The sequence below is a fragment of the Deltaproteobacteria bacterium genome (assembly GCA_021737785.1).
Classification (GTDB): Bacteria; Desulfobacterota; DSM-4660; order Desulfatiglandales; family Desulfatiglandaceae; genus AUK324.
In genome coordinates this window covers 1-57,345 of record JAIPDI010000031.1, presented here as the reverse complement: position 1 = coordinate 57,345, position 57,345 = coordinate 1, and the positions used below count along the sequence as shown (strand labels likewise).

General features: G+C 53.6%; 59 protein-coding genes (1 of these 59 only partly in view). 22 read left to right on the top strand and 37 right to left on the bottom strand.

What is annotated here, in order from left to right; translation table 11 throughout:
- The 17 genes from K9N21_15575 to K9N21_15495 all read left to right on the top strand — a co-directional run.
- Positions 1–505, top strand: the 3' portion of a protein-coding gene (locus tag K9N21_15575) for a hypothetical protein (GenBank protein MCF8145336.1). Its footprint begins 440 nt before the window's first position; 505 of the gene's 945 nt are visible here — the last part of the coding sequence; the start codon falls outside the window, past its left edge; its stop codon occupies positions 503–505.
- Positions 506–635: 130 nt separating this feature from the next.
- Positions 636–1,694 carry a hypothetical protein gene (locus K9N21_15570; protein ID MCF8145335.1) on the top strand — a complete coding sequence of 353 codons (1,059 nt, stop codon included), beginning with the start codon at positions 636–638 and terminating at the stop codon, positions 1,692–1,694.
- 623 nt (positions 1,695–2,317) lie between these two features.
- Complete coding sequence (locus K9N21_15565; protein ID MCF8145334.1) at positions 2,318–2,641, top strand: hypothetical protein; 324 nt, start codon at positions 2,318–2,320, stop codon at positions 2,639–2,641.
- A 55-nt stretch (positions 2,642–2,696) separates the two neighbouring features.
- Positions 2,697–3,974: a hypothetical protein gene (locus K9N21_15560; GenBank protein ID MCF8145333.1), complete on the top strand. Its 1,278-nt coding sequence runs from the start codon at positions 2,697–2,699 to the stop codon at positions 3,972–3,974.
- 258 nt (positions 3,975–4,232) lie between these two features.
- The gene (locus K9N21_15555; GenBank protein ID MCF8145332.1) at positions 4,233–4,535 is read left to right on the top strand and encodes a hypothetical protein; all 303 of its coding nucleotides are present in this window, start codon (positions 4,233–4,235) and stop codon (positions 4,533–4,535) included.
- A gap of 83 nt (positions 4,536–4,618) precedes the next feature.
- A complete protein-coding gene (locus K9N21_15550; protein MCF8145331.1) occupies positions 4,619–5,047 on the top strand; it encodes a hypothetical protein in 429 nt (142 codons plus the stop codon).
- A gap of 402 nt (positions 5,048–5,449) precedes the next feature.
- A complete protein-coding gene (locus K9N21_15545) occupies positions 5,450–6,073 on the top strand; it encodes a hydrolase (protein MCF8145330.1) in 624 nt (207 codons plus the stop codon).
- 266 nt (positions 6,074–6,339) lie between these two features.
- Positions 6,340–6,747, top strand: coding sequence for a nuclear transport factor 2 family protein (locus K9N21_15540; GenBank protein ID MCF8145329.1), 408 nt, complete (start codon positions 6,340–6,342; stop codon positions 6,745–6,747).
- A 194-nt stretch (positions 6,748–6,941) separates the two neighbouring features.
- Entirely contained in the window at positions 6,942–7,535 is a 594-nt protein-coding gene (locus K9N21_15535; protein MCF8145328.1) for a PAS domain-containing protein, read from the top strand.
- Positions 7,536–7,803: 268 nt separating this feature from the next.
- Positions 7,804–8,103: a putative addiction module antidote protein gene (locus K9N21_15530; GenBank protein MCF8145327.1), complete on the top strand. Its 300-nt coding sequence runs from the start codon at positions 7,804–7,806 to the stop codon at positions 8,101–8,103.
- 95 nt (positions 8,104–8,198) lie between these two features.
- Positions 8,199–9,494, top strand: a complete 1,296-nt coding sequence (locus tag K9N21_15525) for an ABC transporter substrate-binding protein (protein MCF8145326.1) — start codon at positions 8,199–8,201, stop codon at positions 9,492–9,494.
- Between the two features lie 159 nt (positions 9,495–9,653).
- A complete protein-coding gene (locus K9N21_15520; protein MCF8145325.1) occupies positions 9,654–10,436 on the top strand; it encodes a putative molybdenum carrier protein in 783 nt (260 codons plus the stop codon).
- Positions 10,437–10,705: 269 nt separating this feature from the next.
- Positions 10,706–11,668 (top strand): alpha/beta hydrolase, encoded by a 963-nt coding sequence (locus K9N21_15515; GenBank protein ID MCF8145324.1) that lies wholly within the window; start codon positions 10,706–10,708, stop codon positions 11,666–11,668.
- 217 nt (positions 11,669–11,885) lie between these two features.
- Positions 11,886–12,305 (top strand): hypothetical protein, encoded by a 420-nt coding sequence (locus K9N21_15510; protein ID MCF8145323.1) that lies wholly within the window; start codon positions 11,886–11,888, stop codon positions 12,303–12,305.
- A gap of 70 nt (positions 12,306–12,375) precedes the next feature.
- Positions 12,376–13,605 carry a mandelate racemase/muconate lactonizing enzyme family protein gene (locus tag K9N21_15505; GenBank protein MCF8145322.1) on the top strand — a complete coding sequence of 410 codons (1,230 nt, stop codon included), beginning with the start codon at positions 12,376–12,378 and terminating at the stop codon, positions 13,603–13,605.
- Positions 13,606–13,657: 52 nt separating this feature from the next.
- Positions 13,658–14,086, top strand: coding sequence for a hypothetical protein (locus K9N21_15500; protein MCF8145321.1), 429 nt, complete (start codon positions 13,658–13,660; stop codon positions 14,084–14,086).
- 122 nt (positions 14,087–14,208) lie between these two features.
- On the top strand, positions 14,209–15,954 hold the full coding sequence (locus tag K9N21_15495; protein ID MCF8145320.1) for a long-chain fatty acid--CoA ligase: 1,746 nt from the start codon (positions 14,209–14,211) through the stop codon (positions 15,952–15,954).
- A gap of 605 nt (positions 15,955–16,559) precedes the next feature.
- On the opposite strand, the gene K9N21_15490 is transcribed toward K9N21_15495, so the two are convergent.
- A complete protein-coding gene (locus tag K9N21_15490) occupies positions 16,560–17,132 on the bottom strand; it encodes a DUF4136 domain-containing protein (GenBank protein MCF8145319.1) in 573 nt (190 codons plus the stop codon).
- A gap of 271 nt (positions 17,133–17,403) precedes the next feature.
- On the opposite strand from K9N21_15490, the gene K9N21_15485 reads away from it, so the two are divergent.
- Complete coding sequence (locus tag K9N21_15485; GenBank protein ID MCF8145318.1) at positions 17,404–17,694, top strand: hypothetical protein; 291 nt, start codon at positions 17,404–17,406, stop codon at positions 17,692–17,694.
- A 169-nt stretch (positions 17,695–17,863) separates the two neighbouring features.
- Complete coding sequence (locus K9N21_15480; protein MCF8145317.1) at positions 17,864–18,133, top strand: hypothetical protein; 270 nt, start codon at positions 17,864–17,866, stop codon at positions 18,131–18,133.
- Positions 18,134–18,329: 196 nt separating this feature from the next.
- On the opposite strand, the gene K9N21_15475 is transcribed toward K9N21_15480, so the two are convergent.
- Positions 18,330–19,820: a S1 RNA-binding domain-containing protein gene (locus tag K9N21_15475; protein ID MCF8145316.1), complete on the bottom strand. Its 1,491-nt coding sequence runs from the start codon at positions 19,818–19,820 to the stop codon at positions 18,330–18,332.
- Between the two features lie 332 nt (positions 19,821–20,152).
- Between K9N21_15475 and K9N21_15470 the strand changes: the two genes are divergently transcribed.
- Entirely contained in the window at positions 20,153–21,574 is a 1,422-nt protein-coding gene (locus K9N21_15470) for a transferase (GenBank protein MCF8145315.1), read from the top strand.
- Between the two features lie 94 nt (positions 21,575–21,668).
- Here the strand turns inward: K9N21_15470 and K9N21_15465 are convergent, their stop codons facing one another.
- The 10 genes from K9N21_15465 to K9N21_15420 all read right to left on the bottom strand — a co-directional run bounded on the left by K9N21_15465 (position 21,669) and on the right by K9N21_15420 (position 30,809).
- On the bottom strand, positions 21,669–23,144 hold the full coding sequence (locus tag K9N21_15465) for an SLC13 family permease (protein ID MCF8145314.1): 1,476 nt from the start codon (positions 23,142–23,144) through the stop codon (positions 21,669–21,671).
- A gap of 139 nt (positions 23,145–23,283) precedes the next feature.
- Positions 23,284–23,838, bottom strand: a complete 555-nt coding sequence (locus tag K9N21_15460) for a CBS domain-containing protein (GenBank protein MCF8145313.1) — start codon at positions 23,836–23,838, stop codon at positions 23,284–23,286.
- 324 nt (positions 23,839–24,162) lie between these two features.
- Positions 24,163–24,597, bottom strand: coding sequence for a response regulator (locus K9N21_15455; GenBank protein ID MCF8145312.1), 435 nt, complete (start codon positions 24,595–24,597; stop codon positions 24,163–24,165).
- Positions 24,598–24,697: 100 nt separating this feature from the next.
- On the bottom strand, positions 24,698–25,108 hold the full coding sequence (locus K9N21_15450; GenBank protein ID MCF8145311.1) for a response regulator: 411 nt from the start codon (positions 25,106–25,108) through the stop codon (positions 24,698–24,700).
- A 40-nt stretch (positions 25,109–25,148) separates the two neighbouring features.
- Positions 25,149–25,691, bottom strand: coding sequence for a response regulator (locus K9N21_15445; protein ID MCF8145310.1), 543 nt, complete (start codon positions 25,689–25,691; stop codon positions 25,149–25,151).
- Between the two features lie 293 nt (positions 25,692–25,984).
- The gene (locus K9N21_15440; GenBank protein ID MCF8145309.1) at positions 25,985–26,635 is read right to left on the bottom strand and encodes a hypothetical protein; all 651 of its coding nucleotides are present in this window, start codon (positions 26,633–26,635) and stop codon (positions 25,985–25,987) included.
- A gap of 26 nt (positions 26,636–26,661) precedes the next feature.
- A complete protein-coding gene (locus K9N21_15435) occupies positions 26,662–27,036 on the bottom strand; it encodes a response regulator (protein ID MCF8145308.1) in 375 nt (124 codons plus the stop codon).
- Positions 27,037–27,038: 2 nt separating this feature from the next.
- Positions 27,039–28,751, bottom strand: coding sequence for a sensor histidine kinase (locus tag K9N21_15430; GenBank protein MCF8145307.1), 1,713 nt, complete (start codon positions 28,749–28,751; stop codon positions 27,039–27,041).
- Positions 28,748–29,104: a dinitrogenase iron-molybdenum cofactor biosynthesis protein gene (locus K9N21_15425; protein MCF8145306.1), complete on the bottom strand. Its 357-nt coding sequence runs from the start codon at positions 29,102–29,104 to the stop codon at positions 28,748–28,750. The genes K9N21_15430 and K9N21_15425 overlap by 4 nt, the downstream gene beginning before the upstream one ends.
- 253 nt (positions 29,105–29,357) lie before the next feature.
- The gene (locus tag K9N21_15420) at positions 29,358–30,809 is read right to left on the bottom strand and encodes a sigma 54-interacting transcriptional regulator (GenBank protein ID MCF8145305.1); all 1,452 of its coding nucleotides are present in this window, start codon (positions 30,807–30,809) and stop codon (positions 29,358–29,360) included.
- 747 nt (positions 30,810–31,556) lie between these two features.
- Between K9N21_15420 and K9N21_15415 the strand changes: the two genes are divergently transcribed.
- Both K9N21_15415 and K9N21_15410 read left to right on the top strand, forming a co-directional pair.
- Positions 31,557–32,804 (top strand): efflux RND transporter periplasmic adaptor subunit, encoded by a 1,248-nt coding sequence (locus K9N21_15415; GenBank protein ID MCF8145304.1) that lies wholly within the window; start codon positions 31,557–31,559, stop codon positions 32,802–32,804.
- Positions 32,801–35,920 carry an efflux RND transporter permease subunit gene (locus tag K9N21_15410; GenBank protein ID MCF8145303.1) on the top strand — a complete coding sequence of 1,040 codons (3,120 nt, stop codon included), beginning with the start codon at positions 32,801–32,803 and terminating at the stop codon, positions 35,918–35,920. The genes K9N21_15415 and K9N21_15410 overlap by 4 nt, the downstream gene beginning before the upstream one ends.
- Before the next feature lie 141 nt (positions 35,921–36,061).
- Here K9N21_15410 and K9N21_15405 read toward each other — a convergent pair whose 3' ends face one another.
- The 25 genes from K9N21_15405 to K9N21_15285 all read right to left on the bottom strand — a co-directional run bounded on the left by K9N21_15405 (position 36,062) and on the right by K9N21_15285 (position 57,091).
- On the bottom strand, positions 36,062–36,376 hold the full coding sequence (locus K9N21_15405; protein ID MCF8145302.1) for a BON domain-containing protein: 315 nt from the start codon (positions 36,374–36,376) through the stop codon (positions 36,062–36,064).
- A gap of 54 nt (positions 36,377–36,430) precedes the next feature.
- Entirely contained in the window at positions 36,431–36,580 is a 150-nt protein-coding gene (locus K9N21_15400; GenBank protein MCF8145301.1) for a lmo0937 family membrane protein, read from the bottom strand.
- A 91-nt stretch (positions 36,581–36,671) separates the two neighbouring features.
- On the bottom strand, positions 36,672–37,853 hold the full coding sequence (locus K9N21_15395; protein MCF8145300.1) for an OmpA family protein: 1,182 nt from the start codon (positions 37,851–37,853) through the stop codon (positions 36,672–36,674).
- A gap of 69 nt (positions 37,854–37,922) precedes the next feature.
- Positions 37,923–38,102 (bottom strand): CsbD family protein, encoded by a 180-nt coding sequence (locus tag K9N21_15390; protein ID MCF8145299.1) that lies wholly within the window; start codon positions 38,100–38,102, stop codon positions 37,923–37,925.
- Between the two features lie 85 nt (positions 38,103–38,187).
- On the bottom strand, positions 38,188–38,652 hold the full coding sequence (locus K9N21_15385; protein ID MCF8145298.1) for a hypothetical protein: 465 nt from the start codon (positions 38,650–38,652) through the stop codon (positions 38,188–38,190).
- A gap of 57 nt (positions 38,653–38,709) precedes the next feature.
- Entirely contained in the window at positions 38,710–38,967 is a 258-nt protein-coding gene (locus K9N21_15380; GenBank protein ID MCF8145297.1) for a LapA family protein, read from the bottom strand.
- Between the two features lie 129 nt (positions 38,968–39,096).
- On the bottom strand, positions 39,097–39,279 hold the full coding sequence (locus tag K9N21_15375; GenBank protein MCF8145296.1) for a hypothetical protein: 183 nt from the start codon (positions 39,277–39,279) through the stop codon (positions 39,097–39,099).
- Positions 39,280–39,388: 109 nt separating this feature from the next.
- Positions 39,389–39,703: an antibiotic biosynthesis monooxygenase gene (locus K9N21_15370; protein MCF8145295.1), complete on the bottom strand. Its 315-nt coding sequence runs from the start codon at positions 39,701–39,703 to the stop codon at positions 39,389–39,391.
- A gap of 475 nt (positions 39,704–40,178) precedes the next feature.
- Positions 40,179–40,484, bottom strand: a complete 306-nt coding sequence (locus K9N21_15365; GenBank protein ID MCF8145294.1) for an antibiotic biosynthesis monooxygenase — start codon at positions 40,482–40,484, stop codon at positions 40,179–40,181.
- 430 nt (positions 40,485–40,914) lie between these two features.
- Entirely contained in the window at positions 40,915–44,319 is a 3,405-nt protein-coding gene (locus K9N21_15360; GenBank protein ID MCF8145293.1) for a response regulator, read from the bottom strand.
- A 397-nt stretch (positions 44,320–44,716) separates the two neighbouring features.
- Positions 44,717–44,854 (bottom strand): DUF3096 domain-containing protein, encoded by a 138-nt coding sequence (locus K9N21_15355; protein MCF8145292.1) that lies wholly within the window; start codon positions 44,852–44,854, stop codon positions 44,717–44,719.
- A 229-nt stretch (positions 44,855–45,083) separates the two neighbouring features.
- Positions 45,084–45,509 (bottom strand): response regulator, encoded by a 426-nt coding sequence (locus K9N21_15350; GenBank protein ID MCF8145291.1) that lies wholly within the window; start codon positions 45,507–45,509, stop codon positions 45,084–45,086.
- A gap of 14 nt (positions 45,510–45,523) precedes the next feature.
- Positions 45,524–45,703 carry a CsbD family protein gene (locus K9N21_15345; protein MCF8145290.1) on the bottom strand — a complete coding sequence of 60 codons (180 nt, stop codon included), beginning with the start codon at positions 45,701–45,703 and terminating at the stop codon, positions 45,524–45,526.
- Positions 45,704–46,457: 754 nt separating this feature from the next.
- Positions 46,458–47,990 carry an NAD(P)/FAD-dependent oxidoreductase gene (locus tag K9N21_15340; GenBank protein MCF8145289.1) on the bottom strand — a complete coding sequence of 511 codons (1,533 nt, stop codon included), beginning with the start codon at positions 47,988–47,990 and terminating at the stop codon, positions 46,458–46,460.
- Positions 47,991–48,295: 305 nt separating this feature from the next.
- Positions 48,296–49,708 (bottom strand): sigma-54-dependent Fis family transcriptional regulator, encoded by a 1,413-nt coding sequence (locus tag K9N21_15335; GenBank protein ID MCF8145288.1) that lies wholly within the window; start codon positions 49,706–49,708, stop codon positions 48,296–48,298.
- 196 nt (positions 49,709–49,904) lie between these two features.
- The gene (locus K9N21_15330; protein ID MCF8145287.1) at positions 49,905–50,249 is read right to left on the bottom strand and encodes a circadian clock KaiB family protein; all 345 of its coding nucleotides are present in this window, start codon (positions 50,247–50,249) and stop codon (positions 49,905–49,907) included.
- A gap of 25 nt (positions 50,250–50,274) precedes the next feature.
- The gene (locus tag K9N21_15325) at positions 50,275–50,607 is read right to left on the bottom strand and encodes a circadian clock KaiB family protein (protein ID MCF8145286.1); all 333 of its coding nucleotides are present in this window, start codon (positions 50,605–50,607) and stop codon (positions 50,275–50,277) included.
- 1 nt (position 50,608) lies between these two features.
- Complete coding sequence (kaiC, locus tag K9N21_15320; protein ID MCF8145285.1) at positions 50,609–52,363, bottom strand: circadian clock protein KaiC; 1,755 nt, start codon at positions 52,361–52,363, stop codon at positions 50,609–50,611.
- 153 nt (positions 52,364–52,516) lie between these two features.
- Positions 52,517–53,068 (bottom strand): 2-oxoacid:acceptor oxidoreductase family protein, encoded by a 552-nt coding sequence (locus tag K9N21_15315; protein MCF8145284.1) that lies wholly within the window; start codon positions 53,066–53,068, stop codon positions 52,517–52,519.
- Positions 53,069–53,236: 168 nt separating this feature from the next.
- Positions 53,237–54,037, bottom strand: a complete 801-nt coding sequence (locus K9N21_15310) for a 2-oxoacid:ferredoxin oxidoreductase subunit beta (protein ID MCF8145283.1) — start codon at positions 54,035–54,037, stop codon at positions 53,237–53,239.
- A gap of 2 nt (positions 54,038–54,039) precedes the next feature.
- Positions 54,040–55,197, bottom strand: a complete 1,158-nt coding sequence (locus K9N21_15305) for a 2-oxoacid:acceptor oxidoreductase subunit alpha (protein ID MCF8145282.1) — start codon at positions 55,195–55,197, stop codon at positions 54,040–54,042.
- On the bottom strand, positions 55,194–55,391 hold the full coding sequence (locus tag K9N21_15300; protein MCF8145281.1) for a 4Fe-4S binding protein: 198 nt from the start codon (positions 55,389–55,391) through the stop codon (positions 55,194–55,196). Before K9N21_15300 ends, K9N21_15305 begins: the two co-directional genes overlap by 4 nt.
- A gap of 34 nt (positions 55,392–55,425) precedes the next feature.
- Positions 55,426–56,160: a 2-phosphosulfolactate phosphatase gene (locus K9N21_15295; protein MCF8145280.1), complete on the bottom strand. Its 735-nt coding sequence runs from the start codon at positions 56,158–56,160 to the stop codon at positions 55,426–55,428.
- The gene (locus K9N21_15290; GenBank protein ID MCF8145279.1) at positions 56,161–56,364 is read right to left on the bottom strand and encodes a hypothetical protein; all 204 of its coding nucleotides are present in this window, start codon (positions 56,362–56,364) and stop codon (positions 56,161–56,163) included. It lies immediately after the preceding gene.
- Positions 56,365–56,371: 7 nt separating this feature from the next.
- Positions 56,372–57,091, bottom strand: coding sequence for an SIMPL domain-containing protein (locus tag K9N21_15285; protein MCF8145278.1), 720 nt, complete (start codon positions 57,089–57,091; stop codon positions 56,372–56,374).
- Between the last annotated feature and the right edge of the window lie 254 nt (positions 57,092–57,345).

The following is a 57,345-nucleotide window of genomic DNA, read 5'->3' as shown; positions in this document are numbered from 1 at the left end:
TCACTGGATGACGGTTTTCGTTACCGATGAACTACTCAAAGCTGGTGTACCACAGAATTCCATTCTCTGGAACCTATCGGAGGGTGGAGAGGAAGTCGATATCCTGGTGGAATTCATGGGTGAACTGTGGATTCTTGAGCTGAAGGACCGCGAGTTTGGATCAGGAGATGCACACCCTCTTAACTACCGCCAAGTCCGCTATAAGGCAACAAGGGCCATCGTCGTCACGACCGACAAAGTCTCAAAAGATGCGAGACGCGTGTTTGAAGACTTGGCCAAAGAACGTTCGGGGCGATCCGAGGTTCCTGTCTATATAGAGGGCTTAGGAGGTATCCATGACGCACTTGCAGCTGAGGTCTCCAGAGCTTCGGTACGCTTCGCCTATCAAAAACTTGGAGTGCTGTCACTTCTCTCGGGTTACGATCTCCGACCGATCATTGCGGCGAAGTTTGGACAGCCTGCTCCGGGCGGGTCTGGACCAGAACAGGAGATGTTCTATTACTAGAAAAAGTAAGGGCATTCAGCGGAGCGCAAGAAGACCGCGCCCACTGATGCCGGGTTAGAATTCTTGTGGAAAATTTTATGTTGTGAGAGCTCTGAATAAGTGAAGATAAAGAGGGGGGCAAAAAATTCACATGAAACAGTGGATACTGAAAGATCTTTACTTGTATGATGAATTACAGACGTCTGTGAAACTCATAGAGCTTGGATTTGGTGAATTTCAAACTTTGAACTTTAGAAATGACTTCTACTATCTTCCGTTTCAACTCCTTTCAAGTGGATTTGAGCGATTGATGAAATGCCACATTTGTTTGGGTTACCATGAACAGCATAACACTTATCCTGATAGCAAATATCTCAAGGGTTGCGGGGGAAAAGGTGGACATGACCTCCTCGAACTAAGAAAGGCTATTATTTCTGCATATTTTTCAACACATAATATTCCTGTATTACAGGAAGACACTGGCTTTTTGAAAAATGACAAGGATCTGGATCAATTAATTTATTTGCTTTCAGAGTTTGGAAAGTATGCACGATATTATAATCTAGATATTGTCACATCAACTTCGCAACCAAGCATTAATGTAAAACAATTGTGGGAAGAGTATGAGAACAATCTTGTAATGTCTAATCCACAAATTATGCAAAAACTGGGCGCGCTGGGAGATTTAGAAGCCGGAGAGGAAGTGATAGATTATACAAAACGTCAAATCCTGATCAAACTTGAAAAATTTGCCAGGGCAATTTGCCGACAATTCACTATGGGTAGGTTGGGAAAAAAAGCGTTGCAATACTCCGGCGCATTACATTCATTTATTTTTATAAAAGACGATGAACTTGGTAATCGAAATTATAGAACAGGGACAACTCAATATCAAAAAAACGACCGAAACATACACACCCGAACACTTATTGACGAAATCCAACGGAAAACCAATAAACGTTATCGTCATACTGTTATTAAAAAAGAAGATTACGATGGAGACTGGCCGTTTTATAATGATCAGGTGACAATAGAATGTCGTGAAAAGTTCTGGTGTGTTGTTACGATTGATAACAAGGACTATGCATTGAATGGAAGCGCTCAAGGACGATATAAACTCGAAAGTGTTCACGATGCAGGAATGGCGATCTTGGGAAAATCTGTTGGGCCATTCATTCAGATGGCACTAAAATTAGGCGATGAACTGTAAATCGTAGGACAGGCAAAACAATGGCGTATTTTAATCGGGTAGCCGGGGGTTTTTCTCAGGCGGGTCCGCAAGGGGCGGTTCACAGAGATAATCCCGCAAAGCGGGTGTAATGAATTTTGTATCGGGCGATTCCATAAAGCTGGGGGACGTCCATAAGAAACTAAAATAAGTTGAAAGATATGCAATAAAGGGATCTACGCTTGAGTCATTCTACTTTGGTGTAAAGAATGATTATGTCCAGATTGCTGAGAATGGAATATTCGGATGCTTGGCATCATGTAATGGTGGCATAAATGGGACGCTGCTAAGTTCTTAAGTTTTGGATGGAAGCAGAAGGATCTGATGAGTGTTATGGGACCTGCGATTCTGATGTAAGAGGACGAGCGATCCGGTGGCATTCGATTTTTGTAACCTAAATGCCCGGTAAGCTTAGGACCTTTCTAAATTGAGAAAACCTACATCGCCATTCCTGACGAGATCCAAGAGGGTTTTTGCCGTGGGTAAGTCAGGACCTTACGGGCGGAGGGTTATCACGAAGTGCCGGGATTGGGAGGGAGTCAAGGCCCTAAGAGAAGGAAAGTTTATCAGAAGAACGATAAAGAATTCTGCCCGATGGGGATTTTGTGGGACAGGTGCTGTCCTCTGCCCAGGAGGAGATGGAGAAGCGTTATGCTCTCCTGTCCGCAGGCTTTAATCTGAAAGGGGTCGTCCCAAGGGTGTCGGCGGTACTGGGAGTGACTCCGAAGGAAGTATGGGCCAAGGGCAAGTGTCGGCGGATTATGGAGGCCCGGAGTCTGTTTTGCTACTGGGAGGTAAGGGAACTCGGAATGCCCATGTCTTCGCTTTCACGAAGACTGGGAATATCAACCCCATCGGTCAGCGATTCAGTCACCCGCGGCCAAAGAATTGCGGAGGCAAGGAACGACTGTTTCCGGCTCGAAACCTAAAAACCCAGCGTCCCCATTTACTCAATAATGCCAATATAAAGGAGGTTTGCCGAAAATGCCGAAAATCATTTCAATGTTAATTGTTTTAGTGATTATGAGTTCAGCAAACACTTCAGTATATGCAGCAGATCCATTACTTGACATAAAGGCAAATAGCTTAGATGAGCCTATTACGGTTGCGCATACCCAAAATATACAACTTTCGATTGAGCTAACACCTGGTTCTTTTTATGGTACAAATTCGGATTGGTGGATAGTAGGTAATACTCCGTTCGGATGGTATCACTTCAACGTTGGCACCTCATGGTCACCTGGATTGTCAGTAGCCTACCAAGGGCCTCTATTTGATCTTGCACCATATCAAGTTTTAAACAGTACTTTACCTGAAGGTACATATTACTTCTATTTCGGGGTGGATTCAGTAGTGAATGGTTCACCAGATATGGATAATATTTATTATGATACAGTGAGTGTGATTGTGTCTCAAGATTCCTATTCATTAGAAGAAGTTAATGTCAACGGAATCTTTGAGTACAGATTTAAGTATCAGGATCACCATTTCATGACGTTGGTTGATGATAATGGCACCCTGAATTTAAGACCGCATCCAGGTACGGACATAAATGGTTGGGGATCTTCCTGGTATTTGCAGCCATTTTTGCCAGGAGCAATGCTTAGCCACGCCAGCATAAACTCGGTCAATCATAGCAACACCGGAATTTCAGTTGATGCTTCTGGAGGAGTATCTTATGGGGTATCTTCAACTTATGGAACTTGGAGCGTTAGAATGGAGTTTAGCTATAACGAGGCAGAAAAGAGAATTTTGGGAGCAGGCGATTACACTATTAGCCTATTAGGAACTCTCAGTAGCACTACCGGTGATTTGAACCTTTTTAAGATAGCAAGCAATTACCTTGATAATGTACCATTGCTCTCAGGCGGGATAGGTGATACAGGCGACATGGACCGAGCGGATGTAATTGGCGATGGCTTTACTTTTACGTGGATTCCTCCTGATCAGCCATCTCACTTCCCAAGTGATATGTCGGATTTTTTATCAATAGATGTTATAGGAAACTACAACGAAGTCGATACCGCAGAACAAGGTTATGAACCTATTTTGGCAGCCTACAAGCCTAGCCTTAAGGTAGTTTTAACGTCCCAGAATCCAGGTTTGCATATGATCTTTGGAGGAGTTTACGATACGAGCAAAAGTGATTTATTTTATGAGGACAATGTAGGTATAACACCGCTCATAAAAAAGGAATCTACGGAAACAAATTATATGTTTGATATTGAATTTCTATCGGAAGCATTGCCTGGCGATAATTAGAAAAGGAGCCTACTGGGAAGCTGTCAATGATCGGTATTATGGAGCCACCCATGATCGGGGTTATGGCGCCACGAGAAAGTGGCAGAAAGCGGCAGGACTTTTGGGACAATGCATAAATAAGTAAATATTCTGTAAAACACATCGTTACTTATGTATCTTTGGACGTCCCACAGTTTTACGGGGGAAATCCGGGATGTCCTGCTTGAAGAGAATGGAATAGATAATCTCGGGTAGCGGTGTGGATGAAAGGGTAACGATATGGCTTTTGTACAAGAATCAACAGGATATGAAAAGACGATCCTCTCGGACCTCCAAGGCGCATGGAGCCGCCTCAGAGACTCGGTGGTCGATGAGGCAGGTTTTGAAGGCTGGGATCGTGCCATCTTCCACATCGATGAAGCGATGAGTTGGGAGAGCGTTCGAAATCTGAGAGGCATGCCGCCTCTGCTCCTGGTCATCAGAAACATCTGTGTGCAGGGGAAGGCGTCGGAAGAAATCATGGAATACATCCGAGAAGTTGACGAAATATTGAAGGAGGTCCTCTCTGAATTCATCAACTGAGGTGTTTGTACGCAACGTGGCCTCTTCAGGCTGTTCTTGAAAAACAAAGCTCTTAGAAAGACTGTGGAAGGAGAATGAAAATCATGCCGAGAAAGGTGTGGGTGTACGATCCTCAGTCAGGGGGCACCAAGATCCCTCAAAAGTCACAACCCCGCATACGTCAGCGTATCCTGGAATATGCTGCTGAACACTATGCCGGGAAATACAATAGGATCGACGTGCGGTTTCGTGGGCAGTTCTGCTATATCGACGCTTACACGGAGCCGTATGTGCCTGAGGAAGATTACGATCCAAATCTCTATGGGGAATCCCGAGAAGAGCGCATTGAGCGGCTCAGTGGAATCCCCACGCATTTATGTCGGTTAAGGTATTTTGGAGATGAGGATCGCTGGACAATGGCATTTTATACTTACAGCCACGACAAATACGAACCTTGCTTTTTTGACAACGGCACGTGGCATGGAACCCCTGAAGAAGCCTTTGCCACTTCGGCGGTCTATCTGACGGATTGAAGACGGATATTTGGGATGGTTCAGTAAGTGGCTGGGGGTCGGACCACATCAAGTGGCTGATATCAATGTAATAATTATTGATTTTGACGATTAAAACAGGCCTATATCGAATATTTTAGGGCCAAAAGGGCCGTTTTTCTCCGAACCTTATGGCGAGAGCAAACAGACATTTTATTCCGGGTTACATCCGGCACACCCCGGTTAAATAGGCTCTGCATTTAACTGGGCAGGTCACGCATCGATGCCACAAACGGGAGTTTTTGCTCAAGTTCTCGAAGGAGCGACACCGGTCTTTGCAGTGAAACCAACTACTTCTGGGACATAAACAATGAATAATCAATATGTTGTCGTGGCCCGACCCACAACCACCAACCACAATGAAGAAAAAGGGAGGGAATACTCATGGGCAAAGCATTTAAGTACTCACGTCTTTCAAAGGACGATGCCGCCTGTTTGCTCATAGATCACCAATCAGGCCTGATCTCCCTGGTACAGGATTTCTCGCCCGGCGAGTTTAAAAACAATGTGCTGGCCTTGGCAGATGTCGCCAAATTCTTCGAGCTTCCGACAATCCTGACAACCAGTTTTGAAGACGGCCCGAACGGCCCTATTGTTCCTGAATTGAGGCAAGCGTTCCCCGATTCGCCTTTCATAGCCCGTCCGGGCCAAATCAACGCGTGGGATAATGAGGACTTCGTGAGAGCGATTGAGCAAACCGGTCGTAACCAGCTTATCATTGCCGGCGTTGTCACGGATGTTTGCGTGGCGTTTCCCGCCCTTTCTGCTATAGAGGCGGGTTATGAGGTTTTCGTGGTCACCGATGCATCCGGGACATTCAACGACACGGTACGTCATGCCGCTTGGATGCGGATGGCTCAAGCGGGCGTCCAACTGATGAACTGGTTTAGTGTGGCGTGCGAGTTGCACCGGGACTGGCGAAACGACGTCGAAGGTTTAGGCAATCTGCTTTCCGAACACATTCCCAATTACCGGAATCTCATCACCAGCTATACGGCAAAAGGTTAAGCATGGCGGTTGCCTTGGCCCTATTTTACTAATTGCCCAACGAACGGTTGAAGATGTATCGGCAAATCCGATGTGCTCCTTTGTCGCCCACTTAACCGCTACGTTGGACTGCTTCGACTGCCGGAACGGTGGACGGACCATAGAAAACTTCGGTGCGAAGGCGATTGGCGTGGGCGAAAGGAGGCGCGCCTCATCGCTCATACCAGCCTTTAGTGATGGCAGAGTCAATCATGTAACTCAACAAGCACGGATCAGGAGGTATGGCAATGAAACACTCTCCCGAACTTAAGGCAGTCATGCTGCGCTACTATGAGGCGATGTCACAAGGCGACGTCGGCTTCATGGATCGGATTCTTTCCAGTCAAGGCGAAGTCCTCATGATCGGCACGGATCCAAACGAATGGTGGGTCGACCCTGCCACCATCAATCAGACGCTCAAAGCTCAGGCCCGGGCCGGGATTAAGGTGCTCTCCGGCGATCTTTTGGCCTATCGCGAGGGGACAGTCGGTTGGGTCGCGGATCGCGGAAAATTCGTCTTGCCAGATGGCACTGAGGCACCTTTTCGTTGGACCGCCGTCTTTCATCAAGAAGGGGATGAATGGAGGTTGGTGCAAGGGCATGCCTCCATAGGGGTGCCGAATGTCGAGACGCTCGGCAAGGATCTCAATGCTTAATCCCATCTGACATCAGATGTAGTTCAACCATGTGGTGAGTTAAGGACGCGCTCTCGAGTCAAAGCCATACAGGCCAACCATGGGCTGGAGCGGACGCCGAGAATTCAGCGGTTTTTTTCGGAGAGGTCTGAGTAATACGCGCTTTAAGGGTGGCGCTGCTCAGCCCTGAGGTTGGGTGTTAAAGGGAAAATCATATGAGCAAAGATGTCTTCATTTACCGAATTGACAGCACCGATACCATCGTCAGCGTCAGCGACAATTGGTCTACCTTCGCAGATGCCAACGCTTGGGGCAGTTCCCTACGGCCGGAAGATGTGGTTGGACACAAGCTGTGGGACTTCATTCAAGACCGCGAAACAAGGCACTTATATCGAGAGTTGTTTAGACGGGTAAGAGGGGGCATTCCTTCACGGACTATTCCCTTCCGGTGTGATTCTCCCAGTGAACGAAGATACCTTGAGCTCCTTATCGAGGCCCTACCAGATGAACAGATCGAAATCACAAGCAAGCTTCTCCAAACGAAGCCCAGGAGCCCCATCAGTCTGTTTAACGCGGACACATCGAGATCAACGGATTTCGTCACGTTATGCAGCATGTGCAAGAAGATGAAAGTTTCACCGGGACAATGGAGCGAGATTGAAGAGGGCTTGGCTCATCTCAGGATCTTCGAGGCCGATAAGATGCCCCAATTGACTCACGGACTGTGCCACTCATGTTATCAATTAGCAATGGGAGAGCTGAATGACTTCCGAACACCCAACAAAGCCATCGACAGCGACAAGGAATAGCGCACCGCTTTGCTCTGCGCCATTCCTTGCGCGTCATGGCGGACGCTCGCCGTAAAAAAACTTGACTTGCGTAGCTTTTAAACTACAATATCACCATGAATGATTCCAAAATACAAGTTCTTGAATATATAACTGAAGACGGGAAAAGTCCCTTCCATAAGTGGCTTAATTCACTTAAAGATCGCGCCGCACGTGCGAGAATCAGAGTTCGGTTGAATCGTATAAGGCTTGGCAACTTTGGCGATTGCAAGCCTGTAGGGAAAATAAAATGAAAAAATTAACAGAAAAATATGAATATCACCTCAAAAAAGATCTTCACGATCCTGTTGAGGCCGCGGAATACTTGAATGCAGCACTGGAAGACGGTTCCCAAGAAGTTTTTTTAATGGCTTTAAAAGACGTTGCGGACGCAAAGGGTATTTCTGAAATAGCCCGCAAAACAAAACTTAATCGAGAAAATTTTTACCGTATTCTTTCAACACAAGGCAATCCGAAATTAAAAAGTTTGAATTCCGTCCTGCATAGTGTTGGTTTGAAATTGTCTGTTGAAGTAGAAAATCAGTTATAATACCAGTCGGCGAACACGGACCCGGCACATTGACCTTTCCCGTCGGTCTCTCGAAACCGGTCCGAAACAACGGACAGAACGGCAACCCTTAATAAGTGGAGACGATTATGCGCGTGACCTCATCGAACAGCCCTTTTGGATTGAATCATTCAAACGTCCTATTACTGCTTCTTGGCGCTGCATGCCTTGCATTTTTTGCTGCTTTGGCTTCTTGCTCAGGGACGTCCACTGCAGACGGTCCGACCGACAATCTGCGCGTCGGCGTCTTGCTGGATGCAAACAATCAAACCTATCCCATCGGCAAGATTGCCATCACCGCCATTGAACTGGCTGCTGAAGACTTCAACCGGTACATGAAGGAAAACGGCCATACAAGACAGATAGAACTGTTTGTGGAGGATACACAGGGCGACCCTCAGGTTGCAGCGGAGAAAATACAGGGATTTGCGTGGGCCGGCATTGTGCCCGTTTTTACCGGAACCAGCGCGGAAATCCTGGCGGTCTCCGATTATGCCCAACAAAACAACCATTTGCTGCTATCCGGCTACAGCACGGCCCCCTCGTTAGCCAAAAAGGACAATCGGTTGTTCAGGTTTTGTTTGAACGATGTCAAACAGGCTAAAGGGCTGGTCCGTCTGGCGAAGGAATCCAACCTTGAGAGTCTGGTGCTGGTGTATCGGGACGATGTTTACGGCAATGATCTTAAAACCTATGTGAGGGAGATTGGGGAGCAATATGGGCTGGATATTGACGACGGAGTGAAGTACAGCCCCGATGAAACAGACTTTACGGCTGTTGCGGGCAGAATTGAACAAAAGGTGATACAAAAAAAAGTCGAAAACCCTCCTGACAGTGTGGCCGTGCTCCTGATTGCGCTGAACGAGGTTACGGGGATCTTTCAAGCAGCCGATGGAAACGCGCAGCTGGAATCGGTGAGATGGATCGGCGCAGTGGGAGTGGAACCCGACGCAACGGTTTTTGCAGAGACCGGCACCCTGGAGTTTGCAGAAAGGGTGGGTTTCACAGTGTGCGATTTTGGAATAGAGATGGCCGCAATTAAAAAACCATTCAGGCATGTTCCGGCCAAATTGCAGGAAAAATCCGGGATGGCGCAAATTCCGGCCACGGCCTATATGTATTACGACGCCATGTGGGTACTGGCCGAATCGTGGTTAAGCATTGCCCGAATGGATAGCGATTTGTTAGAGAAAAATATTTATTTTCAGGCCGATACAACCCTGGTCTGCACGGTCGATATAGGGATGGATGAATTTGGAGATAGAGAGTGGGGCCAATATCAATTCTACACCATTCAGGGTGGAGAGTTCGAAGCGGTGGCACTTATTCTCTTTTATGACTGGGCTGTTGATGGGGAATTTGTATGGTTATAAATGTATTCGAAACCTTCAAGCGGACGTCCTTAAGTAATCAAACAATTTGACATGGAATATGTGGAAAGGGGGTCAAGCCTACGCTTGACTCATAGTCTTCTGTAAAGACGCTTCGCCTTGCATTTCCCACCAAAATCCGGTATTCATATCGTCATGACCATGGTATCCAAAATCATCTCAGGCGGCCAGACCGGCGCCGATAGAGCTGCTCTCGACGCGGCCATTGACCTCGACATTCCTCACGGCGGATGGGTCCCCTCGGGGCGAAAGGCCGAAGACGGTAAGGTGCCCGAGAAATATCAGGTCCAGGAGATGGAGACAGAGAACTACTCGGAGCGCACCGAGCAGAACATCATTGATTCGGATGGCACCTTGATCCTGTCTCACGGCCAATTGATGGGCAACTCGGCATTGACCGCAAGACTGGCCGAGAAACATGGCCGGCCGTGCCTTCACATCGATTTAAATAAGACCAATGCCTTCAAGGCGGCCCAGGACATCAATAGATGGATCCAGGAAAGCGGCCTGAAAATCCTCAACGTGGCCGGCCCGAGGGCCAGCGAGGACCCCGAGATTTATGATGACGCCTACAAGGTCCTCAAGACCGCTTACCACCTGTCATTTGTAGAAACCGGCATGCGCAGGATGGATCTGCCCAAGACGGTCGATGAGGCCGTGGACCGCATTATTTCGGAGTTGACCATGAAAGACAAGGCCAGGATCGCCAGGATGGGGCCGGAAGAGGCAAGCGCCTTGCCGATCAGCTTGGGGGACTATATTTGGAAGAGGCTCGGTCTAAGGGACGGCAATGATGAATTAATAGAATCCTGCCGTCTGGTCGCAGATGTGGATGACCTCCGGAAGGAAAGTGCAATAGACGTGATCGCTGATGCACTCTGGAATAGGCTGAGACAGACGCACAGCCTAAGACCGGTCAAATGACGTCCCGATTGCGCGTGGCCCTTGACGGATCCCTCCTGATTCCCGGGGTAATCCGCAGGTGGTTTCAAGAACCCGGGAATCCCGAGACCAGGCGGGCTGGATGCCATCAGGCTGGGCAGACCCAGCCATCTGTGGTGAAAGATCAAGGCTATCTGATACTGAAAAAATCGGTGTTCAACCGGGTGCCATTTTTTCGGAACCGATAGACTTGCACCGGAAGTCGGATTCTCACAACTTAAACTGTCAGCCCATCATTAAAGGAAAAGCATATGACTGTTCTTTTATCCAGTGATCTCAAAGAGACCTTGGACGACAATCAGATTGTCACAGGAAATGACTTGAGGGAGTGTTTGGTCAGTGCATCGCAGACCATTGAGACGGAATACGGTCCAGTGGAATACGCCGTGCGGGGGGAAGGGCCGATGGTTTTGGTTGCCCATGGCGGACCCGGGGGCTACGATCAGGCGCTGGTCCTGGGCGAGTTGTTTCGCAAAAACGGTTACAAGGTTATTGCGCCGTCACGGCCGGGATATCTTGGCACGCCCATGCGGTTTGGAAAGACAGCCGAAGAGCAGGGAGATTTCATGGCCGCGCTTCTTGACGCGATGCATGTCGCCGAGATTATCATGGTCGGTGCGTCCGGCGGCGGTCCGGCAAGCTACCAGCTAGCCCAGCGTCACCCGGAAAGGGTGAAGGCATTGATGGTCATCGACGGCATCAGCATGAATTACAGCAAGGGTGACGATATCAACAAGGTTGAGGAGTGGATGTATCTCAGCAGGCCGGGACAGTGGTTGATGGGTTACTTTTTCAAGCACTTTCCCTCATTGGTCGTGAAAAGCTTTTTGCAGACTGAAAGCACCCTGGAGAAACATGATCTTGGAAAACGCGTTAAGGAGATAGTGGGCGATGCGAATAAATTTGCCTTGATTGATGCCATGTTCAAAACCATGAGTTACCGGTTTGATGAACGAAAAGCGGGTGCGGAAAACGATATCGCCCTGGGTTCGGCCATTAACAAGCTGCCGCTTGATAAGATCGGCTCCGCCACATTGATCATCCACGGGGACGCGGACAACGACGTGCCCCCGCGTGATGCCGAGTATGCCCATGATGCCATTGCCGGCGCGCAATTATTGTGGATCCACAAGGCATCACATATCGGCTTCTGGGTGGCTGAAGACGCCTACAAAGTGCAGAAGTATGCACTTGACTGGTTATGGGAGTTATAGGGAGTGGTTTTGAGAAGGGGTCAGTTGTGAGAAGGGTCAGGGTCTCTGTTGATGCCGACATACATCTTTAAGCAAAGTCAAGGGTTCTATAACCCCGTACCCGGCACAACTTTTCTGGAGCCGATGCTATAACAGCGGTAAATTGTTCATCGCCTGTAAACAAGAAAACCTTTGTGACTCTGTGTGAGAATTCTTGCTTATCTGAAAGGAGTAAAGAATGGAACTGCCGCAGATTGGTGAAATGATCACCACCGAAAGGGGGCTTGCATTGTGCGGCCATTTCAAACTGGACTATCTGGTAGAACGTATCACCGCAAATTTGGAGCAATATAACAGCTGGAAATTTGATGGATGTTCGTGCCTGCCGGACGAGATGCTGGGGCTTTTCACCGGGTGCCGATGGGAGGATATCACCTACAAATGCTGTTTGCCCCATGACCTCTGTTATGCCTATGGCGAACCGGGAAACGATGTTGAACGAAAGCGGGTGGATGTGAAATTTTACAGCGATCTGATGACCAAGGCCGGCATGAAAAAGTTCCTGGCCTCTGCTTTTTTTGGCAGGGGTGAGAATGGGCGGCCCGGAGGAATTCGGTCTTTCCTTTTCATGGGGGTTTGCACGGAAAAGATGAGATGACGCCCGGGCGCCGTTGTAACATACTGCCACGTGTCGACCGCCACAGACGAGCGGGTAAAGGAGGATCAATTTGAAAATCTCCCTGATCGAACTCTACCATGTGAGCGTGCCCCTGGCGGCCACCTTCTGGCCCACCTGGATCCCGGGCTATCCCCAGACCCACAACCGGTTTACCCTGATCCGCCTGGTCACCGACACCGGCATCGAGGGATGGTCGGCCGGATCGGCCATGGGAAAGGAACGCCAGGGGCTGGGTGACCTCCTGGGCGGCTACCTCATGGGGGCCGATCCGACGGATATCGAGCGGGTCCAGGATCTCCTCAAGCAGGCGGGCTTTCTCGGGTGGCGCAACTTCTGGATCGAGCCGGCCTGCTGGGACATCGCGGCCAAGGCGGCGGGAAAGCCGGTCTATGAATTGCTCGGGGGCCGGGCGCGACCCATCCAGGTGTACTGCAGTACCGGAGAGATGCGCCCTCCTGCCCGGCGAATCGAATCACTTCACGAAATGCGCGCCCGCGGCTTCAAATGCGCCAAACTGCGGGTCAAGGGCCGGACCCTGAAGGAAGATGTGGACAACATCTCCGCCATCCGACGGGGTATCGGCGACGACATGGTTCTGGGGGTGGATGCCAACCAGGGGTGGCTGGTGTCCATCGTGGATCGTGTTCCGGCCTGGGACCTGAAGCGGGCCGTTGAGTTTGCCGCTGCCTGCGCGGACAACGGGATCGAATGGCTGGAAGAGCCGCTGGACAGCCGCGATTACGACGGCAACGCCGCGCTCAAACAGGCCGCTTCCGTCAAGATCGCCGGGGCAGAACTCAATTACGGCTGGGACGAAATCAAGATCATGTTCGAGAAGGACTGCTTCGACATCTATCAGCCCGACGCCACCTTTGCCGGCGGCATTGCCCAGGTGCAAAAAGTGATCGAGCGCTGCCACGCCCTCGGGCGTCTCTACACCCCCCACACCTGGACCAACGGCATCGGCTTTTACATCAACTGGAACATGGTCCTCTCCGACCCGGACAACGCCCTCCCCCTGGAATATCCCCTGGAGGAGCCCTCCTGGATTCCGCAGTACCGCGAGGGCGTCATCGCGCCCATATTGCCGGATGCCCACGGGATGCTGCACCCCTTTAGCCGGCCCGGGCTGGGGTTTGACATCGACCAGGGGCTGCTCAAAAAATACGGCCGGCGCTTTTTCAAACTCACCGAGATGCGGCTCAAGCTTAAGGTGATCCGGGAAAAAGGATTGAAAGAAGCCCTGGCCCTCAAAAAACGGAAAGAGACCGGGGCCTGAAACCAGGGAACCGGGAGTAATAAAGGAGCAGGGGGCAGGGGCAGCGTATCTCATGGATTGGATTCAAGCGAATGAAGCGGTCGTTTGGTGGGTGGCGGCTGTATCGTCGGTCTTTTTTCTCGTCAGCCTGATCGTCGCGCCGGTGGTGGCCGTTAAGATTCCTCCTGACTATTTTACCAGGCCGAGGAAAAAAAGAAGGATTCTGGCTGTTCAAAACCCCGTCATAAAAACCGGACTGAAAGTGGTCAAAAACATCATGGGCTACGCCTTTATCGGGACCGGGCTTCTCATGCTGGTTTTGCCGGGCCAAGGGGTGCTGACGATTTTGATCGGGGTAATCCTGGCGGATTTTGCAGGCAAGGATCGGATGGTGAATTGGCTTGTCAGGAGGAGGTCGGTCATTAAATCCATCAACTGGCTCCGGAAGCGGGGCGGGGCAAAACCCCTTGTGCTTGAGGATCACCCGGGAGGATCCGAATAATTTCAGTTTCCTTTGGTTTGGTATTGCCGGCTTCAACCCCTTGCTTTTATTCCGACGCCCGGACGCCGGACCGCTTCTTGCTCGCATTTCCGTCTATCACTCAAAGGACATGGGAGGCAGCAATGGAAAAACCATGGTACAGGGTGTGGCCCAAGGTCTATCCCCGGACACTTCAGTATTATGAAGGAAACATCGTGGACTTTCTGGATGCCACTGCCACGCGTTTTCCTGAACGGCCGGCGCTGATCTTCATGGAAAAGGCCATGAGCTTCGGGGACCTTTGCGATCAGTCCAGGCGCCTGGCCGCGGCCCTGGCCCATATGGGGGTGAAAAAGGGAGACAGGGTGGCCCTCTTCATGCCCAACTGTCCTCAGTTTGCGGTCGCCTATTACGGGGTCCTGAGACTGGGGGCCGTTTTGACCATGTGCTCGCCCTTGAACAGCGAGGCCGAGCTCAAGCATCAGTTAACCGATTCCGGAGCCGAGACCCTGATCACCCTCAGGCTCAACATCCTGATGGACAAACTGACGGCGGTGAAGGCCGGGACCGGCCTGAAGAGGGTCATTGTCTCAGGCATAGAAGACGTCATTCCATTGATCAAAAAATACGGCTTCCTCCTGTTGAAAAGAAAGGATATCGCCCCCTTCATTGCGGACCCTGCCGCCGGCACCTATTCGTTTAAGCATCTTCTCGCCCGGTACCCGCCGGATCCCCCCCAGGTCCCTATCCATGCACGGGAAGACGTCGCTGTTCTGGCCTATACCGGAGGAACCACCGGATTTCCCAAGGGGGCCATGATCACCCATTACAATACCATCGTCAACGTGAGTCAGGTGACCAACTGGAATGCACCCCTGTTCGGGGATAAGGTGGTGGAGAATCTGCGACCGGACAACTGCAATCCTCAAGGGCGTCATCGTATGAGCATCACGGTGGTCCCCTGGTTTCATGCCATGGGCACCATCGCCTATCTGAATTACCCCATCTTTGTGGGGACCACCAACTATGTGCTTCCGCGATTCGATGTTCAGGAGTACTTTCGGGTGCTCAAAAAGTACCCGATCGATGCACTGGGCGGGGCCCCACCCATATACACGGCCTTGCTGAACCATAAGGACTTCCCCGAATATGCCGCCAGTTTCAAGAAGGTCCGGATTGCGGCCAGCGGCGCAGGTCCCCTGCCGTTGGAGTATCTGAACCGGATGAAGGAACTCATCGGAGGCGTTTTTGTGGAAGGCTACGGCATGACCGAATGCACCATGGCCATATGCATCAACCCTGCGGCCCGTGAAGGGGTCAGAAAGGCCGGGTCCGTGGGCATTCCGCTTTTCGATTCAGAGATAAAGATCGCGGATCTTATGGATGATACGCGGAACGTGCCCATCGGAGAGGAGGGTGAGATCCTCCAAAGGGGACCCCAGGTCATGAAAGGCTATTGGAATAAGCCTGAAGAGACGGCAGGCATACTTAAAGGCGGATGGCTGCACTCGGGGGACATCGGCCGGATGGATGAAGACGGTTACCTCTATATCGTCGACCGCATCAAGGATATGATCAAATATAAGGGGTATAATGTCTTTCCCAGAAATCTGGAAGAACTCCTTTACCAGCATCCCAAAATCAAGGAGGCAGCGGTCATCGGGATCCCGGATCCGGCCGTAACCGAGTATCCCAGGGCCTATGTGGTGCTCAAGGGCGGTGAGACCGCCGGCGCAGAGGAAATTCTCAACTATGTAAACCCCAAGGTGGCGGGCTACGAGAAGATACGGGAGGTGGTCTTCCGCAGGGAACTCCCCGTGAGCCTGGCCGGAAAAGTACTGAAGAGAGAATTGCGGAGGGAGGCGCTGGCAGAGAAAAAAACCGGATGATCCTGCGGGTACCCCCATGTTCCGACCGGAGGGAGTAGACCCTTATTGCCGGGTTTTCTGTCATGAAGAACAAGAAGATATGGCCATCCTTCAACTGCACACTTACCCTTCCGTCATTCCGGCACGGTTTTGGCCGGAATCCAGAAAACCCGCAGACTGGATTCCGGCTGAGGGCATGCCGGAATGACGGGACAGCACACAGGCGTTTTGGTGAGGGCATCCGCGTTAGGCCCTTTGTCTGTAATCCCGCCTTGCGGGACAACGTGCGAAGAAGTTTGCCCGTGGGGGTCTCTGCCTCCCGCCCAGGAGGCGGGACAAAAACCGAATACAGCTCGTGGGGACGGCAGCAGGGCTTTACAATACAGTCTGTTCCAGCCCCAAGTACAGCCTTTCATGGGAGGGTATGTCCTTGCTGCCTTTCCGTAAACATTATTCGGAGCCCGGGGGCGGCCGCCGAACGATACGACCGCATTTTATTGCAGCTCTTGGGCAGAGACCCCCACGGGCGTCCATAGGTGAAACCTGTTTGGTTGCGGCAGTTAGGCCGCCTTAGATTCTATGTTCGTGACTTCCTCTGCAAGGTGCGAAGAAGTTTGCCCGTAGGCTCAGGGATTCTTTACCGGTGGAAACTGAGCGAGCGTCTTCTCGGTCAATTCATTGATTTTCTCGGTTTTTGTTTCCGGACCCCAATGCTCCTCCACATAATGGGTTCCTTTGCCCCGCCACAGGAGCGCGCCGCTTTGCGGATCGATAAAATCGATCAACAACACGCCCTCTTGACTGGTGCGGACATAACCTCCGGAGCCGATGCCGATTCCGCCGAAAACGCCGCTTCTCCAGCCCCATGTCCCCACGCCCACCTGCGGCCCATAATCGTCGGACTCGATGACCTGGCGGACAGTATATCGATAATCAACCAAGATGTCCGGATCAATGGTCTCCTCACGGAATCCTTTGGAGGAGAGGATTCGATCCACCGCATTTCGGATGCGCTCGGATACCAGCGGATCATCCGATGTCGTGCGGACCTTTTTCTCATCCCCCTGATGCTGCCAACGATAGGTCCTCAGCTCTGAAAAATCTCTCCCCGACCGGTAATCCTGGCTGACCCGAACCGTCGAACACCCGGACAGGATGAGCACACAAACCCCGACCATGAGCAAAAGTTTTCTCAGCATTATTTTCTCCCCGTCCACCCGGCAGATGACCTCCTAACAACATGCCCCGATCCCTTCAGCCCCTACATCCCGCAAAACACGCCGACCCGGGAATTCTCCAACGGCTACCCGGCAAACCATTTTTCCTTTTAGAGCCAATGAAAAAAGGGCCGTTTCCGGTTCAATATTATCTGTTTCCCTCTGGGCGACAATGGGGTGAAGCCCTCATACCCCTGCAGGAAAAGCGGTATTTTTATATCAGGAGATGGGGGTGCGGGCGACGGGAAAACGGATGGAGAAGATTTCTCAGCCGATCCGGGGGTTCTCACGCCTTCAGCGGGCCTTATCCACAAAGACCCGTCAGGATCGGCTTCCGGATCCGGGAGCGATTTTTGCATCCACCGGGGTGCCCGCATGCCGCCACTTCACCCTTGACTTGCCTGGCGAAATCGCCTATGTACTGCCTGAAAACGGGATTTCTCATCACTCACCTCACCGGCGTCAAAGGACGGACATCGTGCCTGCCCCGGCCCGTGCAGAGGAAATATACTTCCCCGGCAACCCGCAGGCCCCTTTGCGTTGAGGGGAAACGGGTTCCCGGACACTCCTGATCCGCCCCTTTTAAATCGTGATCCTCTTTCCCTCCACGGTGACGTGGCTCCCTTCGGTGGTATTCAAGTAGGGCGGGACAAACGGGCTTACCAAAATCCGGCGGACGTGCTATTATTTATGATCGAGGGAGGGGAAAAAGCATGGACGAATATGAGAAGGTTGACGTACTTGATAATGATTTCGAGGCCCAGCTGTTGGATTCCGTCCTGAACGAGCGAGAGATCCCCCATCTTATGAGGTCCTTCCACGATACGGCCTTTGACGGCCTGTTCCAGACCCAGAAGGGGTGGGGCCATGTGAGTGCCCCCCGGGAATACCACGAAGAGATAAAAGAGATCCTCGGTGATCTCAGAAGCACGTCATCCGGTCCGGACAACAGTGAGGATCAAACGGAAGGACCCGGTCAATGACGCGCCCTGGCCCGCCTGTGTGGTGTTCCGTCATTCCGGCATGCCCTTAGCCGGAATCCACTCCGGCGTATTTCCGGATTCCGGCCAAAACCGTGCCGGAATGACGGAAAAGGTAAGTGCGCAATGGAGTGATGGCCATATTTTCTTGTTTTTCATAACAGAGAACCTGGCAAGAAGGTACTAAAGACCCCCGAATCTACTTTTGGAAGGATCTCTCTTTTCGGTTCGCCTTCTTGAAAACCGCGGCCAGGGTCCCGAATGATCCGGAGCCCCCCTTTTCGCCCTGGTAGGCCTTGAAGGCACGGGTCTCTTCCGCCTCTTTGAGGCCCTTTGTGCTGAGGGAGATCTTCCCGGCCCCCGGGTCCACGTTGAGCACCTGGACCGTGACCGAAGATCCCTGCGGATATTTTCGCCGCAGGTCCCCGGTGGTGTCCCCCGCCATTTCGGAAATATGAAGCAGGCCTGTTTTCCCGCCGGGAAGGAGGATAAAGGCCCCATAGGGCTTGATGGCATCCACGGTCCCTTCCAGAACGGCCCCCGGCTGCAGGTCCTCCTGCGTCCCCTCCTTGTCATCAGCAGATGGAAAATTCAATTCCAGACCGATTCGCCGTGCGGCCGCGTCCACCGAGACGATTCTGACCTGGAGTTCTTCTCCCTCCGAGACCACCTCCCTCGGATGGGCCACCCTTCTCCCGAGACCCAGGCCGGAGATATGGAGCAACCCTTCAATCCCCGGCTCAAGCTGCACAAAGGCCCCGAACTGGGCCAGCCGCATCACCTGTCCGGTCATAATCGCACCTTCGGTGTAGCGCTCTTCAACAGTGATCCAGGGATCCTCCTGCGTGGCCTTGAGGCTGAGGCTGATCCGTCCTCCCTTCCAGTCCAGATCCAGGACCTTCACGCTGACCGTGTCTCCGGGGGTCAGGATATCCGAGGCCGAGGCCACCCGGTGCCAGGCCAATTCGGACATCGGGATGAGACCTTCTATGCCGCCGATGTCTGCGAAGGCGCCGTAGGGGGCCAGCTTTGTGACAAAGGCCGGGATCAGGTCCCCCACATGGAGGGATTGACGGAGTTGGTCAACCATCTTCTGCCGCTCCTCTTCCAGGATCTGTCTTCTGGACAAAACAATATTACGGCCCCCGTTTTCATACTCGGCGATCCGAAACACCAGTTTCTTCCCCACATATCCCTCGGGATCCGAAACCCCCCGCAGGTCCATCTGAGAATAGGGACAGAAGGCCTCTTTGCCAAAGACCCTTACCTGATACCCGCCCTTGCGCTCGGAGGCCACCACCCCCTCTACGGGCAGCCCGCTCCTGTAGGCCCCTTCCAGGGATTCACTGGAGGCCGCGGCGGTCATCTTGACGCTCAAGACGGTCTCCCCGTCCCGGGTGCTTACCACATAGGCAGAGATGGGATCTCCGACCGAAACCGTGGGCTCCCCGTTTTCGCCCAGCAGCTCCTGGGTCGCGATCACCCCTTCGCTCTTCCCTCCGATATCCACAAAGGCCCATTCCTCGCCGATGCTCACCACGGTTCCCGACACCTGGCTGTCGGTCTGGACCCGCTTTTTAACCTTTTTCAGACTTTCCTCAAAGAGCGCGGAAAAGTCTTCTTCTTCATCCACTTCTGTTGGGTCGGGCATCTCTTCTTCCGCACGTGTATCCAGTTCGTTGTCTTCCATACAACCGGTCTCCTTCGTGAGCTTTCCTGCCCACCTATTAAAAAAGGCATTTTACTGCGGATTCGAATATAGCGCCGACCGTTCCAGTTGTCAAAAGAAAGGACAACACATACCGCGATACCGAGGCCCGAACCAACCAAAATGCGTCTTTATGACGGGAATTCCAAGGCCGGATTCTCTTAAAGCCGCCGTTCTTGCCGCCGAGGATGGGCGTTTTTTGAATTGACATCCGAATCCCTGTTCTCCTATTCTCCTTTGCTGAAAGCCGGCTCGACATCGGCAATTGGACCGCAAACCGAAGATGTCTCATCTGCAAGGAGAGGGGAACTGCCATGAATGCCTTGGACCGACTTGTAAATCGAATCATCGACCGGGTGAACGTAAATCTGAGGGAACCCGGTTTTGACGTAGGACCGTATGTTCGAGGGGTGATCCCGTGGGCCAAGGTCTCCCGGTTCTATGCCTTTTACGGGTTGACGTTTCACCACCCGATCCATTTTCATTTCGAGCATTCGAGCATTGCCGGAAGCTATTTTCTCGGCAAATGCATTGTGGATCACTCGGTGTTGTACAAGAGCGACATCCGAGGCGACGAACTCAAGGCGCGCGGAGACGTTTTTAAACATTCCGGCCTGGAAATCCCGCTCCATGATGATGAAGTGATCCGCATCAAAGACAGCTACCTGGTCAAGAACCTGGTGCACAACCATTCCCATGACCCGGAATGCCCTGAAGAATTTCTGATCCAGAATATTGTCTCCCTCCACTATGCCAATATCCACGGGTCCCCTGTGGAAGGGAGCTTCCTCGGACCCTTCAGCACGGTGGATCTCACCACCCTTCACGACTGCGTCATCGGGACCTTCGCCTATGTACAGGCAGGAGAACTGGCCCATCAATTCATTCCGGACGGTCGAATATGGATCCGGTATGGTGATGACTTTGATTTCACCTATCAATTCCCGGAAGATGTCTTGCAGCGCTATGTCCGCCTGAAGCCGGGAGAGCCCCCGAAGGGCGTCTTCATGGATTTTGTGGAGAAGAGAAAACAGGATTTTGAACAGGTCTTTGAACTGGTGAGATGTAAACCCGCCATTGCGGTGCCCCGGGGTGCGGCCCTGAGCCGGTATGCCGTGGTGAAGGGCCAGACCCGGATCAGCGAAAACGTCCTGGTCGCCCAAAGGGCCTATCTCGAAGATGCATGGCTCGGGGTGGGATCCAATGCTCAGGAAAACTGCTATATCATCCGGTCCATCCTTGAGGGGAAGAACATCACCGCCCATGGAGGGAAGATAATCAATGCACAGTTGGGAGAAGGCGTCTTTGTGGGCTTTAACGCCTTCCTCCACGGGACCCCGGAATGCAGTCTGGGCATCGGCAAGGGGAGCATTGTCATGCCCCATACCATAATAGACCTCAAAGAACCGCTGGAAATACCTCCTGACCACCTGATATGGGGGTATATCCAGGATGCAAAAGACCTGGCCGGGCACAGCATCCCCCTGGCGGAGCTGTCAACGTGCAAAGGAGAAGTCCGGCGGGGGGCCATGAGGTTTAACGGAAGCGGTGCCTTCTTTGTGAACGGCTTTCGGGATCGTTTGGAGCATATTCTGGAGGCCAACGGGGCCTACTTCGACGGGACCAAGAAAAAAGGGCATGCCCAGAAGGGCCAGAACATCTCTTTTAATATTATTCAGCCATATCCGGAAGGGCCGAGGAAAGGGCTTTATCCCACCATAGACATCTGGCCATGAATCAGGGGCCGAGGCCTCCCTGAACGGGGGGCCGTAAGGCAAAAAGAGGCCGCGGCCATCTGGCCGCGTCCTCTTTTATTGGTGAACGTCATGTTTAATTCACGGTAATGGGCATCCCCATCAACGGCCATAGGATATAGACCGCAAATGCCACCACCACCATCAGAATAACGCTTGCCGGGATTCCGAACCCAAAGAACTCGCCGCTGGAAAACTGCTTGGATTCATAGGCGATGGCATTGGGCGCGGCCCCCACCAGCAGAAGGAAGGGCATGCCCGCGGCCACCAGTGAGGCAAACACGATCACCTCAGGGGACACGCCGAGATACGGGGCTATAACCAGGGCCACGGGGAGAGAAATAGCGATGGCAGCCACATTCATGATAAAATTGGTCATGATCAGGACAAAGAAGGTGATGCCCATGACAAAAACAAACCAATGGGCCTCCTTGAACATGGCCAGCCAGTTGATGGCCAGCCACTCGGCCGCCCCGGTCTGCCAGAGGCAGAACCCGATGCTCATGGCGCCGCCGAAAAGGAGGATGATGTTCCAGGGGATGCTTTCCAGGTCATTGATATCCAGGATGCGCAGGACAAAAAAGAGGACCGTGGAGATGAGAATGATGGCCGATTTGTCGATGGGTTGAAGGGCCGGGATAAAGGACCGGAGGGACATGGCCGCGATCATGGCAAAAACGATGAGGCCGGCCAGAATTTCTTTTGAAGACAAGGGCCCCAGTTGGGCATTGAGGTTTTTTGCCCTCTCCCGGAGCCCGGGGATCACCCTTTTCTCCGGTTTGAAGAAGACCATGAAGAACCCCCAGAGCAGAAAAACCATGATCCAGCCCACCGGAAACATATAATAGCTCAGCCCGAAAAAGCTGATTTCCTTGCCCACGATCTCGTTGTAGAAGCCGATGGCCACCGCAGCCCGGGCCGCCCCCAGGAGGGTGACGATGCTGCCTGCGCCGGCCACATAGGCCATTCCCATAAACAACCCCTTGCCGAATTTGCTCGGCTTGTCCTCCTCTCCGTAAAGGGCATAGATGGTCATCAGCAAAGGATACAGGGTGGCGGCCACAGCGGTATGGGCCATGATATGGGTGAGGGCGGCAGTCACCAAAAAACAGCCCAGATATATCATGCTGGTTCTTTCCCCCACAATGTTCAACATTTTGTAGGCCATCCTGCGAGTGAGGCCCGTCTTGGTGAAAACAAGGCCCACCACAATGGAGGCAAAGATGAACATCACCGACGGGTCCATGAAGTCCTTAAACGCCTGGCTGGCAGGCCGGATCAGAAAGAGGGCCTGCAGCACGCCGATGAGAAGGCTGGTGACGCCGATGGGGACCACTTCAAAGACCCACCAGGTCCCGGCGATGAGAAAGACGGCCAGTGCCCCCTTGCCTTCCTGCGACAACTGAAAATGCTTGCCCATGGGGTCCACGGCATCCGGCCATGGCGGTGAAAAATAGACAAGGACAAACAAAGAAAGCCCCACAAGCATGAGAATTAAGCGGGTCCAGTTCACTTTTTCTTCTGTGGCAGTTATGTTTGGTTGGGAACTCATTTACCGATCTCCTTGTGTAAATAGACGTCTCGGAATTCTTACCACCCATGGTAAAAATAAGTTTTGTGATGACCGTTTCCGTCGCCGTGGGTCTGGAATGATCCGGGTCGACGAGCGTTCGGGATAAGGCCTGCCGACCTTACAAACGGCAGGTCTTGATCATGTCGCAAATAGCTTCAAATGCGTCGGTCAGGCGCAAAATACCCACCACTTCCCCGTCACGGGTCACCAGAAGGGATTGATGGTGACCCATGATCAATTGATGAATGGCTTCAGCGAGGGTGGCCCCCTCTTTCACATATTCACCCTCCACCGGGGTGTACATGATGCTCCGAACCTTCATTTCAGCGGCCTTGCGGCAGAGGTTGGCCAGGGGATCTCGCCAGAGGCCCTGGCTTTCCATAATGGACGCGATGAATTCGGCGGTGTAGCCGGTTCGGGTGATGCTCTTCATATCCCCCATGTCCTTATATTTGGGTTCCAGGGCCCGCAGTACATCGTTTTGACTCAGCTTCCCCACAATGTGTCCCTTATCGTCATAGACCAGGACCGCACGGTGGGTGTATTGATTCTGAACATGCGCATTCTGTGCCTTCTCGAGCGCGAGCACGGCCTCATACAGTGAGGCGTTCTGAGATACGGTGGCGTATTCAGCCAAAGAGACCATGATATCTTTTACCATCTGCTTACCCATAAAGATGCACCTCGTTCCGGTGACGACAGACGTCACCCACAGGAATACTAAAGCGGATATCCGCAACCAAAACGGCTGTGTGCTGTCCCGTCATTCCGGCATGCCCTTGGCCGGAATCCAGTCCGCCGTATTTCTGGATTCCGGCTAGAAACGTGCCGGAATGACGGAAGGCTAAGCGTGCAGTGGAAGGATGGCCATATTTTCTTGTTTTCATGACAGAAGACCAGGGAATAAGGGCCTAAACGCGCGACCCGGGAACTGCTGAATTCCAAGGCGGCCCGATGAAAAACGTCGGACGATCCTGAAACCCACACGGGTGGGTGATTACCAGCCCCGTGTCTTGATCAGATTGTTAATGTGTGCCTGGCTGATTCGCTCCTCATGCTCGGCCTTACGTCCATGGGCCTTATTGATCTTAGATACCAGTTCTTCCGTGTCGGTCGGTTTCATCAGATAATCATAAGCGCCCAGCTTCATCCCCTCGATGCCCGTCTCCACGGTTGCGTGTCCGGTGAGCATAATCACCTCCACCAACGGCTTGAGCTGCTTGATCTCCTTCAACGTCTGAAGTCCGTCCTTTCCAGGCATCAACACGTCCAGGATCACCACATCCACCGGTTTGTCCTGTACAACGGCCAGGGCATCATCGCCGCTGAAGGCGGTCATGACCGTGAACCCTCGGACCTCCAGCCGCTGGGCCAGGGCGTCAACAAATTCCTCCTCATCGTCAACCACTAAGACCTTCACACCATCTGGCATAAGGCGTCTCCTTTCTCCATCCTGCAGATTGCCCATCCTGTTCAGGGGTTGAACCCTTTGTCTTTCCCACACTCCACCTAGATCCCGAGCCGGCATCCGGTTATCCGGCGTCGTCGAAGGTTGCGTCTATGGACGAGGCCTCCACCTTCTTCTGATACGCCCTCTTCAGGACGGCCATCAGGTATTCCAGATTAACCGGTTTCTGAAGATACTCAAAAGCCCCCAAACGCCGTGCCTCCGCTTCGTCCTTGTCCGAGCCGTGTCCCGTAAGAATGATGACCTGCACACCGGGATAGAGCTTCTTCATCCGGCGAAGAACCTCCATACCGTCTATGCCAGGCATTTTCAGGTCAAGCACCATGACGTCCGGAATGCCATCCTCCATCAATTCGAGCGCCTCTTCGCCGTCGAAGGCGGTTTGGGAATCCAGATCACGCATCTGGAGCCTCTCGGAAAGCGTCCTGACAAAATCTTCTTCATCATCGACGAGCAAGACTCGAAATTTCTCCATCAGCGATTCCTTTCATCAAAGATTTCCTGATTACGGGAACTCAAGGGAATCTGGCGACACCGAACCGGCCTTTGGCCTTGTTCAAGCCGACGGCATCCAAGAACGACCGTAGCGACTTAGACCGGCCTCTGGTGACCTTTCCTGCGATCTCCAAATGTCGACCAAGGGCCTTTCTTCTGCCGGAGCAGGCGGCGGAGATGCGTTCCACCAGCAAATTCACATCAACCGGAACCGTCAGGGCATCAAATGCGCCCAGTTTCATGCCTTCCATGGAGAGGCGGATATTTGGGGGGTCAGTCAACAGGATGAAGGCCGGGGCTCTTGATGAGCGGCTTATCCCCCGGATGATGGAGAGGGAATCGGTCCCGTAATCGTTCAATCCCAACAGGACCACGTCGACCTCCTGTTCATGAAGAATTGTTCGGGCCTCCATCTGATGTTCCGCTTCGCAAATATGACAGCCATGACGCTTCAACCAGGAACCAAGGCTCCCCCTGCTCAAGGCGTCCGTCCCCATGATCAATACTCGAGGGGCCGTCCTTAACATCTTGTTCCGCTCGCTACTCCTCGCCAACGCTATCATTTGCCCCACCGGAGAAATCCTTGGTGAGTGCCAGATGGTTGCCGACCCGCAACAGGCCGTTATATCCCAGGTCAACCGAACTCAGATTCAATGAGCAAGGCCTGTGCCAAAATGATAATGCAAATGAAAACAGCAGGATGTGGCGCTTAGGCCTTTGCAGAAGCCCGCCCTAAAACATTATGAAACTAAATGATACACCTAAATGAAACAAATTGAAAAGCTCATTCAGATGCGTCACGATTGCGTTTGGACATGCTCACAGTAGAGAAGCTGTAAACCAAGAGATTACCGTATCACCTGAATTGCATGAGTAAACCGGGCGCGGAGGCTGTTCCGACCACGAAGATATCGGCCTTCAGGTGTTCCAAGTCTTCTTCAAGCGGCAGAAGATCCCCGGGGCAGGGCTCCTTGACCGAAAAGGTCGTTGGAGATAAATCAGGGCCTGAACCCATCCATACGGCCGGCCGGTCGTCAACGAGCCGCACTTGCAGGACGAGGGAAGATCCTTCTTCGGCCCGGTCCAGACAGAAATCCACGCCCGCGGCCAGGAGCATTTCCAGACAAAAGGGATCCGTTTCGATCATCACCGGTTCGGGATGGGGCACGGCGCTCAGGCGGATCCGCCGCTTGCGGCCGAACCGCTGCATCAGGAAGACCATCCGGGCTGTCAGCTCGTTCAGATCGATTCGGGCGCGTGATTCATCCATACTGTGGGCAAAGCGGTTGAGTCCGGTGACGATATCGACCCCTCGATCCACCTGTTTCCGAATATTGTCCACGGCCTTGACCAGCCGGTCCTGGTGGGGAACAACATTCTCCGGGCAAAGTCTGATAATGTCGTCCATCAGGCCGGCAGATTCTTTGATAATCGCCAGGACATTATTTATTTCATGGCTGAGGCCTGCGGTGATGCGCCCCATGAAGGCGGTTTCCTGCTGATTCATTTCAACCCCTTTTGTGTAGCGATGGATTACCGGGAGGCGTCGTAGGCCTCATCCATCTTCTTGATCAGTTCTTCGATGTGCACAGGTTTCATCAGGTAATCAAACGCCCCCAGGCGCATGCCTCGAACGCCTTCCTTGGTGGAGCCATGGCCGGTCAGCAGAATAACTTGAATATCCGGGTGTCGCTCCTTCAAACGCTGGAGGACTTCAATACCGCTCATCCCCGGCATCATCACATCCAGAACGACTATGGGAGGCGCATGTTCCTCAACGACCTGCAGCGCCTCGACGCCGTCAGTGGCCACCAAGGCCTGGATGCCCCTTATCTGCAGCCGTTCGGCCAGGGTGCGGACAAATTCCGCTTCATCGTCCACAAGGAGTACCTTTGTTCCTTTTTGCATCCTTACTCTCCTTCCTGCTCGCTTCTCTTGGGCAGAATCACCTGGAACACCGTTCCCTTATCCAGCCGGCTGTCGACCTTGATTTCACCCCCCAGTTTCTTGACGATGCCGTATGTAATGGAGAGCCCCAATCCGGTACCATATCCTTTCTTGGTAGAGAAAAAGGGCTCAAATATATGCCTCATGGTCTCCTCCGACATCCCCACACCATTATCGCTGATAGAGATTTCCACATGATCCGGGTCCCGTTCCAATGATTTAATGGTGACCTGGCCACCGTCCTTGACCGCGTCAAAGGCGTTGTTGAGAATATTCAGAAAGACCTGCTGGAGCTGGCCCCGGTCGGAAAGGATGCTGGGCAAATCCTCTGCGAGTTCCAGATGCAGGACCAGGTTGCGGTTCAAGGCCTCCCTTTCCAGAAAACTGAGCACCTCGCGAAGGACTTCGTTAAGGTTAATGACCTCGATGGAGACGTCCATCCTGCGGGCAAATCCGAGAAGGCGGTGGGTGATCGCCCTGCACCGTTCCACGCAGGTCAGCACGCCGTCGGTCAGGCCTTGAAACCGCTTCATGTCGACCACGCCACCTTCCATGGTCATCAGGTCTTTCATCAGCCCGGCTTTTTCGTTGATGACGGCCAGCGGATTGTTGATTTCATGGGCCACCCCGGCGGCCAGGCGGCCGATGGATGCCAGTTTGCTGGTGTATTCCATTTCGTGATAGGCCAGTTCGCGCTTCTGGTCGGATTCTTCAATGCGCCTCACCAGCATGCCGGTCAGCTTAATAATCACGATACTGATAAGAATAACACTTACAACGAACACATAAAATATCTCATTCTTAAAAGTGACCCAGCTTTTAAGAACCTCGGAGCGCCGGCTGACCACCACCAGACGGAAAGGCCCGGACTGGAAATCCGTATAAGTGAAAAGGATTTCGCGGCCCTGGTCGTCCACAGTCTCCATAATGGTGGGCTCATAGCTGATCGGCGGTGGGCAGTTGGGACATTTTTCAAGGACCCTGCCGTAAAACTTGGATGTGGTCTGGAAGGTTCCTTCCCGGTTGAGGATATAGGCGTCGGTGGATGCATCCAGACCCATGGAGGCAATGAGCTCGTTGAATTTCCGTGTATCGATGGTGACCCTGAGTATCCAGGCCCGCCCGGAGGCGCTCACATGCTGGACCGCGATTACAAAATGGGGAAACTGGCGATACCCCATAAAGACGTCGCTGATATGTGTCCCCCTGAGCTGGACCTCCTGGAACCAGGGCTGGCCGGCGTATTCCTTTCCCTCTAATCGATAGGGGCCGGCGTAAGACACCTGCTTTCCCGCGCTGTTAATGAGTCCCAGGTCTATAAACCCGCCGAATTCCTTCTTCATGACCCGAAAAATGCGGCCCAGGGTATTTTGGTCCGCCAACTCCTCAAACGTATATGCTGAAGCGATGAAGCTGACTGCGGAGATCCTTTCGGTCAGGAAGAGTTCAAAAGAATGCTTGGTCTTGTTGACCATCGCCTTTAAAGGCGTCATAATTTCATTTTTTAAGGCGCCCTGGTACACATAATAATTGAACCCTGCAATAAACGAAAGGGGCAAGAGGGTCACCAGCAACATGAGGATGGTGATGTTTCGCCGTAATTTCTGGTACCAGGCCGGTGAGCGTCCTTCATCGTTTTTCTTGACTGTAAGCGCCTTGTTGAAAAATCTGCTCATAGCGGGTGTTTTCCGGGAATCGGGTGGAGGATGTCTCCGGGTCGAAGACGGCCGTTCACGCATCTTTCCAGGGCCTTTTCCCACGGCCCCATGACGGAATCAATGACATCTATTTTCTTCCACGTCAGGTACTGATAATACTCCTCTTCTATGGCGCCGCAGATGACGGTTCGCACCTCTTCGGCAAGAATCAGGTGACAGAGTTCCTCGGCCGAGGCACGGGGAAGAACGAGGGTTTTTCGTGCGGCTGCGTCGCCTGAATTTCCGCCGCTGTGCAGCAGGACCTCCGTGGTCAGATCAAAACGAGGCGCCACATGGTTTTCCCTCAAGGTAATCAGTAGTTTGCCTCCCATGGTCTTTTGTCTTTCATACGAATCGCGTTATAGTTGGTTCCCGAACGGAAACCCCTGTTCAGCCAAAACCCGAATATCGAATTTCGAAATCCGAAACAAATGCGAATATCGAATGTTCAAATGATAAAAACCAACAGCTTAAAAACAGGATGTTTCTGTCATTGAGGTATTTAGGGTTTTGGTCATTGTTTCGGATTTCGAGCTTCGGATTTCGGATTTCCTGAGCGAAAACCTGGTCTTCGTTCAGGCACTGCTAAGGTTCAAGCCCGTGCTGGTTGATCTTTCGCCAGAGGGTGCTCCTGCCCCAGCCGAGGGCCGAGGCCGCCTTGTTCTTTCGCCCTTTCGCCTGGATCAGGGCGTTGATGATCATCTGTCTTTCCATTTCCGGCCAGTTGGTTCCCTGGGATCGAGACAGTGTGGACAGCAGTTCTGAAGGGCCGGCCATTACCGGCGTCCCCGGTTCGGAAGCCGACGACTGGGGCGCCGTCATGTAAGCCGGCAGATGTTCGGGTCTGATACGTTCGTCCTGGCAGATATTGACCGCATATTCTATGGCATTTCGCAACTCGCGAACATTGCCCGGATATGCGTATTTCTTCAGTATCGGTTCAGCTTTTTCAGAAAAGCCATTAATTTTTTTATGAAAACGACCGGAGAACAATCCAAGAAAATGACCCATCAACAGGTCGATGTCCCCTTCCCTTTCCCGGAGCGGCGGAAGGTGCAGCCGCACCACGTTCAATCGAAACAGGAGGTCTTCGCGGAAATGACCGTCCCGAACCATTCTTTCCAACGGGCGATGGGTAGCGGCGATGACGCGGACGTCGGCCTGAAACCCTTTGGTGCCGCCCAGGGGATAGATAATCTTGTCATCGAGAAACGTCAGGAGCTTGACCTGCAGGGAAAGGGGCAGATCACCGACTTCGGTCAGATAGACGGTACCCTTGTGTCCCAGGCGCATACGCCCCGGCTTGTCAGAGACTGCTCCGGTGAAGGCCCCCTTGATGTGTCCGAAAAGCTCCGATTCCAGGAGGGTGTCGGGGAGGGCGCAACAGTTGATTTTGATGAAGGGCTCCCGGGCGCGTTCAGAGGCCTGGTGGATGGCCTCGGCGGCCAGATCCTTGCCGGTTCCCGTTTCCCCGGTGATCAGGACAGAGGAATCGGTTTGGGCGATGACGGGCATGATTCGAAACAATTCTTCCATTTTGGGACTGTGCCCGATCATTTCGCCGAAACTGTAGGCATGCCCGGCTGTCTCCGAGGCCTTGAGCAGCCGGATATCCTCAACCACTTCCATGTACCCGAGCACGCTCCCATCTTCCTTAAACAGCGGAATAGAGGATAGGCGGACGGGGATTTTACGCCGGTCTTTGTTGATGATATCCCCTTCCAACGAGGATCCCGCGTCACTGCCGGACGTCTTGGTGGCCGAAGGGCAACGCCGGGGACAGACATCGGCCCGCAGCACATCACAGCAGGGCAGCCCCCAAACCTGCTCACGATGGAATCCGGTCAGGGATTCCAGGTATTGGTTGAAATAGAGCAAACGACGGTGATCGTCCAGAACGGCCACCCCCACGGGGATGGAATCCAGAAGGACAGACAAGGCAAGCGGTGAAGAAAAAAGGTCCTGCACAAACGGTTGCGCCCATTCTTCAGAACGGAAATACCTGTCGGCAATAGAAGAACTTTTTCCCTGCCCCATTATCAACTCCTCAACCGGTGCCGGCCCCTCAGACGGAACCCACTAAGTATCATCAGATCTACGGAAAACAGGTCGGTCAAAATTAATAACTTTGTTGAAGTCCCGGGATTAACCTTCCATATTCCAGGACATTTTTTCGTGTGTGACGTGTAAGACAAACTTGGGGAAGAGAGATTGCCATCCATTACGCCGTCCCCCGAATGGGCGCCTCTCCCCCTCCACCGACCGGAGGTATCACCCTTCGACCTACGATCCTTCCCGTCGCCCGGGATATCTTCGATGGCATTTATACCCTAACCCAGGGGGAGGGTCAATGCCGAAACAACATCTCCGGCATTCATTTCTCTGTTGCGACCACGGACAGATGGTGAGTATAATGCGAATATTTTGAAAAATCGTGGATACGTTCCTTACTCCGCAGTCCAAAGTTCTCGTAATGTACTGATCTTGTTGAATGCATAAATTCCAGGCCGTCATTCCGGCGAAGCTTGTCCCGGACTCCGATCCGGGAGCCGGAATCCGTGTCTTTTTAAGAAGTTAAATGTTCCCCGTACTTGCGGGGATCGAGTCCGGCATGACGTGAGAACTTGGACTCTCACGTTCCTTATTCAGAGGCAGGTTGGATTAAGGGAGATTAAGATTGAGGTGGTGACGACATCGCGCAGGCATATTTATCGGCAACATCGACGCCGTTTGAAAAGGGGGTATTGGAGGGAGCAGATCCCGGTCCTCCTTTCAGGCCTTTTGATGTTCTGTTTCGCCTGCTCGTCCCAGACCGAGGGAAACCAGAAGCAAAAGACGGCGGCACCTGTCACCGTGAGTTCCGCAATCCGAAAGGATGTCCCTGTCCAGCTCATCACCATCGGTAATGTGGAACCTTACGCCTCTGTTGCCATAAAATCCCTGGTGGACGGACAAGTGACAAAGGCAGCCTTTCAAGAGGGTCAGGAGGTGAAAAAGGGGGATCTCCTCTTCGTAATCGACCCCCGGCCCTTTGAGGCGGCCCTGAAACAGGCGGAGGCCATCCTCGAAAGGGACCTCTCAGCGGTGAAGGAGGCCCAGGCCAACCGGGTCAGCAATGGGTCGCAACTGAAACACGCCCAGGCCATTCTGACCAAAGACCAGGTTGAGGCCAGGACCGCCAGGGTGCAGGCGGAACGGTATGGCGCACTGGCCGCGAAAGGGAATGTATCCAAAGACGAATACGATCAGGTACAGATGAAGGCGGACGCCCTGAATGCGATGGTACTCGCAGATGAGGCGGGGGTGGAGAAGGCCCGCGCCGCCTTGCTGGCATCGGACGCGGCCCTGGAGCATGCCCAGGCCGCGGTTCGCGCATCCCGCGCAAATCTTCAGAACGTCAGGCTCCGGCTGGAATACTGTTACATACACTCACCCCTGACCGGTCGCACAGGGAATCTTCACGTGAAGGAAGGCAATATCATCAAGGCCAACGATGCGGTCCTTGTGGAGATCCATCAGGTGCATCCCATTTATGTCGCCTTTTCCGTCCCCGAGCAGGAGCTTCAAACGATCAGAAGACACCCCATACTGGGAGATCTCAAGGTGGAGGCCCGGATTCCGGGCGACCGGAAAGAGACGGAGCAGGGACGCCTCACCTTCATAGATAACAGCGTGGACAGGACCACCGGGACCATCCGGCTCAAGGGGACGTTTCTTAATGAAGAAAATCGGCTTTGGCCCGGTCAGTTCGTGGATGTGGTGGTCATTCTGGATATGGAGAGAGACGTTACCGTGGTTCCGTCCCAGGCCGTCCAGACCGGCCAGGAAGGACCGTACACCTTCATCGTCACCCAGGAGCTGACCGCTGAATACCGGAAGCTGACCCTGGGACGGACCCTGAACGGCGAAACCGTCGTCACCGGGGGACTCTCGCCCGGGGAAAGGGTGGTGACGGACGGTTCACTTCGGCTGGTCCCGGGGATGAAGGTGGAAATCAAAAGCGGGCTCATAAAGGCTCCCCCCGCGTCATGAATATCGCCGGCATATTCATACGCCGCCCGGTGATGACCACCCTGGTCATGACGGCAATCCTCCTCTTCGGCATCATGGGATATCGCCAGCTCCCGGTCAACGATCTCCCCAATGTGGATTTTCCTACCCTCCTGGTGACAGCGGCCCTTCCGGGGGCAAGCCCGGAGACCATGGCCTCGGCCGTGGCCACCCCGCTGGAGCGGCAGTTTTCCACCATCGCCGGGATCGACTCCATGACCTCCACAAGCAATCTTGGCAACACCCAGATCACCCTCCAGTTTGATCTGAGCCGCGATATCGACGCCGCCGCCCAGGATGTTCAGGCCGCCATTACCGCCGCGGCCAAACAATTGCCGTCCGATATGCCCAGCCCCCCTTCGTACCGAAAGGTGAATCCCGCGGATCATCCCGTGCTCTATCTTTCTCTCAGCTCCCCCACCCTCCCCCTTTCCACGGTCAACGATTATGCGGAGACCCTGCTGGCCCAGCGGATCTCCATGGTCACGGGCGTGGCCCAGGTCATGGTCTATGGCGCCCAGAAATATGCGGTCCGGGTACAGTTGGACCCCAAGGCCCTCGCATCGAGGGGCATCGGGATTGATGAGGCGGTCGACGCCATCCAGAAGGCCAATGTGAATCTCCCCACAGGAACCCTCTGGGGAAGCGAGCAGGCCGTCACGGTGCGGGCGAGCGGCCAGTTGACGGATGCGCAGGCCTATGGTCCGGTGGTGGTCGCCTACCGGGGGGGAGCGCCGGTGCGCCTTCAGGACATCGGCCGCGTCATGGACAGCGCTGAAGACGATAAGGCGATTACCTGGTTCAACGATGTCCCGGCCATCGTGCTGGCCATTCAGCGGCAGCCCGGCACCAATACGGTGGAGGTGGTGAATGCCATCAAGGGGATCCTCAACACCCTTCGGGCGAATATTCCGGCCTCGGTCAAGATCGATGTCCTTTATGACCGGTCCGAATCCATCCGTGAATCGGTGGCAGACGTCAAGTTCACCCTCCTCCTGGCCGTGGGGCTGGTGGTGATGGTGATTTTTCTCTTTTTGCGCAACCTGTCCGCCACCCTTATCCCGAGTCTGGCCCTCCCCATATCCATTGTGGGGACCTTTGCGGCCATGTATTTTATGGATTTCAGCATCAACAATCTCTCCATGATGGCCCTCATCCTTTCGGTCGGTTTTGTGGTGGACGACGCCATTGTGATGCTGGAGAACATCGTCCGCCACATGGAACAGGGGGAAGGGGTCATGGCGGCGGCCCTTAACGGGGCCAGGGAAATCGGTTTTACCATTGTCTCCATGACCCTTTCTCTGGTGGTGGTCTTTGTGCCGGTGCTCTTCATGGGCGGCGTCATGGGAAGACTCCTCCATGAATTTGCAGTCACCATCGCCTGCGCCGTCCTCATCTCCGGATTCGTATCGCTCACCCTCACCCCCATGCTGTGCAGCCGTTTCCTGCGCCCCCCCGGGGCCCAGCGTCACGGCCGCGTCTACAACGCCTCTGAAAAGGTCTTCCAGGGAATGCTCGATGTGTACCGGTGGAGCCTTACGCGGGTCCTGGATCACCGTCTGGCGACCCTCTTCGTGTCTGCCCTGGTTCTCATCGCCACCCTCTACCTCTTTATCATCATCCCCAAGGGGTTCCTCCCCAGTGAGGATACCGGCCGCATCTTCGCCATCACCGAAGCGGCCCAGGGGATCTCCTTTGACTCCATGGTCCGTCACCAGCAGGCCTTAAACGCCATCGTCACCGAGGATCCCAACGTGGAATCATTCATGTCGGGGATCGGCGGCGGCAGCCGCGGCAGGGCCAACAACACCGGCCGCCTGTTCATTCGTCTTAAACCCCGTGAAGAACGCCCTCATGTGGATGAGGTGATTCAACAGCTTCGTTCAAAACTTGCGGCCGTCCCCGGAATTCAGGCATTCGCGCAAAACCCTCCTCCTATACGGATCGGCGGGTCCCTCTCCAAGAGCCAGTATCAGTTTACCCTTCAGGGTCCGGATACGGATGAACTCTACAGGTACGCCCCCCTGCTGGAGGCGCGACTCCGGGGCCTCAAGGAACTCCAGGACGTGACCAGCGACCTGGCCGTCATGAACCCTCAGATCGACATTGAAATCCAGCGGGACAAGGCTGCAACACTGGGGGTGACGGCCCATCAGATCGAAGACGCCCTCTTCAGCGCCTATTCTTCCAGACAGATCTCCACCATCTTCGCGGCCAACAATGACTATCAGGTCATCCTTGAACTTCAGCCCGGGTACCAGCTGGACCCGGCGGCGATCCGACTCCTCTATATCCGGTCCGCCTCCGGCCGGCTCGTTCCCCTCGATGCCGTAACCACCATTACCAGAGGGCTCGGGCCTTTGACCGTGAACCACCTGGGTCAGCTGCCTGCGGTGACCATCTCCTTCAATGTCCGTCCGGGCGTATCATTGGGAGACGGCGTCGCCGCGGTCGAGAAGGTGGCCCGCGAAACCCTCCCCCAGGGGATCAGCGCCAGCTTTCAGGGGACGGCCCAGGCCTTTCAGGACTCCATGCGCGGCCTGGGGCTCCTCCTCCTGATGGCGATCCTGGTCATATACATCATGCTGGGGATCCTGTACGAGAGCTTCATCCATCCCCTGACCATCCTTTCCGGCCTCCCGTCCGCGGGATTCGGGGCCCTTTTGACCCTTTTCATCTTTGATGTGGATCTCAACGTCTATGCCTTTGTGGGGGTCATCATGCTGGTGGGCCTGGTGAAAAAGAACGCCATTATGATGATCGACTTCGCCCTGGCTGCGGAAAGAAAGGAGGGGAAAAGCCCGAAGGAGGCCATCTATCAGGGATGCATCACCCGTTTCCGGCCGATCATGATGACCACCATGGCCGCCCTTCTGGGAACTCTCCCCATTGCCGTCGGGTTCGGGGCCGGAGGGGAATCCCGACAGCCCCTGGGCCTGGCCACCGTCGGGGGCCTGATCTTTTCTCAGTTGATGACCCTCTATCTGACCCCGGTGGTATACATCTATCTGGATCGATTTCAGAAGAAGGTCAGTCGAACGTCGGGCATCTTTCGAATACGGGGCGCAGAGCGGATTGAAGAAAAGGCAGGATCGTGAGGGGCCGGGTTTGCTTTAGCCGTTCACAGGTTGAACGGCCGCTACGGCCGTGAATACACAGATCAAAGAGCGTCCTCTCAGAACTCAGGGTTGGGATCACAACAGGCCGACGGAATCCACCCGGGAAAAAACAAGGCCTGCCTATTTCACGATCAGATCATTCCTTACGGATGTGACCCCTTGAACGCTCCTTGCGATTTGACCCGCCTTATCGACCGCCTTTTGAGAATTGACGAAGCCGCTCAGTTGAACGATCCCCTTGCGGGTTTCCACACTGATCTGGAATGATTTGAGAAAATCATCCCCTGCAAGCAGGGATTTAACCTTGGTCGTGATGACCGAATCATCCACGTATTCACCTGGAGTTGTCTGTTTGGACGTGGATCCACAGGCCGAAAACGCGGCAATCACCATCAGAAGGACAAAATACCCGATAAACCTGTTCCTCATTTTCATATCACTCGCTCCTTCCTCTAAATGCCCCGCCTTGTCCGGCAAGGGCCTAAATGGTTACACTCGTCGTCGCCCCTGAATAACCTGAATCACCACCACAATAATGGCGATGACCAGAAGGGCGTGGATAACGCCGCCCATGGTGTAGCCCGTCAGCAATCCCACTCCCCATAGAATTAAAAGAATCACAAATATGGTCCAAAGCATGTCTTACCCCTTTCTGCTGGATGGCTGGGGCCGAGCCCTTGGCCCGACCCCTATCCATACAGCGCTTCACAGCACAGTTTCTGCCGCACCCCTATGGGACAGGCACAATTTGGACCCTCCGGTTCAAGGCCCGTCCTTCTGCCGTCTCGTTGGTGGCGATCGGTTGGGAGAACCCGAATCCTTCAGCGGAAAGTCGGTGCTTGCCAACGCCCTTCCGGACCAGATAGTCTATCACGGCATTGGCTCTTCTCATGGATAACTTCAGGTTATAGGCTTCAGTACCGATGCTGTCCGTATGTCCTTCGATCTGCGCCCTGAGGCCCGGATTGTTTTGGAATACCACAGCAACTTCATCTAACAGGTGGGAGAATTGCGGTTTAATATTGGACTTGTCAAAATCAAACAGCACATTCGCAATGACCCAGCATCCGTCCGCGTTGACCTTTGCGCCTTTGGGGGTTCCCGGGCACTTATCCAAATTGTCGGGAACACCGTCGCCGTCGGAATCCAGAATGACGACCTTTTCCACCGGTGCGGGTTTGGGCGGGGCCTTTTTCAGAAACACCCTTGTCACGAAATCGGCCATCCCCGCAGGGGACGCGACCTGGTCCCCGGTGACATAGGTTCCGCATTGACCCGTCTCCACGACCTGCTCAAGAAGCTTCTTGCCGTCGGGATCCGCGCCGATCTGTACGGCATAGAAACAGATCCTGTTTCCGTAATGCGCTTTCAAATCTGCCGCGGACTTCTTGACCGCGTCATACACCATCACATCTTTGTCGGCATCGGTGAAAATAATCACCGCGATATCGCCCTGGGCCGATTTAAAGTCCTGGGCCGTCGCATCAAAGGCCTGATTCAGCGGACTTTCGCCGACGCTAAAACCGATCTTGTTCAACCCCGCGTCAAGGGCGCTCTTTTCATACGGGGCCGGGCCCCAATAAAGTTTGGTCAGCTCATTATCAAAAAGGGCTGTCCTGCCAAAGATCCTGAGTGCTCCGGTCATCTTGAGATCCGGAATGGTGTGATTCATTCGAGACGCCAATCGTTTGGCAATATCCAGCTTCAGCTCTCCCTTATAGGGTTCACCCATGGTCCCGGACTTGTCGACAATGACGACGAAATTATCCACCTTTTGCACATAGTCCCCCGACTGGAGCATCGGGTTGAGATTCTGGGGGGTAAATGTGGGAACCGCCTGCGGGGCAGCACAGCCGATCAGAAACGCACCTGCAGCGACCGGCAGAACCATTTTCAGCCATCTCATTTTCATACCTTGTCCTCCTTTTTCGGATTAGATTCCAGTGCATCCATTCTGAGAGTCCTTCAGTCACAATGAATGCTACGTCCCAACGACCTTCTTGATCTCTCCCGTCTTTTCCTGAACTTTGCCGGTGCTCCTTTCTTCTTTGCCTTCGGCTAACAATTTTGGGTTATCGCTTGCTTTCCCGGCGATTTCCTTGATCTTGCCTTTGACTTGGTGCATCTTGCCTTCTGCCTCATCCCGTGTCCCTGATTTCATCATATCTCTCCTTTTCGATTTCGCTTTGAATGTGAAAAATTCAATGAAAGAGCCTGAAATTAGGGGTCTCTTAATAGTTTTAACATTAGGAGTTGCTGAACTCGGCCACAACTTTTTTGTAGGTATTGGCCAACTCCTCCATTGCCGCATCAATGCCTGACTTGAGTTGCTCCCACGCGCTTCCGCTTGAAGCACCTAACTCCTTCACCTTTTCAGCGACCGCATCCCGCTTTTGACGCAATGCCGTCAATTGCTGTTCCGCCTTCGCCTTGGCGTCCCCTTCCAGCTGTTCCGCCTTTGCCTGAAGTTTATCAATGTCCTCCCCATATTCATCCAGTTTGGTTTCCATCTGTTTTCGAACGGTCTGCATCTGCTCCTGGGTGTAGGCCTTGGTTGTCTCGTAAGCCTCCTTGGCCTCCTTCTTGACGTCATCCCCGGATACGGTCCCGGGCTTGCTTTGGGGTTGGTCCTTGTCACCGCAACCCGACAATATCCACGGGATCAACAACATGACTGCCAGCAACCCCCTTACGAACATAACCCGTTTCATTTGGACCCCTCCTCCATCTCGAACCTCCATTTTTGAGTTCGCCTTACAAAAAAAACCCTATCCTGCACTCTTTTCCCTTAGTTTATGAATCTCTTTGTTCATGGTCCTTGCATGAAGGGATTTTTTTGCCAGCTTTGGCAAGGTCAAAATTGCCACGATGGCGCCACCCAAAAGGGAGGAATAAACAATCAAGGCCGTAATGGACAGCTGAAAAGTCCAGGTCAAGAATTTGAAATCCAAAGGCATACTGTTCTGTATCGCAGTGACGATGATTACCAGTACAAGTAAAAAGGTGATGATTAATGAAAAATACATGATTATCCTCCCTTACATTCGTGGCGGATCCGCTGCAATTGATGAATGCCTTTAAAAACAGACGGATAACACGTATAACGATGCTATTTTACATGGCATCGGAGTTTGATGCCTTCCATAACGTTTCGGTTACTGCTCCAGTTTTTCGTTTTCCGCCACCTTAGACGCTTCTTCTTCTCGCATCCTTTTTTCCATCTTTGCCAAAAGCTCGGCTGTGGTTTTCTTGAGATCTTTAGTCCCTCCGGTTCGTTGAAATGCCAGAACCGCAATGATCAACGCAATAATCGCAATAAGAAGTGTTATCACTGTCATGGCCAATCCTCCTTTCTCTCTCTCAAGATTGTCTCCGTGTTTCCCGCAATACACTGAAAAGGCAGTATTTGGATTGCAGGCCGACGTGTTTGCCCATAAGCACCACACCCTACCGGGGCCACACCTCCCTTTTCCTTTTTCCCGCTGCTACGGTGTGAGACGCCATTTCGTAGGGCTCCTGGAGCAGGTTCATCGCCCCGCGAAGTACACGAAACCGGTCGGACTTCAGATGGCTGTTCAGGTTTTCCCGGGTATCCCATTCTTCGAGGATATGGAGTTCATTTTCATCCTCCACGCTCCGGCAGAAGTCGCAGCGCAGGCATCCCTTCTCTGTCCGTATGGGGCCGATCAGGGAACCGATCGCCTGGGACAGCTCCATGCGCTTCTCAGGAAGAACCTTCATTCGTATGATGACCAGTATCATGCAGATGGTAGCTGCAACAGTCTTGCCAACACCCCGGGAGGGGAAGGAAATTGGAATAATGTATAGATAACGGTAGATTATATGAATGGGAGAGAAACGTGGGGAAGGGTGAAACGGTCGGTTGGCCTCAATATTTGGTGGAACCTCCATATATTGAGGGAATCTTTTTTCTCCATTCTGTATAAAAGCGCAACTTACTTGGGCCATTCTACCGTGGTCAACTCGAGCCGCCATACGGGTCCGTTCAAAAACATGGCGCCCTCGAATCAAGTCCAAATCAAAACGGAATATTCAATTGAGTCGTTCACCATAAGCTTCATCTCCGGCCTGGCTCCCCGATCGAGCTTATGCCGGCAATCACGACAGGTCCAATATTCCCAGGACTCCTTGACTGCATGATTCAAACAATGGTTATAAAGAGGGCAGAACACATTCCTCTCCCCCCTTCTTTGAAGAGGCTTGCATGCTTTCTCCATCACTCCCTCCTTTTCCTTTTTCCCCCTGCTACGGTGTGGCACACCATTTCACAGGGCTCCTGGAGAAGATTCATGGCCCCGCGAAGTACACGAAACCGGTCGGACTTCAGATGGCTGTTCAGGTTTTCCCCGGTATTCCATTCTTCGAGGATATGGAGTTCATTTTCATCCTCCATGCTCCGGCAAAAGTCGCAGCGCAGGCATCCCTTCTCTGTCCGTATGGGACCGATCAGGGAAGTGATCGCCTGAGACAGCTCCATGCGCTTCTCAGGAAGAACCTTCATTCGTGTGATGACCAGTATCATGCAGATCGTAGCTGCAAGTGGCCTGCCAGGAACCGAAAAAAGAGAATATCTGGAATAATACTGTAATAACAGAAGATTAGATGAATGGGCAAAAAGCGTAGGAAAGGGTGAACCGATGGGTTTGGCCTCAATATTTGGTGGAACCTCCACATATTGAGGGAGTCTTTAAGGAGAGCCGGTTCCGCTGTGACAACCAGGATTTCCCCCATCTGCATCCTTTGTTGGGGGGGGGGCGTATGGATGTGTCGGATGCATTCATAGATGATGGCCCATCAGCAGTGTTGAGGGGACAGAGTGCTGAGTCCCTGAAGAGTACTTCAGATGCCGCTCTTCCCGATTCATCTTCCCATAAACAAAACATAGATTGAGGTGATCTCTCTGCCCTCCAAAACCCTCATGGAGACGGGATCGTCTTCAACGATCAGGATCTTCATGCGTCAACCTCCTTGAGGCTGATCCGAAGGGCGGACTCCAGGTCTTGAAGATCCTGCAAGAGCACATCCACTGCATGTTGGGCCTCCTGCATCTTTTTTTCCCTGCCGAGGACCTCCAGACCATAGGCCGCATCAAAGGCCCGTTTGGCGCCCACAATCGACAGGGACCCCTTCAGCTTGTGGGCCCCCTGTTCCAGGCGAGAGGCGTCGCTGTTCGAGACCGCCTCCCTGATGTCGCTCACGGCCTGGGGAAGCTCGCTCAGAAAAAGCCGGGCGATTTCAAGGAAAAGCGTCCGGTCTCCACCCACCGCCTCCAGGGCCGCGGAGAGGTCGAAAACAGCCCTGTCCTCCGGCAGGTCCGGGGGAACACGGAGAACCGTGGTACGAGCCTCATCGTCCTTTTGCCTGGTGTTTACCAGGTTCTCGATGACCCGGTAAAGCACCTCCGCCTTGACCGGCTTGGACACGTAGTCGTCCATTCCGGCCTCGAGGCATTTTACACGATCCCCTTTCAGGGCATGGGCCGTCATGGCCACGATCGGGATTCTGGATACCGGATGCTGGATACCGGATGCTGGATGCCTTTCGGAACGAGGCGGAGAGTCTTCTTTGCCTTTGAGCTCTGAGCTTTCAGCTTCTACGCTTCCACCCCTCTCACCTTCTAACCTTCTGATCCTCCTGGTCGCCTCTATTCCATCCATCTCCGGCATCTGGACGTCCATGAGGATCAAATCAAAGGGCTCCCGTTCAAATGCCTTCACCGCTTCAAGGCCGTTTGCGACCATCGTCACCCGGTGACCCCTTTTTTTCAATACCTCGAAGGCCACTTTCCGGTTGATGGGATTGTCTTCAGCCAGGAGGATATGCAATCTCATGCGGGCATCCTGAACCCTGTGACGGGTCACAGGGGAAGGTGGCCCATCAGTGCGACGGCCGAGAACCATCAAAACAGCATCCAAAAGCTTCGCCATTCTGGCCGGCTTCTGCAGATAGCCTGAGATACCCATCTTCCTGCATCGTTCCGCATCTCCCGGTTGGCCTGCGGAAGTCAACATGATAATCTCCAGGCCTTCCCCATAGGGGCTCTCCATGACCTTTTCCGCCAGTTCGAACCCGTCCATCCCGGGCATCTGGAAGTCCAACAGCATGAGACGATAGGGTTCCGCCGACGCAAATGCCCGCTTTATCTCTTCGATGGCGCCTTCTCCGTCCCGTGCCTCACCGTGGATGAGCCCCCATTTGGAGAGCATTTCCCTGTATATTTGTCGATTGAGGGCATTGTCATCCACGATGAGCGCACGGATACCGGCAATGTCGATGGCATCAGGAGATACGGGTTTGCGGATTTCGGCCCGGCTGAGGGTAAAGGGGACTGTAAAATGAAAGACGCTTCCCTTTCCAGGTTCGCTTTCCGCCCAAACCCTGCCGCCCATCATCCGAACGATCTGCCTGGATATGGTCAGGCCCAGGCCCGTCCCGCCGTATCGCCGGGTGACGGAGCTGTCCACCTGCCTGAAACTCTCGAAGATCATCTCCAGCTTGTCAGGGGGAATGCCGATGCCCGTATCGCCAACCGTGAAATGCAAGGTCGTGGATGTTTCCTCCTCTTTTTCGGTCTTTGCCCCAATGACCACCTGCCCCTTTTCGGTGAATTTAATGGCATTGCCGGTAAAATTGAGGATAACCTGGCGAAGCCTGCCGGGATCTCCCATCAGGGCGGTCGGGACATCGGGTGCGATATGGCAGATCAGTTCCAGGCCCTTTTCATGGGCCTTGGGCGAGAGCGCCCCGGCCGCCCCTTCGAGCGTGGTTCTCAGGTCGAAGTCGATTTCTTCCAGTTCAAGCCGGCCGGCCTCGATCCTGGAAAGGTCCAGGATGTCATTAATGAGATTGAGCAGATACTCCGACGAGGTGTTGAGCGTCTCCAGGTAATCACGCTGCTCTTTGGTGATATGGGTTCCGAGGAGCAGCTCGGTCATACCGATGACGCCGTTCATGGGGGTCCTGATTTCATGACTCATGTTGGCCAGAAATTCGCTCTTGGCGAGGTTGGCCGCCTCGGCCTGCTGCCTGGCCTCAACAAAAGCCGTCACGTCAATAACGTTTAAAAGAACGCCTTCGTAATGATTAGCCAGGTAAATCGGCTGAACCCGCAGAATCACTTCCGACGCCCCTATTTTTCTTTGTATTTCGATCCCCTTTGAATCGATATTTGTGCGAAAGGCGGTAATATGATCGATTATTTTTTTCAAGATATCGCCGGAATGAAACTCCTCCAGCCCTTTTCCGATCAGCTCATCGTATTTTCTGCCGACAAAACTGCAAAAAAACGGATTGACATCCGTGATGATGTTCCGGCTGTCGGCAAAAATCACCCCCTCATTCATGGTGGAAATCATGGCGGAAAGCCTGGCGTGTTCCTTTTGGGCCAGGGACCGGGATTGCATTAAAACAGCTTCATGCTCTTTTTTCTCTGAAACGTCTCTGTAAATAAAAATATGCCTCATCAAATGGCTGTCGATCGATACGGCCACCGACTGGAGGTGGACATCAAACAGGGAACCGTCCTTGCGTTTGCGGATGGTTTCAACGTTTACAGATTCGCCGCTTGAAATACGTTCCCTTATGGCATCGGCTTCTTCTTTCCGGTCCGGCGGCACCACCAGCTCGCAGATATCCGTCCCTTTGACTTCCGCCTGAGTGTAGCCGAACATTTCGGCAAATGCTTTATTAATCTCAATAATATACCCGTCTTTGTCAAAAGTGACCACGCCGTCCGGCAGATTCTGAAACAGGCTTTCGAAATATATCTTTTGGAAATGGATCTTTTCCTCTGAACGTTTCCGGGCCTCTATCTCTTTTTCAAGCTCTGTTTTGCTCACGAGGGTCCGCTCCCAGATCTTGACAACTCGAAAGACAACAAACCAGCCGATAATCAACAGCGGAATAAACACAAAAACCAGCCCGATGTGCAGCAAGGCATTGCGACGTTCACCTGCAAGAGCGGCATCTGCAGCCGCAGAAAGACCGACGGCCAATTCGGCCATCCCCCGGGCGTATATTCGTTTTTGCTCTTCATATTCGTCGCTGAACAAGAGGCGACCGGCTTCGTCCGTGCGCCCCCGGCGAACAAGATCAAAGGCGCGGTTTTCCAACTCCACCAGCAGGCTGTTGGCGGCATCGGTTTCTGCAGAAGCCCGGATAGAGACCTGGGGGGCAAGCCGTACCGCCTCTTTTATGGCTGTGTCCAATTTAGGCTCGAAAATACGATAGCGCTGCTCCCAGGAGAGGTCGCCCGTGGCGGCCGCCAGGCGTGCAGACATGGTCAGTACCTCGTCCAAGTGGATGATGTCGCTGCGAAGTTCCATGATCCTGGAATAGGATTTAATTTCGGCTTTCATCGTGTGGTAAGCGCGCCACGAAGAGTAGCCGAACCATACCAGCGCCATCACCGTCAGGAACAAAACCAAAGACATAAAGATGATAGGACGGCGGTTTTTGCTGTTTTGCTCTTCCCCGCCTGATTTTTGAAAGGTAGGCCTCATAGCAAATGCTTCCTTGTCACCCCCTCTTTCTTGCCGCGTATCATTTGACCCCTTCGACATCACTGGCCATTTCACTCGATTTCTCGACGCCCTTTTGGGAATAAACGGAACCCCTCACTAAAACCGCGCCCCTGTATGTTTCGACACCGATCTCGAATGACTTGAAAAACCAGGACCCCGAGACCCCACAGAATCACGAGAATCACAAATAGGGTCCAAAACATGTTCACCTCCTTTTAAACGGCGTCTTCACTTAAATTCGAACCAACCCGAGAATGCCGAATATGATGAGATAGATGGCAACGATGTAATTCAATAGCCTCGGGACAAGGAGAATCGCAATTCCCGCGATTAGAGCAATCACCGGCTGTGGCGACATACTGATTTGCATGTTATCTGTCCTCCTTTCTCAGCTCTGCATGAGCCAGGATTTCCCCAATCCACGGAATACGATCAGGGGTCTATGTGTTTTGCCGAACCTTGGGCAGGAATGACACATGAGGTTTTTCTCTTGCTGTTTGAGTCAGTGGAGGTGGGTCCGTGAACTCCCTCCAATGGGGTCCATCTTATCCGGTTGGCGGCGACACTGATTTTTTGGCGGCACGAAAGGCACTTTATGGTCATCTCCTCAGCTCCAGGGCTCCTTGGACTGTCCTTTGAAGATCTTCCAGTGCAAAGGGCTTGAATATGACTGAGTCAACAGGCCATCTTTCCACGTCCCTCAGGACGGTCTCTCTATCCTCCCCCGTCATCAATACAACCGGAGTGTCAGGCGACCTTTTCTTAATGCAGCTTGTCAAGCCCCAACCGTCCATATCCGGCATGTCAAGGTCGGTTAGAACCAGATCGAAAGAGGCATTGAGAAACAGAGAGAGTGCTTCGAGACCGTTGCCGGCAAGGGCAACCTCAAATCCGATATACTTAAGGAACCTGGAAACCATATCCTTAATGTCCTTATTGTCCTCAGCCACCAGGATACGTCCGGATATGGCTTGCCCTACGTTCGGGGCTGCATCGTCTTTCGCCTCTTTCTTGGCCTCTCCCATCCCACGACTCCTTTCTACTTACCCAGGACCTTCTCGAGTTCGCCGATTTTTTCCTGGACTTTTCCGGCAAGCTTTTCCTCTTTGCCTGTGGCTTCCAAGTCAGCATTCATGCTCACCTTCCCGGCAACCTCCTTGATCTTGCCTTTCACTTTGTGAAACGTGCCTTCCGCTTGGTCTTTTGTGCTTGATTTCATGGTGTTTCTCCTTTCGTAATTGGGTTCTCGTAATGGCACGTTGGTCCCTGTCATCCCGGTCATTCATCCTCTGGCTGGGACCGCGCATCCGGACTCTTTTTGCCCGCTGCTGATAATCAGGTTCATGCCGATCATCACTGCAAGTGGCCTGCCAGGAATCGGAAAAGGAAAGAATTTGGAATTATTCTGTAATAACAGAGTATTATATGAATTGACGAAAAGCGTAGGGAAGGGTGAACCGATGGGTTTGGCCTCAATATTTGGTGGAACCTCAATATATTGAGGGAGTCTTTAAGGAGAACCGGATCTTAATCTGACTCCTTGGTCTCCGGACGGAGGATCCCGAGCTTATGGTTCCTCACTCTCAAGGTATTCCGAAAGGACCTTGGAGCGCTCGAAGGCCCCGCCTGTTCTTTTATAGTTTTTCAGATAAATAATTTCCAGTTTGATTTTGAAACCTCAATCCGGAGATGTCCGTTGCAGGGTCTTCGCCGCGTAGGTTGGGTTAGCGTCGGGAAAGGTTGCAAACATGCCTTCGTCAAACAGGCAGTGATGGCTGGAATGTATTTCAATCCAGCATGTTAAGCGTAACCCAACAATTTTGGCGGCGGGTGATGGTCACCGCCCGTTCGTTGGGTTTCGCTACGCTCTACCCAACCTACTCTGGCAACCTCAGCGGAAAATTTGTGAAATTTAATTTCTGAAAAACTATAGATCAAGCTGTGATACCTGTCATGACATATTGGCGGCATTGTCAACCGAGAAACTCGACGGCCTTGTCGGCGGCCCAGACGCCTGAGGCCATGCAGCTCAACACGCCCGCGCAGATGGCGCCGGCCCCCACCACAAAAAGTCCTTGGATGCCGGTCGTGCAATCGCAAAAACGTCCGGGGCCGAATTGGTCCGGGGTCTGTTCGAGCCCGAAATTTCCCCCGCCAAAGCTGTTGACCCAGTATTCATTGGAGAGCGGCGTGGCGAATTCGACATAATCGAGTTCGCTGCTAAGACCTGGGATATAGCGTTCGGCCGACCGGACGAGGCTCATTCCGATCTGGTTCTTTAACCGTAAATATTCGCCGCCGCGCCCGCGGCTCCGGGTGCCGGACCAGGGCGTGAAGGGGTGCTCATAACCCAATCCACTGATGATCTCGAGGGTGTGACAACCGTCAGGGGCGTGCCGATGATCCGGATCTTTCAAAGAGGGTGATGTCACGAAGTAATAGGGGAACGGGTCCGACCCCTGCCGCCCGTCAATGGAAGCGAAGGTCCGGTTTACATCCGTATATTCGAAATGGATGATGTTGGCGTCAGTCAGGCCGGCCGCGGCCGGATCAATACGCGTTCCGATAAATGCGTAAAACGAACCCGCAGATGGCCGCAGTCGAGCCACCTTTTTTTTAATCGACCGAGGGATAATCCCTGGATCGACTAACTTCTGGAATGCGATCAGCGGATCCACATTGCTGATGACCGTTCTGGCCGAGACTGTCTCGCCGGACCGGTCGGTAACGATAAATTCCGTGCCGGACCGGTGTATGCCGGTCACCGGCGTCCGGTTCTTCAAAACGCCGTTTTTTTGCATCAAGGCCGTCACAAGCGCATCCCGAAGGGCCGCGCTGCCGCCTTTGGGGTAGTAGGCCCCGTCCAGATAATGGTCCAGCAGCATCATGCACAAAAAGGCCGAAGCGCGCTCGGGGGGCAGTCCGCTGTTGCCGCAGTGGGCCGACAGGGCCGCCTGCAGGCGCGGGTTGCGGGTGATGCCGTTCAGCATCTGTTGATAGGTGGCGCGGTGATATTTTATCAGGACCGGATGTCTGAAGACATACCGCAAGCGATCCAGCAAGCTCTTGGGGGGGCCGTGGGGATCGGAGAAGACCCTCAGCAAACTGTCGATCACATTGAAATATCGTTCAATAGCCTTGGATTCTTGAGGAAAAAGACGCTGCAGCCGCTCCTGGTAGCGCTCCTTTCCTTTACAGAGCCTGACTTCAAAATCCGGAAACACGTAGCGGTCGAAACCGTCCGGGTCAAGTTCGACGAAATCAAGCCTTCCATCAAGCCCCAGCAGCTCCAGAAGAAGCCGGAATGTACCCCCCCTGCCGAGCTTTCCCAGGTAATGGAGACCGGTGTCGAACCGGTAGCCGTTACGAACAAATGGATTCAGATACCCTCCGAAAGAGGGCATGGCCTCGAGAACTAAGACCGATACATCCTGCTGGGCCATGCGCAACGCAGCGCTGAGCCCGCCGGCGCCGCTGCCGACCACTATGGCGTCAAAATCCGTCATATCATCGTTCTTTCAGCACTTAGGGCGCGAAAAAACTTTCATAGCCCTTCGCTAAGTCATATCCCCTCCCCAATAAAATGACAAGAATTCTCTCTTGGGTGTGGTGACCAGGATCATGCGGATCGTCTTTGCAAGCGGCCTGCCAGGAACCGGAAAAGGAGAGAATTTGGAATCATCCCGTAATAACAGTGGATTAGATGAATGGGGGAAAAGCGTAGGGAAGGGTGAACCGATGGGTTTGGCCTCAATATTTGGTGGAACCTCAATATATTGAGGGAGTTTTTAAGGAGAGCCGGTTCTCAATCTCACTCATTGGTCGCCGGACGCACGATTCCGAGCTTATGCATCCTCGCTCTCAAGGTGCTCGGGTGGAGACCCAGGATCGCCGCGGCCCCCTCCTTTCCCTCGATGCGCCATCGGCATTCCGAAAGGATCTCGAGGATTTGGTTTCGCTCCGCCTCTTCGAGGGTTCTTACGCCGGATGACGGGGAGAGGAAGGAAAACTCCAGTTTATCCGCCAACTGCAAGGCCGGCCCGGGGCACAGGATCACGGCCCGTTCAAGGACGCTTTCCAGCTCCCGGACGTTCCCTGGCCACGAATAATCCTGCAGGGCCTTCATCGTCTCCTTCTGGATCGACGTGATCTGTTTCCCCAATTTCCTGGCATATCGCGACAGGAAGGTCTTGACCAACAACGGGATGTCTTCTTTCCTCTGCCGCAGGGGAGGGACAGTGATGGGGAAAACGTTGAGCCGATAGTAAAGGTCCTTCCGGAATCGCCCCTCGCGGACCTCTTCCTCAAGGTTTCGATTGGTCGTCGCCACGATCCGCACATCCACCTTGATGGTATGAGATGAGCCCAGGCGCTCAAATTCATTATGCTGGATGACCCGAAGGAGCTTTGCCTGCAGTTCCAGCGGCAGTTCCCCGATCTCGTCAAGACAGATGGTGGAACCATTGGCGACCTCGAACCGGCCTGCCTGGCGGGTATCGGCCCCGGTAAATGCCCCTTTCTCCCGGCCGAACAATTCGCTCTCCATCAAATTGGCCGGCAGGGCGGCGCAGTTGACGGTGATCAGGGGCCGATTCTTGCGAGGGCTCATGTTATGGATGGCGGCGGCGATCAGCTCCTTTCCCGTACCGGTCTCGCCAAGGATGAGGACCGTTGTGTTCGTAGGAGCGACCTGCTCCGCTCGATAGAGAACATACTTGAGCGCATCACTTTCCCCGAGAATATGGTCGAGGTGATGTTTCATTTTGCTCTCTTGACGAAGGTAAATATTCTCGGCCTCGAGCTGGTCTTTCAATACTTTGATTTCAGAGAGAGCCGTCCGAATTTCGACGGTTTGTCGTTCCAGTTCGTTGTAGGATCTTTTTAAGGCCTCCTCCATCTCCTTCCGCTCGGTGATGTCCACCATGACGGCGCACACTGCACCGGGCATATCCGCGTTCCGAAGGCCGCTTATGGAAAGTAAGACAGGTACGGAAATTTCACCTGCGGCCTGTAACGCCAGTTCCCCCTTGCCGTTCCCTTCTAAACCCCGCTCAATCAATGCCTCAAACAGCTGAAGGTCTGTTGATGAAACGTATCGGTAGATTGAAGATCCTATGGCTTTTTCCAGAGACACGTTGACGATATCTGCAAAACTTTGGTTGCAGTAAAGGATCGTACCGTCGGGGGCAAAGGTGACGGCCCCTTCGTTCATGGTTTCGACCATGACCCTGTAAGGATGATCGGCACCCGATAGTGTAAAGACGCGATCTCCTTCCGCGGTTGAGACAACCAGGCCATCCACCTCACCGCCCTGGATGGCGCGCAGGGTCTCCTCAGCTTCCATCAGCCGCGATGTGAGTTCCTCCAACTCATCCAAAAGGTGTTGGCGTGTTTTATCCGATTTGCTCATGGACGCACACTCAGGATGTCCGGGGTTTCAGATCCATGCCCATAAGAACCTTCTCCGTATCCGACATGTCGCCGATGAGCCTGCGGAGCGGCAGGGGGAGCGTTTTGATGAGCGTTGGCGCTGCAATAATCTGTTCTCCCTTGGCCAGCCTGGGCTGTTGGTAGAGGTCTATCACCTTGAGTTCGTAACGGCCCGCCAGGTGTTGGTCACAGATTTTCCGGACATTGGCGATGGCCAGGGTTGACCGCGGGGTCAACCCGGTAACATACAGCCGAAGAACATACCCTTCGCTTTCTCGCCCCGCTGTGGCCTTTTCGAGTGCCTCAGCACGGGTTTTCCCTCTCTTCACCGCCATCTCTGTTACTCCAAAAGTAATTCTATTATCCGGAGCCGGAACGAATATCGAGACCCACCAGGACGCGCTCCGTGTTGGCCAGATCTCCGATGATCTTTTTGAGCGGTTCCGGAAGCTTCCTTACCAGTGTCGGTACGGCAATAATCTGATCCCCTTTGGCAAGCTGGGGTTTCTGCAAAAGGTCTATCACTTCAATGTTGTATTTCCCCGCGAGGTGCTCTTCGCAGATCGTCTTCAGATTGGCAAGGGCCGTAATCGATTTCGGGGTCTGGCCGGCGACATATAACCGGAGATTCCAGATCTCTTCCGTTGAACCGGCCGTTGCCTTCTTTCCCTTCCCTGGCGAGACGGGTTTCATGCTAATCTCCTTTCCCGCTTCTTTTTCGAGCCTTTCGTCGGGCTGCCGAAGGTTCCCCCTTGCGGAGATGCGCTATTTCCGAACGGTTGTCTGCCAGGGCAGCCTGCCTTCGCCGCTCTTCTTCCGCCATCAAACGCAGTTCTTCGGATTCCGCATCCAATTGGGCGCGGAGGGCTGCCATTTTTGCTTCCAGGGTCTTTCTCTTGCGCTCCTGCTCGCGGAACTTACGATCCACCTCACGTTGGCGCGCCAGCTCAGAGGCCTTTTCCTTGCCTTCCTGGATTGCCCGGGCACTGCCGGTCAATACCTCGCCGGAGCCGGTATAGATGTCAACAAGGTTAATGCCCTGGTTCGAGAGGAGGAACTCCTGAATCTGATTGGAGTGGGGCATGCCGCGGGATTTTAAAATGTAGAGCCCCCGGTTTCGTTCCCCATGGAGTTCGATATCCCGCAGGAGAAGCCACGTATCGATCAGCGAAGATATCTCTTCGCTTGTGCGTTCAACGCTGCTGCCGAAATGGGTGAGGTCGGTAAGGAGGGTGGAGATCTTTTGCATCTTCAAATAGTCGATAAGGCGCGTTAATATGGATTTCACTTCTGATGCGGTTCCCACATTGATCAGGTTGCTGATGGGGTCCACGATGAAAATCCGGGGTTTGAACGCCTCGATCGCCTTGTGGAAGGTGACGAGGTGCATCTCAAGGCCGTAAAGCGTAGGCCGGGCTGAATGGAACTCGAGAAGCCCCTTCTTCACCCATTGATTGAGATCCATGCCGATGGAGCCCATGTTCCGGATGATCTGTCTGGGCGATTCTTCGAAGGCAAAATAGAGGCAGCGCTCCCCTCGCCGGCAGGCGGCGTCGGCAAAGGTGCTCGACAGACTTGTCTTGCCTGTGCCTGCTGTACCGGAGACGAGGATGGTGCTGCCCCGGTAGAACCCCTTGCCGTCAAACATGGCATCCAACTTGGGAACGCCCGTGGAGATGCGCTCCGTGGAAACGGGGTAGTCGAGCCCGATGGAGGTGATGGGCAGGATCGAGAGGCCTTCCTCGCCTATCAGGAAGGGATACTCGTCGGGGCCGTGAGATGAACCGCGGTACTTAATAATACGCAGGCGGCGGGTGGCAATTTGTTTCACGATGCGGAAATCGAGGAAGATCACGCAATCGGCGACATATTCTTCGAGTCCGTAGCGTGTCAGTGTCTTGTCGCCCTTTTCTCCCGTAACGACGGCTGTCACGCCACGGTCTTTCAACCAGTGAAAAAGCCGACGAAGCTCTGCCCGAAGGATGGTGGCATTCGGCAGCTCGGAAAAAAGGGCTTCGATGGTATCCAAGACAACCCGTTTCGCTCCAATGGAGTCAATGGCGCTCCCCAGCCGGATGAACAATCCCTCCAGATCGTACTCACCCGTCTCCTCAATCTCACTTCTCGCGATGCGGATGTGATCCGTTTCGATGAGACCCCGCGCCATCATCTCATGGAGATCAAAACCGAGGGACATGAAGTTCTTCGCAAGATCCTCCGGCGTCTCCTCGAAGGTTATGAAGACCCCGGGTTCTCCGTACTCCATGGCGCCCCGCATTAGAAATTCCATGGCGAAAAGTGTTTTGCCCGCGCCCGCACCGCCGCAGATCAGCGTGGGCCTGCCCCTCGGAAGCCCTCCCTTGGTGATTTCATCGAGACCCCTGATGCCCGTCGGGCATTTTTGAAGAACATCAACACCCTGTTTCGACTTTGCCTTATGCACGGTCATGGCCCAGCACCTTATCCATATGAGTTAATTTTAATAATGGGGCTCTCGAATCGTCTCCACAATACTTTCGGCGTAGCGACGGGCCTCCTCGGCCGCAAGTCCAGCCGATATATTCCCGCTTATTGATTCTTTCAGACAGCTCATCTATCTTTCTTAAACATGATGGCTCATCTCTGCTGCCAAATCCAGGCCCGCCTGCAGGGCCGTTCGGTTCATATCCAGGAAATCCGCCGGAATGCGGGTCTCCAAGACCCGGGCGATTGATTCAGGTCGCACCAGGCCGGTCAGGCCGACGAGGGCCCCCAACATGCAGATGTTGAACACCACCGGGTTGCCGATATCATTCACCACCGCATCATACATCCCCAGTGCCACCTGCCATGCGTCCACCCGGGGATCCTGCCGCACATAGCGGCGATCGGTCAACAAGAGGCCGCCCGGACGGATGGACCATGAATACCGGTTGTAGGCCTTCTGGGTGAGGCAGGCCGCAAAGTTGGGTTGATCCACCTTTGGGTAATAGATGGGTTCGTCCGATAGAATGACGTCGGCCCGGGTGGCCCCGCCGCGCGACTCCGGGCCATAGGACTGGGTCTGAACCGCGTTCAAATCCTCGTAGACCACCGCGGCCTCGGCCAGGATGATGGCTGCGGTGATGACGCCCTGGCCTCCGGAACCGCTCAGGATGATGCGCTGGGTTTGCATGGGAAACTCATGTCTCGGGTTTCTGGATACTGGTTTCTGGATACTGGATGCCGGGTACGGGTCGAAGATCCCGTCTTCGACGGGATTCTGAATCCTCGTTACTGATTCCGGTCTTTACTGACCTCTGATCTCCGACTTTGACCTCCGACCGCTGCACCTCAGTAGGTCTCATTTCTGCATGGTTGTCTCATTCGTCCCTCCCCGTCCGCCCGGATAGGGGGGCCGGTCTTCGTCCACGAAAATGCCCCGTTCGATCAGATCGGGCCGGGCCTCCTTCTTCTTGGACCCGATGGGAGCGGTGTCGTCCCTGAACCCCTTCATCATCTCCATGCCGTTCCCGATCCGGTTCTGCCTGCCGTAATAGACCGGGCACTGGGACAGGACCTCCACCACGGAAAATCCCCTGTGACGGATGGCCTTTTCGATCATCCGGGTCAGCTCCGTTGCATGGTAGGTCGTGGTCCGGGCCACAAAGGAGGCCCCGGCCCCTTTCGCCAGTTCCACAATGTCAAAGGCAGGATCTGCGATCCCCCGGGGGGACGTGGTGCTCCTCATGCCCTGAGGGGTCATGGGCGAGCCCTGGCCCCCGGTCATGCCGTAAATGCGGTTGTTCATGATAATGGCGGTCAGGTCGATGTTCCTGCGGGCGGCGTGGATGAAATGGTTTCCCCCGATCGCCAGGGCATCGCCGTCGCCCATCGGCACAATAACGGTGAGATCGGGCCTTCCCAGCTTGACCCCGGTGGCAAAGGCAAGGGCCCTGCCGTGAAGGGTGTGCATGGTATGGAAATCGAGGTATCCCACGATCCGGGAAGAACACCCGATCCCCGATACCGCCACCACCTCATTTTTTTGGAGTCCGATCTGTTCAATCGCCCGTATCATCCCCGACATGACAATCCCGTGGCCGCAGCCGGGGCACCAGATGTGCGGCAGGAAACGGAGGCGCAGGTAGTCCTTGACCGGCATGTTCAGACCCCTTTTCCCTGTATCATATTGAGGACCCGCAGGATGTCCTCCGGCGATATGAAGACCCCGTCAAACCGGTTGGCGAGAAACACCCGCTCGGGCCTGGATACGACCTTTTTCACCTCGTGACAGACCTGTCCCATATTCATCTCCACCACCAGGATATGGGTCCGGCCTTCACAAGCCTCCCGCACGGTTTCCCTCGGAAAAGGCCAGAGGCTCTGCAGCTCCAACAGCCCTAACTTGGCGCCCCGCTTCCGGCGATCCGCCACCATCTGCAGTGCGCTCCTGGCCGCACTCCCGTAGGAGATCAAAAGGACCTGGGCATCGTCAATAAAATATTCCTTGTAGTGCGCCATGCTGTCTGCCCGGTTTTCCAACTTGTCCACCAGGTGGTGAAGGAGATCATAGGCAATGCCGGGATCGGTTGAGGGGAATCCCCACATGTCGTGGACCAGACCGGTGACATTGTACCGATGGACCCCCCCGAAAGCGCTCATCGGCAGCCTTCCATCCTCACGCCGCAGATAGGGATGGAAATTGGTCCCTTCTCGCACGGATGTCCAGAGCCTTTCAATGATCTCTATCTCTCCAGGTTTTGGAATAACGACCTTTTCCCGCATATGACCGACAATTTCATCGAACAAAAGAATCACCGGGGTCCGGTAGGTCTCGGCCATGTTAAAGCCTTCCACGGTCATCAGAAACACGTCCTGAAGATTGGATGCGGTGAGCGTCACAATGGAATGGTCCCCGTGGGCCCCCCAGCGGGCCTGGTTGACGTCTCCCTGGGCCACGGCCGTGGGGAGGCCGGTACTGGGGCCGCCCCGCTGCACATTGACGATCACCGAAGGGACCTCGGCCATGACGGCATATCCGATGGCCTCCTGCATGAGTGAAAATCCGGGGCCGCTGGTGGCGGTCATCACCTTGAGCCCGGTCAGGGAGGCGCCGATTATCGTGCACAAGGACGCGATTTCATCTTCCATCTGGATGAAGGTTCCGCCTGCGTCGGGAAGCCTTTTGGAGAGGATTTCGGCAATCTCCGTGGAGGGCGTGATGGGGTACCCCGCATAGAAGCGGAGCCCCGCATAGAGGGCGGCTTCGGCAACGGCCTCGTTGCCCTGCATAAACCTTACATCAGCGCGTTCGGGATTCATTCTTTCACCAGTTCAATGGCGATGTCCGGACACCTCAGTTCGCAAAACCCGCATCGCCGGCATTTTTCAGGGTAGGCCCAGGAGGCCTTTTCATTGTCGTCCAGCACCAGGGCCCCCTCAGGGCAGAACGCAACACAGATGCCGCACCCCTTGCACCAGTCTTTGTTGATGATGATTTTTCCCTCTTTTTTCATATCTCAGGCCCCTGCCCTCCAAATCCCCGGACCATCAGCGGGCTGCCGGAGAAAACGACCCGGTCCCATTCCTCCAGCGAGCTGAGACCTCCAGCCTGTGGTCAACGGTCCTGACCGTCAATACCAGATCGAAGAGGTCCTTCTGCAGGCAGAAAATGGGGTCTTCCCTGGGTAGATAGTCCCTGGTCCCTGAGAGAAACTTTTGGGCTGTGGGCTGGAACACCACATCGCGGAAGGACTGAACCGGATCATAGGGAGTACCAATGAGGAGATGTTCCAGATAGTCCGCGCACGCTTCGTCCTCAGGCGCCGGTCTTTCGGCCCGTTCCCCCATGGCCACAAGGCTCACCCGGTCCGGGCGTTTTTCCTTTATATAACCGGCAATCGCCTTTGCCATGACAAAGCTTCCCAGGACAACTTCTTCCGCTTTCCTGAAGGCGGCTGTGGCCCCGGTAACGCCTGCCGTGGTTCGATGGATGACCGTCTTGTTTTCGAAATAGGGAAACCCTTTTTGAATGATGTGGGTGGGGGAGTTCCCCAGATCCGCACCCTCGATCGGCACTTCGTTGACTTCGCCTGAAAGGACAAATTCCGGGTGCTCGTTCTTGAGGGAAACCGCCTTTGCCGGATCCGCCTCCATGATCACCCGACGCGCCCCGAAATAAAAGAATAGGGGTTCACATGAAAAGGCCCTGAACACATCGATGATGACCGCAAGCCCCTCCGCCTCTCTGGCGCCCTGCGCACAGCTTTTTCTGATGACCTTCATTTATAACGTTTCCCCTTCAGAAAACCCGGAAATCCAAAAAGGGTGGATCGGAATTCGCAATTCCTCAATTCGCAATTGTGCCTGAATCACGCCAAGGCGTGATTTTCGTTCAGGCACTGCTAATTTGTCTTCAAGTGCCTTGACGAACTCCTCAGGTTTTCCTGGAGATCGGGAATGGGCGCCCATCTCCTCTTCCGGCAACAAGAAATCATCAATCCGATAAATAATATTCCACGGTGGATACCACACGTATCTTCTTGATATGGGGGGTATTCCTGTCCCTGTCCGTAATGGAGAACTGACCCTGCCGGGCCCGCTTGATTTTCCCCAACCTGCTGTCAGAGTCCTTGGCGAATTTTTGCGCCACCTCCCGGGCCTTCCGGGTCGCCTCTTCGATCATTTCCGGCTTGATATGGTTGAGCCCCGTAAATATGAACTCCGTCTTGTTTTCATAATTGCCGCCGGTAAACACGATCCCGCGCCTTCCCAACTCAGCCAGCTTTTTCATGGTGGCCCTGACCGCGTCGATCTTATCCGTATATACCGTAATGTTCTGTGTTGCGCCGTATCGAAGCCCTATCTTCGAGGTATCTCCATACTGTTGTGCCAGTTTGTCGGTAATCGCAGGAGGAGAGACCGTGATCTCCGAATCCACAAATCCGTTGCTGATCAGAAAATCGGTGATCTGCCCGGTATCCTTTTCCAGATCGGCATACACCTGAGAGATATCGTTACCGGCACGGGTGAACTGAATCGGCCACAGAGCGATGTCTGCGGGCAATTCCTTCTCGGACAGGCCCTTCACCGATACCGACCTTTCGAATTCCTTGAATCTTACCACACTGCCGCCCAAAAGATAACCCAGTAGGGATAACCCTAAGAAGATGGCGGCGCCCAGAATGATAGACTTCACCATGCCTTCATTTTTCATCCGGTCGGTCTCCTGTATTTCGTCCGCTTTCCGTCTTGGCCTTGCAAAGGCTCTAAGTCCCTGAATTCCCAAACCCCTCAATTTCCCAAACCCGGATCCATACTAACGCGGATGCCCGCAACCAAAGTGGTTCTCGATTGACTTCCTATTATCAAGGGGGTTCGATGTTGCCAGACATCTGGAATGTTGGAATACTGGAATAATGGAAGGTTGGGAAAGGAACCTGGATCACCCAGAAAAGGTTTTTTTCCTTA

Excerpts from the sequence above, each read along its gene's own strand:
- K9N21_15570 (MCF8145335.1), top strand. The coding sequence starts at position 636 with ATGAAACAGTGGATACTGAAAGATCTTTACTTGTATGATGAATTACAG.
- K9N21_15560 (MCF8145333.1), top strand. The coding sequence starts at position 2,697 with ATGCCGAAAATCATTTCAATGTTAATTGTTTTAGTGATTATGAGTTCA.
- K9N21_15555 (MCF8145332.1), top strand. The coding sequence starts at position 4,233 with ATGGCTTTTGTACAAGAATCAACAGGATATGAAAAGACGATCCTCTCG.
- K9N21_15550 (MCF8145331.1), top strand. The coding sequence starts at position 4,619 with ATGCCGAGAAAGGTGTGGGTGTACGATCCTCAGTCAGGGGGCACCAAG.
- K9N21_15545 (MCF8145330.1), top strand. The coding sequence starts at position 5,450 with ATGGGCAAAGCATTTAAGTACTCACGTCTTTCAAAGGACGATGCCGCC.
- K9N21_15540 (MCF8145329.1), top strand. The coding sequence starts at position 6,340 with ATGAAACACTCTCCCGAACTTAAGGCAGTCATGCTGCGCTACTATGAG.
- K9N21_15535 (MCF8145328.1), top strand. The coding sequence starts at position 6,942 with ATGAGCAAAGATGTCTTCATTTACCGAATTGACAGCACCGATACCATC.
- K9N21_15530 (MCF8145327.1), top strand. The coding sequence starts at position 7,804 with ATGAAAAAATTAACAGAAAAATATGAATATCACCTCAAAAAAGATCTT.
- K9N21_15520 (MCF8145325.1), top strand. The coding sequence starts at position 9,654 with ATGGTATCCAAAATCATCTCAGGCGGCCAGACCGGCGCCGATAGAGCT.
- K9N21_15515 (MCF8145324.1), top strand. The coding sequence starts at position 10,706 with ATGACTGTTCTTTTATCCAGTGATCTCAAAGAGACCTTGGACGACAAT.
- K9N21_15510 (MCF8145323.1), top strand. The coding sequence starts at position 11,886 with ATGGAACTGCCGCAGATTGGTGAAATGATCACCACCGAAAGGGGGCTT.
- K9N21_15500 (MCF8145321.1), top strand. The coding sequence starts at position 13,658 with ATGGATTGGATTCAAGCGAATGAAGCGGTCGTTTGGTGGGTGGCGGCT.
- K9N21_15495 (MCF8145320.1), top strand. The coding sequence starts at position 14,209 with ATGGAAAAACCATGGTACAGGGTGTGGCCCAAGGTCTATCCCCGGACA.
- K9N21_15490 (MCF8145319.1), bottom strand. The coding sequence starts at position 17,132 with ATGCTGAGAAAACTTTTGCTCATGGTCGGGGTTTGTGTGCTCATCCTG.
- K9N21_15485 (MCF8145318.1), top strand. The coding sequence starts at position 17,404 with ATGGAGAAGATTTCTCAGCCGATCCGGGGGTTCTCACGCCTTCAGCGG.
- K9N21_15480 (MCF8145317.1), top strand. The coding sequence starts at position 17,864 with ATGGACGAATATGAGAAGGTTGACGTACTTGATAATGATTTCGAGGCC.
- K9N21_15475 (MCF8145316.1), bottom strand. The coding sequence starts at position 19,820 with ATGGAAGACAACGAACTGGATACACGTGCGGAAGAAGAGATGCCCGAC.
- K9N21_15470 (MCF8145315.1), top strand. The coding sequence starts at position 20,153 with ATGAATGCCTTGGACCGACTTGTAAATCGAATCATCGACCGGGTGAAC.
- K9N21_15465 (MCF8145314.1), bottom strand. The coding sequence starts at position 23,144 with ATGAGTTCCCAACCAAACATAACTGCCACAGAAGAAAAAGTGAACTGG.
- K9N21_15460 (MCF8145313.1), bottom strand. The coding sequence starts at position 23,838 with ATGGGTAAGCAGATGGTAAAAGATATCATGGTCTCTTTGGCTGAATAC.
- K9N21_15455 (MCF8145312.1), bottom strand. The coding sequence starts at position 24,597 with ATGCCAGATGGTGTGAAGGTCTTAGTGGTTGACGATGAGGAGGAATTT.
- K9N21_15450 (MCF8145311.1), bottom strand. The coding sequence starts at position 25,108 with ATGGAGAAATTTCGAGTCTTGCTCGTCGATGATGAAGAAGATTTTGTC.
- K9N21_15445 (MCF8145310.1), bottom strand. The coding sequence starts at position 25,691 with ATGATAGCGTTGGCGAGGAGTAGCGAGCGGAACAAGATGTTAAGGACG.
- K9N21_15440 (MCF8145309.1), bottom strand. The coding sequence starts at position 26,635 with ATGAATCAGCAGGAAACCGCCTTCATGGGGCGCATCACCGCAGGCCTC.
- K9N21_15435 (MCF8145308.1), bottom strand. The coding sequence starts at position 27,036 with ATGCAAAAAGGAACAAAGGTACTCCTTGTGGACGATGAAGCGGAATTT.
- K9N21_15430 (MCF8145307.1), bottom strand. The coding sequence starts at position 28,751 with ATGAGCAGATTTTTCAACAAGGCGCTTACAGTCAAGAAAAACGATGAA.
- K9N21_15425 (MCF8145306.1), bottom strand. The coding sequence starts at position 29,104 with ATGGGAGGCAAACTACTGATTACCTTGAGGGAAAACCATGTGGCGCCT.
- K9N21_15420 (MCF8145305.1), bottom strand. The coding sequence starts at position 30,809 with ATGGGGCAGGGAAAAAGTTCTTCTATTGCCGACAGGTATTTCCGTTCT.
- K9N21_15415 (MCF8145304.1), top strand. The coding sequence starts at position 31,557 with ATGTTCTGTTTCGCCTGCTCGTCCCAGACCGAGGGAAACCAGAAGCAA.
- K9N21_15410 (MCF8145303.1), top strand. The coding sequence starts at position 32,801 with ATGAATATCGCCGGCATATTCATACGCCGCCCGGTGATGACCACCCTG.
- K9N21_15405 (MCF8145302.1), bottom strand. The coding sequence starts at position 36,376 with ATGAAAATGAGGAACAGGTTTATCGGGTATTTTGTCCTTCTGATGGTG.
- K9N21_15400 (MCF8145301.1), bottom strand. The coding sequence starts at position 36,580 with ATGCTTTGGACCATATTTGTGATTCTTTTAATTCTATGGGGAGTGGGA.
- K9N21_15395 (MCF8145300.1), bottom strand. The coding sequence starts at position 37,853 with ATGAAAATGAGATGGCTGAAAATGGTTCTGCCGGTCGCTGCAGGTGCG.
- K9N21_15390 (MCF8145299.1), bottom strand. The coding sequence starts at position 38,102 with ATGAAATCAGGGACACGGGATGAGGCAGAAGGCAAGATGCACCAAGTC.
- K9N21_15385 (MCF8145298.1), bottom strand. The coding sequence starts at position 38,652 with ATGAAACGGGTTATGTTCGTAAGGGGGTTGCTGGCAGTCATGTTGTTG.
- K9N21_15380 (MCF8145297.1), bottom strand. The coding sequence starts at position 38,967 with ATGTATTTTTCATTAATCATCACCTTTTTACTTGTACTGGTAATCATC.
- K9N21_15375 (MCF8145296.1), bottom strand. The coding sequence starts at position 39,279 with ATGACAGTGATAACACTTCTTATTGCGATTATTGCGTTGATCATTGCG.
- K9N21_15370 (MCF8145295.1), bottom strand. The coding sequence starts at position 39,703 with ATGATACTGGTCATCATACGAATGAAGGTTCTTCCTGAGAAGCGCATG.
- K9N21_15365 (MCF8145294.1), bottom strand. The coding sequence starts at position 40,484 with ATGATACTGGTCATCACACGAATGAAGGTTCTTCCTGAGAAGCGCATG.
- K9N21_15360 (MCF8145293.1), bottom strand. The coding sequence starts at position 44,319 with ATGAAAGCCGAAATTAAATCCTATTCCAGGATCATGGAACTTCGCAGC.
- K9N21_15355 (MCF8145292.1), bottom strand. The coding sequence starts at position 44,854 with ATGCAAATCAGTATGTCGCCACAGCCGGTGATTGCTCTAATCGCGGGA.
- K9N21_15350 (MCF8145291.1), bottom strand. The coding sequence starts at position 45,509 with ATGGGAGAGGCCAAGAAAGAGGCGAAAGACGATGCAGCCCCGAACGTA.
- K9N21_15345 (MCF8145290.1), bottom strand. The coding sequence starts at position 45,703 with ATGAAATCAAGCACAAAAGACCAAGCGGAAGGCACGTTTCACAAAGTG.
- K9N21_15340 (MCF8145289.1), bottom strand. The coding sequence starts at position 47,990 with ATGACGGATTTTGACGCCATAGTGGTCGGCAGCGGCGCCGGCGGGCTC.
- K9N21_15335 (MCF8145288.1), bottom strand. The coding sequence starts at position 49,708 with ATGGTCGAAACCATGAACGAAGGGGCCGTCACCTTTGCCCCCGACGGT.
- K9N21_15330 (MCF8145287.1), bottom strand. The coding sequence starts at position 50,249 with ATGGCGGTGAAGAGAGGGAAAACCCGTGCTGAGGCACTCGAAAAGGCC.
- K9N21_15325 (MCF8145286.1), bottom strand. The coding sequence starts at position 50,607 with ATGAAACCCGTCTCGCCAGGGAAGGGAAAGAAGGCAACGGCCGGTTCA.
- kaiC (MCF8145285.1), bottom strand. The coding sequence starts at position 52,363 with ATGACCGTGCATAAGGCAAAGTCGAAACAGGGTGTTGATGTTCTTCAA.
- K9N21_15315 (MCF8145284.1), bottom strand. The coding sequence starts at position 53,068 with ATGCAAACCCAGCGCATCATCCTGAGCGGTTCCGGAGGCCAGGGCGTC.
- K9N21_15310 (MCF8145283.1), bottom strand. The coding sequence starts at position 54,037 with ATGCCGGTCAAGGACTACCTGCGCCTCCGTTTCCTGCCGCACATCTGG.
- K9N21_15305 (MCF8145282.1), bottom strand. The coding sequence starts at position 55,197 with ATGAATCCCGAACGCGCTGATGTAAGGTTTATGCAGGGCAACGAGGCC.
- K9N21_15300 (MCF8145281.1), bottom strand. The coding sequence starts at position 55,391 with ATGAAAAAAGAGGGAAAAATCATCATCAACAAAGACTGGTGCAAGGGG.
- K9N21_15295 (MCF8145280.1), bottom strand. The coding sequence starts at position 56,160 with ATGAAGGTCATCAGAAAAAGCTGTGCGCAGGGCGCCAGAGAGGCGGAG.
- K9N21_15285 (MCF8145278.1), bottom strand. The coding sequence starts at position 57,091 with ATGAAAAATGAAGGCATGGTGAAGTCTATCATTCTGGGCGCCGCCATC.